Origin of the sequence: Sphingomonas sp. Leaf412 (assembly GCF_001425405.1) — a bacterium.
Taxonomy (GTDB): domain Bacteria; phylum Pseudomonadota; class Alphaproteobacteria; order Sphingomonadales; family Sphingomonadaceae; genus Sphingomonas.
In genome coordinates, this window is record NZ_LMQP01000002.1 from 364334 (window position 1) to 422004 (window position 57671).

The 57671-nt window shown below is 68.6% G+C and carries 43 protein-coding genes; 26 read left to right on the plus strand and 17 right to left on the minus strand.

The window, feature by feature from the left end; genetic code table 11:
* Together ASG29_RS17440 and ASG29_RS06195 are read left to right on the plus strand one after the other, a co-directional pair.
* Window positions 1-767, plus strand: a 767-nt coding sequence (locus ASG29_RS17440; protein ID WP_235532799.1) for an MBL fold metallo-hydrolase RNA specificity domain-containing protein, incomplete at its 5' end; no start/stop codon positions are given.
* Window positions 768-796: 29 nt separating this feature from the next.
* On the plus strand, window positions 797-1066 hold the full coding sequence (locus ASG29_RS06195; protein ID WP_055981736.1) for a DUF1467 family protein: 270 nt from the start codon (window positions 797-799) through the stop codon (window positions 1064-1066).
* Between the two features lie 10 nt (window positions 1067-1076).
* On the opposite strand, the gene ASG29_RS06200 is transcribed toward ASG29_RS06195, so the two are convergent.
* Window positions 1077-2693 carry a methyl-accepting chemotaxis protein gene (locus tag ASG29_RS06200; RefSeq protein WP_082515699.1) on the minus strand — a complete coding sequence of 539 codons (1617 nt, stop codon included), beginning with the start codon at window positions 2691-2693 and terminating at the stop codon, window positions 1077-1079.
* Between the two features lie 46 nt (window positions 2694-2739).
* Window positions 2740-5004, minus strand: coding sequence for a hypothetical protein (locus ASG29_RS06205; RefSeq protein ID WP_082515701.1), 2265 nt, complete (start codon window positions 5002-5004; stop codon window positions 2740-2742).
* A 157-nt stretch (window positions 5005-5161) separates the two neighbouring features.
* On the opposite strand from ASG29_RS06205, the gene ASG29_RS06210 reads away from it, so the two are divergent.
* The 3 genes from ASG29_RS06210 to ASG29_RS06220 are packed head-to-tail and all read left to right on the plus strand — an operon-like array spanning window position 5162 to window position 6883.
* A complete protein-coding gene (locus ASG29_RS06210; RefSeq protein ID WP_055982337.1) occupies window positions 5162-6190 on the plus strand; it encodes an aspartate-semialdehyde dehydrogenase in 1029 nt (342 codons plus the stop codon).
* Between the two features lie 43 nt (window positions 6191-6233).
* Window positions 6234-6467 (plus strand): FitA-like ribbon-helix-helix domain-containing protein, encoded by a 234-nt coding sequence (locus tag ASG29_RS06215; RefSeq protein ID WP_235532800.1) that lies wholly within the window; start codon window positions 6234-6236, stop codon window positions 6465-6467.
* Window positions 6467-6883 carry a type II toxin-antitoxin system VapC family toxin gene (locus ASG29_RS06220; RefSeq protein ID WP_055981744.1) on the plus strand — a complete coding sequence of 139 codons (417 nt, stop codon included), beginning with the start codon at window positions 6467-6469 and terminating at the stop codon, window positions 6881-6883. Before ASG29_RS06215 ends, ASG29_RS06220 begins: the two co-directional genes overlap by 1 nt.
* On the opposite strand, the gene ASG29_RS06225 is transcribed toward ASG29_RS06220, so the two are convergent.
* The 3 genes from ASG29_RS06225 to ASG29_RS06235 are packed head-to-tail and all read right to left on the minus strand — an operon-like array spanning window position 6884 to window position 9931.
* Window positions 6884-8407: a DHA2 family efflux MFS transporter permease subunit gene (locus ASG29_RS06225; RefSeq protein WP_055981748.1), complete on the minus strand. Its 1524-nt coding sequence runs from the start codon at window positions 8405-8407 to the stop codon at window positions 6884-6886.
* A complete protein-coding gene (locus tag ASG29_RS06230) occupies window positions 8407-9498 on the minus strand; it encodes an HlyD family secretion protein (protein WP_055981752.1) in 1092 nt (363 codons plus the stop codon). The genes ASG29_RS06225 and ASG29_RS06230 overlap by 1 nt, the downstream gene beginning before the upstream one ends.
* A complete protein-coding gene (locus ASG29_RS06235; protein ID WP_055981756.1) occupies window positions 9491-9931 on the minus strand; it encodes a MarR family winged helix-turn-helix transcriptional regulator in 441 nt (146 codons plus the stop codon). The genes ASG29_RS06230 and ASG29_RS06235 overlap by 8 nt, the downstream gene beginning before the upstream one ends.
* A 319-nt stretch (window positions 9932-10250) precedes the next feature.
* On the opposite strand from ASG29_RS06235, the gene ASG29_RS06240 reads away from it, so the two are divergent.
* Complete coding sequence (locus tag ASG29_RS06240; protein WP_055981759.1) at window positions 10251-11012, plus strand: alpha/beta fold hydrolase; 762 nt, start codon at window positions 10251-10253, stop codon at window positions 11010-11012.
* A 160-nt stretch (window positions 11013-11172) separates the two neighbouring features.
* On the opposite strand, the gene ASG29_RS06245 is transcribed toward ASG29_RS06240, so the two are convergent.
* The 4 genes from ASG29_RS06245 to ASG29_RS06260 form a co-directional block, all read right to left on the minus strand.
* Window positions 11173-11676: a hypothetical protein gene (locus ASG29_RS06245; RefSeq protein ID WP_055981762.1), complete on the minus strand. Its 504-nt coding sequence runs from the start codon at window positions 11674-11676 to the stop codon at window positions 11173-11175.
* Between the two features lie 63 nt (window positions 11677-11739).
* Window positions 11740-13173: an AMP nucleosidase gene (locus ASG29_RS06250; RefSeq protein WP_055981765.1), complete on the minus strand. Its 1434-nt coding sequence runs from the start codon at window positions 13171-13173 to the stop codon at window positions 11740-11742.
* 141 nt (window positions 13174-13314) lie between these two features.
* A complete protein-coding gene (locus ASG29_RS06255; protein WP_055981768.1) occupies window positions 13315-13581 on the minus strand; it encodes a hypothetical protein in 267 nt (88 codons plus the stop codon).
* Window positions 13582-13629: 48 nt separating this feature from the next.
* A complete protein-coding gene (locus ASG29_RS06260) occupies window positions 13630-14109 on the minus strand; it encodes a peroxiredoxin (protein ID WP_055982340.1) in 480 nt (159 codons plus the stop codon).
* A 93-nt stretch (window positions 14110-14202) separates the two neighbouring features.
* On the opposite strand from ASG29_RS06260, the gene ASG29_RS06265 reads away from it, so the two are divergent.
* Both ASG29_RS06265 and ahcY read left to right on the plus strand, forming a co-directional pair.
* Entirely contained in the window at window positions 14203-14751 is a 549-nt protein-coding gene (locus ASG29_RS06265) for a YqgE/AlgH family protein (protein WP_055981771.1), read from the plus strand.
* 141 nt (window positions 14752-14892) lie between these two features.
* Window positions 14893-16314, plus strand: coding sequence for an adenosylhomocysteinase (ahcY, locus tag ASG29_RS06270; RefSeq protein WP_055981774.1), 1422 nt, complete (start codon window positions 14893-14895; stop codon window positions 16312-16314).
* A gap of 194 nt (window positions 16315-16508) precedes the next feature.
* Here ahcY and ASG29_RS06275 read toward each other — a convergent pair whose 3' ends face one another.
* From ASG29_RS06275 to ASG29_RS06285, 3 genes are read right to left on the minus strand one after another with little or no spacing between them, the layout of a single operon-like run.
* Window positions 16509-18419 (minus strand): Svx/AvrXca family virulence/avirulence protein, encoded by a 1911-nt coding sequence (locus ASG29_RS06275; protein WP_156457904.1) that lies wholly within the window; start codon window positions 18417-18419, stop codon window positions 16509-16511.
* A 40-nt stretch (window positions 18420-18459) separates the two neighbouring features.
* Window positions 18460-21219, minus strand: a complete 2760-nt coding sequence (locus ASG29_RS06280; RefSeq protein WP_156457905.1) for a DUF5695 domain-containing protein — start codon at window positions 21217-21219, stop codon at window positions 18460-18462.
* Between the two features lie 13 nt (window positions 21220-21232).
* Complete coding sequence (locus ASG29_RS06285; protein WP_156457906.1) at window positions 21233-23611, minus strand: S9 family peptidase; 2379 nt, start codon at window positions 23609-23611, stop codon at window positions 21233-21235.
* Window positions 23612-23765: 154 nt separating this feature from the next.
* Between ASG29_RS06285 and ASG29_RS06290 the strand changes: the two genes are divergently transcribed.
* Entirely contained in the window at window positions 23766-24500 is a 735-nt protein-coding gene (locus tag ASG29_RS06290) for a FadR/GntR family transcriptional regulator (protein ID WP_235532801.1), read from the plus strand.
* Between the two features lie 45 nt (window positions 24501-24545).
* On the opposite strand, the gene ASG29_RS06295 is transcribed toward ASG29_RS06290, so the two are convergent.
* Complete coding sequence (locus tag ASG29_RS06295) at window positions 24546-26342, minus strand: IlvD/Edd family dehydratase (RefSeq protein WP_055981783.1); 1797 nt, start codon at window positions 26340-26342, stop codon at window positions 24546-24548.
* Between the two features lie 31 nt (window positions 26343-26373).
* Complete coding sequence (locus ASG29_RS06300; protein ID WP_055982346.1) at window positions 26374-27465, minus strand: aldose epimerase family protein; 1092 nt, start codon at window positions 27463-27465, stop codon at window positions 26374-26376.
* Window positions 27466-27838: 373 nt separating this feature from the next.
* Here ASG29_RS06300 and araD1 point away from each other — a divergent pair, with 373 nt between their 5' ends.
* The 11 genes from araD1 (at window position 27839) to ASG29_RS06355 (ending at window position 42849) form a co-directional block, all read left to right on the plus strand.
* Entirely contained in the window at window positions 27839-28819 is a 981-nt protein-coding gene (araD1, locus tag ASG29_RS06305; RefSeq protein ID WP_055981788.1) for an AraD1 family protein, read from the plus strand.
* Complete coding sequence (locus tag ASG29_RS06310; RefSeq protein WP_200932388.1) at window positions 28816-29742, plus strand: Gfo/Idh/MocA family protein; 927 nt, start codon at window positions 28816-28818, stop codon at window positions 29740-29742. The genes araD1 and ASG29_RS06310 overlap by 4 nt, the downstream gene beginning before the upstream one ends.
* Window positions 29743-29820: 78 nt before the next feature.
* Complete coding sequence (locus ASG29_RS06315) at window positions 29821-32181, plus strand: glycoside hydrolase family 127 protein (RefSeq protein WP_055981793.1); 2361 nt, start codon at window positions 29821-29823, stop codon at window positions 32179-32181.
* Window positions 32182-32282: 101 nt separating this feature from the next.
* A complete protein-coding gene (locus ASG29_RS06320) occupies window positions 32283-33995 on the plus strand; it encodes a DUF885 domain-containing protein (RefSeq protein WP_082515792.1) in 1713 nt (570 codons plus the stop codon).
* A gap of 1 nt (window position 33996) precedes the next feature.
* Window positions 33997-35562, plus strand: a complete 1566-nt coding sequence (locus ASG29_RS06325) for a family 43 glycosylhydrolase (RefSeq protein ID WP_055981798.1) — start codon at window positions 33997-33999, stop codon at window positions 35560-35562.
* 198 nt (window positions 35563-35760) lie between these two features.
* Window positions 35761-36759, plus strand: a complete 999-nt coding sequence (locus tag ASG29_RS06330; protein WP_055981802.1) for a 4-hydroxyproline epimerase — start codon at window positions 35761-35763, stop codon at window positions 36757-36759.
* Between the two features lie 61 nt (window positions 36760-36820).
* Window positions 36821-37474, plus strand: coding sequence for a GntR family transcriptional regulator (locus ASG29_RS06335; RefSeq protein ID WP_055981806.1), 654 nt, complete (start codon window positions 36821-36823; stop codon window positions 37472-37474).
* A gap of 79 nt (window positions 37475-37553) precedes the next feature.
* Complete coding sequence (locus tag ASG29_RS06340; RefSeq protein WP_235532802.1) at window positions 37554-39107, plus strand: glycoside hydrolase family 27 protein; 1554 nt, start codon at window positions 37554-37556, stop codon at window positions 39105-39107.
* A 79-nt stretch (window positions 39108-39186) separates the two neighbouring features.
* Window positions 39187-40116: a dihydrodipicolinate synthase family protein gene (locus tag ASG29_RS06345; protein WP_055981809.1), complete on the plus strand. Its 930-nt coding sequence runs from the start codon at window positions 39187-39189 to the stop codon at window positions 40114-40116.
* Window positions 40117-40175: 59 nt separating this feature from the next.
* Entirely contained in the window at window positions 40176-41591 is a 1416-nt protein-coding gene (locus ASG29_RS06350; RefSeq protein ID WP_055981811.1) for an amino acid permease, read from the plus strand.
* Window positions 41592-41598: 7 nt separating this feature from the next.
* Window positions 41599-42849, plus strand: coding sequence for an FAD-binding oxidoreductase (locus tag ASG29_RS06355; protein WP_321163186.1), 1251 nt, complete (start codon window positions 41599-41601; stop codon window positions 42847-42849).
* Window positions 42850-42879: 30 nt separating this feature from the next.
* On the opposite strand, the gene ASG29_RS06360 is transcribed toward ASG29_RS06355, so the two are convergent.
* Window positions 42880-44814: an Svx/AvrXca family virulence/avirulence protein gene (locus ASG29_RS06360; protein ID WP_156457908.1), complete on the minus strand. Its 1935-nt coding sequence runs from the start codon at window positions 44812-44814 to the stop codon at window positions 42880-42882.
* Window positions 44815-45103: 289 nt separating this feature from the next.
* Here ASG29_RS06360 and ASG29_RS06365 point away from each other — a divergent pair, with 289 nt between their 5' ends.
* Window positions 45104-47992 carry a glycoside hydrolase family 127 protein gene (locus ASG29_RS06365; RefSeq protein WP_200932377.1) on the plus strand — a complete coding sequence of 963 codons (2889 nt, stop codon included), beginning with the start codon at window positions 45104-45106 and terminating at the stop codon, window positions 47990-47992.
* A gap of 61 nt (window positions 47993-48053) precedes the next feature.
* Here ASG29_RS06365 and ASG29_RS06370 read toward each other — a convergent pair whose 3' ends face one another.
* Window positions 48054-49406, minus strand: coding sequence for a glycoside hydrolase family 27 protein (locus ASG29_RS06370; protein ID WP_055981814.1), 1353 nt, complete (start codon window positions 49404-49406; stop codon window positions 48054-48056).
* A gap of 36 nt (window positions 49407-49442) precedes the next feature.
* A complete protein-coding gene (locus ASG29_RS06375; protein WP_162242944.1) occupies window positions 49443-49835 on the minus strand; it encodes a hypothetical protein in 393 nt (130 codons plus the stop codon).
* A gap of 174 nt (window positions 49836-50009) precedes the next feature.
* Here ASG29_RS06375 and ASG29_RS06380 point away from each other — a divergent pair, with 174 nt between their 5' ends.
* The 5 genes from ASG29_RS06380 to ASG29_RS06400 all read left to right on the plus strand — a co-directional run bounded on the left by ASG29_RS06380 (window position 50010) and on the right by ASG29_RS06400 (window position 57654).
* Window positions 50010-52844 carry a TonB-dependent receptor gene (locus ASG29_RS06380; RefSeq protein WP_235532803.1) on the plus strand — a complete coding sequence of 945 codons (2835 nt, stop codon included), beginning with the start codon at window positions 50010-50012 and terminating at the stop codon, window positions 52842-52844.
* Between the two features lie 277 nt (window positions 52845-53121).
* Window positions 53122-55476, plus strand: a complete 2355-nt coding sequence (locus tag ASG29_RS06385) for a sensor histidine kinase (RefSeq protein WP_055981823.1) — start codon at window positions 53122-53124, stop codon at window positions 55474-55476.
* A gap of 8 nt (window positions 55477-55484) precedes the next feature.
* Entirely contained in the window at window positions 55485-55928 is a 444-nt protein-coding gene (gene tsaE / locus ASG29_RS06390; protein ID WP_055981826.1) for a tRNA (adenosine(37)-N6)-threonylcarbamoyltransferase complex ATPase subunit type 1 TsaE, read from the plus strand.
* Window positions 55913-56902 (plus strand): aminoglycoside phosphotransferase family protein, encoded by a 990-nt coding sequence (locus ASG29_RS06395; protein ID WP_055981828.1) that lies wholly within the window; start codon window positions 55913-55915, stop codon window positions 56900-56902. Before tsaE ends, ASG29_RS06395 begins: the two co-directional genes overlap by 16 nt.
* Before the next feature lie 53 nt (window positions 56903-56955).
* Window positions 56956-57654, plus strand: coding sequence for a nucleotidyltransferase family protein (locus ASG29_RS06400; protein WP_082515800.1), 699 nt, complete (start codon window positions 56956-56958; stop codon window positions 57652-57654).
* Window positions 57655-57671: the final 17 nt, after the last annotated feature.

Genomic DNA, 57671 nt, shown 5'->3' on the forward strand with positions numbered 1-57671 from the left:
TGCTCGTCGTGGCGACCGGCGGGCAGGGCGAGGCGCGCGCCGCGCTGGCGCGCATCGCGGACAAGTCGCACCCGATCCGGCTGACGGAGGGCGACACGGTCGTCTTCTCGTCGAAGCAGATTCCGGGGAACGAGGTGGCGATCGGCCGCATCCAGAACCAGCTCGCGGGCGCGGGCGTCGAGATGGTGACCGAGAAGCAGGCGCATGTGCACGTGTCCGGTCACCCGGGGCGTCCCGAACTGTTGAAGATGTACGGCTGGATGCGTCCCGACACGCTGATCCCCGTCCATGGCGAGATGCGCCATTTGAAGGAGCATGCCCGCTTCGGCCTCGCCAACGGCATCCGCAACGCGCTGGTCCAGACCGACGGCGACATCATTCGCCTCGCGCCCGACGGCCCGGCGAAGATCGGCGACGCGCCGGTCGGTCGCCTCGTCCTAGACGGCGACGTGATCCTGCCCGCGGACGGCAACACGATCAACGAGCGCCGCCGCATCGCGGTCAACGGCCAGATTTCGGTCGGCATCGCGGTCGACCGCAACGGCCGCGCGGGCGGCGTGCCCGAGGTGCGCGTGCAGGGCGTGCCGGTCGAGGACGAGCGCGACGCGTTCCTGGCCGACGCGGTCGAGGCGGCGAGCGACGCCGCCAAGGGCCGCGTGCGCGACCGCGAGCGGCTGCGCGAGGACGTGCGCCTCGCCGTCCGCAAGGTCGCGACGCGCTGGACCGGCAAGAAGCCGATCATCGACGTGGTGATCGTGCAGGTCTGACGGGGGAAGGCCAAGGAAAGGAACGAGCAGTGCGCTGGACCTCGCTGGTCGCGATCTACATCCTGTTCTGGGCGTTTTCCGTCTTCCTCGTGCTTCCCTTCGGCGTGAAGACGTCGCGGGAGGCGGGGGTGGAGATGGTGCCCGGACAGGCGGAGAGCGCACCGCACACCTTCTCGCTTCCGCGCGTCCTGTTGCGCACGACGATCGTCGCGACGATCCTGTTCGCGCTGTTCGTGGCCAATTACGAGGCGGGGTGGATCGTGCCGAGCGAGTTCGACTGGGTCGACCCCGTCGGGTGAGGGCGCGCGGTCAGGCCGCGCGCAACTCGCCCAGGAACGCGTGGGCGGCATTTGTGATGTCGCCGACCCGCGCGACCATCGCCGCGCTCGATCGCGCGACGTCCGTGGTCAGGTCGCGCGTGCGTTCCGACAACCGCGCCGCCGCCTCCACCCCGTCGCGCAGGTTTCCCGCGCCCTCGGCCGTAACCGTCGCGGCGTGATCGATCGCGACGGCGGCGTGCGACTGTTCGGCCATCGCGTCGTTGATCGCCCCGGCCAGGACCTCGATCGCGCCGGTGTCGCGGTCGATCGCGGCGATCACCGTCGCCACGGCGGCCACGCGCTGCTGGATGACCGCGATCTGCGAATCGATCTCCGCGGTCGCGCGCTGCGTCTGGTCGGCGAGCGACTTCACCTCCGTCGCCACGATCGAGAAGCCGCGCCCCGCCGCTCCCGCGCGCGCCGCCTCGATCGTGGCGTTGAGCGCCAGCATGTTGGTCTGGCGCGCGATCTCCCCGATCAGCGCGACGACCCGTCCGATATCCTGCGCGCCGGTCGTCAGTTCCGCGATGACGCGCGCACTGTCCCGCGACGTGGCACCCGCCGCGGTGGTCAGCGCCGCCTGATCCGTCGCGCGGCGCGCGACCTGCGCGATCGAGCGGGTGAGTTCGTGCGAGGTCGACCGCATCGCCTCGCTCGCCTCGCTCGCGCCCTTGGCGGTGTTCGAGATGCGCTCCGCATCGCAGGCCTGCTGTTCGCTCAGCGTCGCCAGCCCCTCGGCGGAGGCGCGGGTCGCACCCGCCGCGTCGCCGAGTGCGGCGACCATGTCCATGATCGACCGTTCGAACCGCTCCCCCAGCGCCACCATGATCGAGCGCCGCTCCTCGATCGCGCGTTCGCGTATCCCCTGCGCCGCGGACGCCTCCGCCAGCAGCGCGCGCGCGCGTTCGTTCAGCGCGGTGCGCTCCGCAATGGTGCGATACTCCCCCGCGCGCGCGAGATCGACGCCGCTTTCGAAATTCGCTGCGACCAGTTCGGCCTGCGTCAGCACGGACCGTCCCAGCAGGACGAAGAAGATCGCCAGCATCGCCGCGATCACGCCGGACAGGCCGACCAGATACACGTCGAGCGCGGCGAACACCGCCGAGCCGGACAGGAACGCGATGCTGGCGAGCGGCATCGATGCGACCGCCAGGCATCCGACCGCCATCACCCCCGCGATCACGCAGCAGAACAGGATCATCTGCACATGATCGGCCTGCATCACCGCGGCGGCCATCAGCACCCCCCAGGACAGGGAGGTGGCGAGCGACAGTGCGGACGTCGCCAGGATGGTGCGCTTGCCGTCGGTCACCCGCCACCCGTCGCGGCGTTCGCTTCGCCAGCGGCACAGGCTGAAGCACGAAATGGCGACCAGCGGGACCGCGCTCCACCACGTGAGCGGATTGTGCGGCAGCGACCAGATGATGGTCGCCATCGCGACGAGGGTACAGACGAAGGTGATCGGATAGCCGGTCCGGACCGCCCGGAACTGGATCGACACCAGGTCGATCGACGGCGCCGCGTCGCCTGATCCGATTCCGAGCAGGCGACGCAACCGCGCGATTGCTGCCGGGACACCGCCGGCCGACGAAGGACGTTCGATCATCCGCGCTTCATGGGTGAACGTCGTTTCATTAACGTTAAAGCAGGGCCTATCGCAGGCGTTCGATCGCCTGCGCCAGTGCGACGTACAATTTGCCCATGTCGCTGGACAGCAGGGTCACGCCCAGCGGCGAGCCGTCGCGTTGCGCCAGGATGATGCGCAGCATCGCCTCGAAATCGTGGATGTAGCGGTTCACCTGCTCGCGGAACGTGCTGTCGTCGTCGTACAGTCGCAGGACGTCGCGCTGCTCGCTGCCGTCGAGCAGGCGCACCGCGCGGCGGGTGAAGACGCCGCGGTCGCCCTTCAGATACGCGGCCCAGGCGCTGTCCGATATCTCGGGCGCGAAGGTGCGCGTCAGGTCGATCGAGGCGGAGTTCAGCGCCTCGATCAACAGCGACGCACGACGCGCGAAACTGTCGACGTCGTCGCGATCCTCGCGCGCTTCCTCCAGCCGCTGGTCGACCAGCGCGATCGTGGCCTCGATCCCCTGCAATTGCTGGTCGAGCCGTGCCGCCGCGCGCGCCGCCGCGGTCACCGCATCCTCCGCCGCCGCCGCGATCTGGCGGATGTGCGGTTCGACGCCGCGCTCGGTCGCGCGCAGGACGGCCGCGGCGCTGGCGTGCTCCAGTGCCTCCGCGGCCTCGGGGATGACGCGGGCCAGCGTCTCGCGCGCATGTTCCGCCGCCGACGCCGCGGTCTCGCGTACGCGCAGCAGCGCCTCGATCAGGCGCGGTGCCGCGGTCTCGGACAATTGGTCCGCCTCGCGCGCCGCATCGCCCACCGCCGCGCCGATCGCGTCCGCGCGGTCGCGCCCCTGAGCCAGCGATTCGAGCAGCGTCGCGCTGAGCGTGTCGACCTGCCGCCGCTGATCCGACACCACCTGCGCCACCGCCTCGATCGCGTCGTGGGTGCTTTCGGCGGCGGTGACGAGCGCGAGCAGCTCGGGCTTCGCCGCGACGACCACCTGGCGCGATTGCGTCACGCGCGCCTCCAGCCGCTCGATCGCGTCGGGCAGCGTCTCGTCCATCTCGCGCACCGCGGCGTCGAGCGAGGTCAGCAGCAATTCGGCGGTGACGATGGAACGCTCGCCCGCCGCGATCCCGGCGTCCAGCGACACCGCCATCGCATCCGCGGTGCTGCCCAGCGCGCTGACCGATGCGGCCAGCGCCTGCGCACGCTCGGTTCCCGATTCGCCCAGCGCGGCGAAGCGCCGGTCGATCCGCGCGGTCGCCTCGTCGAGTTCGTCGAACAGCCCGCGCCCGCTTTCGCGCTGCGCGTCCAGCCGCGCGGCGATCCGCTCGATCACGATCTCGATCAGGCTGATCCGTTCCGCCAGCGCCTCCGCGCTTTCGCGCGCGGCCTGGTCCAGCGCGGACTGGTTCGTGCCGATCATCGCCAGCATCGCGTCGCCCTGCGCGGCGATGCCCTGCCGCGACTGGTCGATCGCGTCGGCGGTGCGGTTCAGCAGCGCGTCGACCGCGGCGGCGGCGTCCTGCGTCACCGTCTCCAGCTTCGCGCCCGCGGCGGCGCCGGTGGCGTCCATGCGCGCGATATGCGCGGCCAGCTTCTCCGCCGCGCCGCTGGCGATATTCTCCGCCTCTCGCCCGCGCGCCGCCAGCGCGGCAACCTGCGCGTCCAGCGCCGCGGTGCGCTCGCCCGCGGCGAGGCCCGCGCGTTCCAGCGCGGCGGTCAATTCCTGCGTCTCGCCCTGCGCCTTCGGCATCGTGGCGACCAGCAGGTCCAGCCGTTCCTGCGCGCGTTCGGCCATGCCCGCCAGCGAGCGGGCATGCACGTCCGCCTGGTCGATCTCCTCCGACAGGCCGCGTCCGATCGACGCCAGCCGGTTGGTCGCGGCATCGCCCAGCGCGGTCAGCAGGCGGACCTGCTCCGCCAGTTGCCGGCGCCGCTCCTCGATCGTCTCGCCCAGGATGGCGACCGTGCTTTCCAGCGCCTCCGCCTCGTTGCGCATGGCATGGGCGCTGGTGGCGAAGCGTCGCGCCTCCGCGGTGCTGGTGCGCAGGGCGACCAGCCAAAGGATACCCGCCAGCGCGGGGACCGTCGCCGCCGCCGCGCCGAACTGCGCCAGCGCCAGCGGCGTCATCGTCGTCAGCGAATCGCGCGCCAGCCAGATCAGGACGCCGATCCACACCAGCGACGCGGCGACCGCGCCGATCCCCACGGCGCGCCGCCGCGCGCTGCCCATCGGCGGTTCATTCTCCCACACGCCCACGGCCTCCGCGGGCGGGGGTGCCGCCTGCGGTTCCTCGTAAAGCTCGGTCGCGCGCATCTCGACGATCGCCAGTCCCCCGTTCATCCCGCCGATGTACCAGCTTTCGTTGTTCGCGAAAGGGCCGTGCGGCGAACGGCCGGTCCGCCAAGCCGGTCTTTAGGCGCGGCAAGCGCTGCACGCTTCCCTTGGCCCGGTGCGCGGCCTAGGAGCGCGCGAACGACTTGGTCAGCGGGAAGTGACGATGGGGTACAAGGTGGTGGTCGCGGGCGCGACGGGGAACGTCGGGCGCGAGATGGTCAACATCCTGGCCGAGCGGCAGTTTCCCGCCGACGAGATCGCGGTGCTGGCGTCCTCGCGCTCGGTCGGGGATCAGATCGAGTACGGCGACACCGGCCGGATGCTGAAGGTGCAGAACATCGAGCATTTCGACCCCGCCGGGTGGGACATGGCGCTGTTCGCGATCGGGAGCGAGGCGACCGCGGTGTATGCGCCGAAATTCGCCGCCGCGGGCTGCACCGTGATCGACAACAGCTCGCTGTATCGCATGGACCCCGACGTGCCGCTGATCGTGCCGGAGGTGAACGCCGACGCGATCGACGGGTATCGCGCGAAGAACATCATTGCGAACCCCAATTGCTCGACCGCGCAGATGGTCGTGGCGCTCAAGCCGCTGCACGATGCCGCCACGATCCGCCGCGTCGTCGTCGCGACCTACCAGTCGGTCAGCGGCGCGGGGAAGATCGGGATGGACGAATTGTTCGAGCAATCGCGCAACATCTTCGTCGGCGATCCGGCGGAGGCGAAGAAGTTCACGAAGCAGATCGCGTTCAACGTCATCCCGCACATCGACAGCTTCCTCGACGACGGGTCGACGAAGGAAGAATGGAAGATGGTGGTCGAGACGAAGAAGATCCTGGGCGCGAAGATCAAGGTCGCCGCGACCTGCGTCCGCGTGCCCGTGTTCGTCGGGCATTCCGAGGCGATCAACGTCGAGTTCGAGCGTGAATTGTCGGCGGAGGACGCGCAGAAGATCCTGCGCGAATCGCCGGGCATCATGCTGATCGACAAGCGCGAGGACGGCGGATACATCACCCCGATCGAGGCGGCGGGCGACGACGCGACCTACGTCAGCCGCGTGCGCGACGATCCCACGGTCGACAACGGGCTGATGCTGTGGTGCGTGAGCGACAACCTGCGCAAGGGCGCGGCGCTGAACGCGGTTCAGATCGCGGAACTGCTGGGGCGACGGCATCTGCGCAAGGCGGATTGAGGCGATGCCATCGTTATGATAGCATTGCTTCATGGGACAGGTTTTGATCCGCAACCTCGATGACGGTCTGATCGAGGACTATAAGCGATCTGCGGCGGACCATGGTCGGTCGCTGGAGGCCGAATTGCGTGCCGCGCTTGCGTCGACCCGGCCGCGAGCGCGACTGTCGAAGGAAGAGTTGCTCGCCTTGTCCGATCGTCTGCTGGCATTGACGCCACCGTCGTCCGCCGCGGTCGATAGCACGCTGTTGATCCGTGAGGATCGCGACAGCCGCTGATGCTGGTGGTGGATGCCAGCGTCGTCGTGAAGGCGTTGACGCGGGAAGTGGGGACAGAGGCGGCGAGGGCGCTGATCTTTTCCGCGGACGATATTCTCGCGCCGTCGCTCGTCACCCTGGAAGTGGCGGGCGCCTTGTCCAAGAAGGTGCGATATTACGGCCTTCCCATCGATACCGCCTTGACCGCGATGGGAGCATTGCCGGAATTCATATCCGAATATGTGCCGACCGACACCCTGATCGAACGGTCGCTCCGGCTGTCGGTCCATCTTTCCCACGCGATCCAGGACTGCGTCTATTTGGCGCTCGCGATCGAACGCAATTGCATTCTGGCGACGAGCGATCTGAAGTTCGCGGGCAAGGTCAGGGCTGGTGGGCTTGGCTTGCACCTGGTGATACCGGGCGAACCGCTCTGACTACTCGCTGTGCACCACCTCGATCTTCCCCTTCGGTTTCTTGAGCAGCAGCACCAGCGGGACGACCGCGATCGATATCCACGCCATCAGGTAGAAATCGTCGACATAGGCGACCATCGCCGCCTGCCGGTTTATCATCGCGTCCGCCGCGCCCAGCACGGCGTCGGACAGCGACCCGAACCGGTCGATCTGGCCGAGGTTGATCGCGGGGATGGTATTGGCGGTGACGTGCGCGGCGAGGTCGGCGTGGCTGACCTGGATGTTGCGGGCCAAGAGGACGGTGACCATCGAAATCCCCGCGGACTGGCCGATCGAGCGCATGAGGTTCAGCAGGCTCGACCCGTCGGTGCGATACTTCCCGTCCAGCGTGGCGAACGCGAGGGCGTTGAGGGGCATGAAGACCAGGCCCATGCCCAGCCCCTGGATGAAGCCCGCGGTCACCACCGGCCAGAAGTCCATTTCCAGCGACCATTGCGCCATCATGCGCAGCGACAGCGCGAAGATGGCGAGGCCGACCATGATGACCGCGCGCGTGTCGACCTTCCCCATCAACTGCCCCGCCAGCCACATGGTGAACAGGACGCCGACGCCGCGCGGCGCCATCATCAGGCCGGTGTCGACGACGGGATAGCCGAACAATTGCTGCAACATCGGCGGCAGCAGCGCCATCGGCGCCATGGTGGAAATGCCGACGACGACCATGAACACCATGCCCATGACCAGGTTGCGGTTGGCGAACAATGCGCGGTCGAACAAGGGGCGGCGCGCGGTGGCGAAGTGGACGATCGTCATCCACGCCGCCGCCAGCGCGACGAGGCCTTCCGCCACGATCTCCCAACTGTCGAACCAGTCCTCGCTCTGCCCCCGGTCCAGCATCAGCTGGAAAGCCGCGACCGCGATGCCGAGATAGACGAACCCGGCATAGTCGAACGATCGCGTCGCCTTCGGCCGCGAAGGAAGCAGCGCCCACAGGATCGCGAAGGTCAGCGCGCCGACCGGCACGTTGACGTAGAAGACCCAGCGCCAGTCGTAGTTCTCGGTCAGGTATCCGCCGATCACCGGCCCCATGATCGGGCCGACCATGACGCCCATGCCCCACACGCTCATCGCCTTCGCCGCGCGTTCGGGCGGGTTGATGTCGAGCATCGCGGTCTGCGACAGCGGGTTGATGAAGGCGGCGCAGATCCCCTGGAAGACGCGGAACGCCACCATCTCGGGCAGGCTGGTCGCGATGCCGCACAGCATCGACGCGACGACGAAGCCGCCGACCGACAGCAGGAACAGGTTGCGGCTGCCGAGGCGATCGGACAGCCAGCCGGTCGCGGGCAGCGCGATCGCGGTCGCGACGATGTAACTGGTCAGCACCCAGGTGACCGTATCCATCGTGGCGGCCAGCGACGTCTGCATGTGCGGCAGGGCGACGTTGGCGATGGTGGTGTCGAGGATCTGCATCACCATCGCGCCCATGACGCCGACGGTCAGCAACCCGCGGTTGCGCGTCGGCAGGAGCGGCTGGCCCGCCATCACCGCTCGCCCGTGTCGACCGTCACGTCGGCGGAAAGGCCCGCGATCATCGCCCGCGGCGGATTGCCCGCGATCGCGATCCGCACCGGCACGCGCTGCGTCACCTTCACCCAGTTGCCGGTCGCATTCTGCGCCGGCAGGACCGAGAATTGCGAGCCCGTGCCCGCGCCGATCGACTGCACGCGTCCGCGCACGTCCAGTTCGGGATAGGCGTCGAATTCGACCCGGACCGATTGCCCGACGCGCATGTGGTCGAGGTCGGTTTCCTTGAAATTCGCCTCGATCCACGCCGCCCCGCCCGCGACGATGCTGAGCGCGGGGACGCCGCTGGGGGTGATGTTGCCGACCTGCAACCGGCTGGTCTGGCTGACGACGCCGTCGGTCGGCGCGCGGACGGTGGTACGCGCCAGGTTCAGCGCGGCCTGTTCGCGACGGGCCAGCGCGGCCTGGATCGCGGCGGGCTGCCCGGCGGCATTGCCCGACCCCAGCTGCGCCCGTGCGCGTGCGGCGGATGCCTGCGCGGAGGCGAGGCGCGCGCGGGCGGCGGCGACCTGCTGCGTCGCGGCGTCGAACGCCACGCGCGTGGTGAAGCCGCGGCGCATCAACGCCTGCTGCCGTCCGTAATTGACCTGTGCCAGCGTGACGTCCGCCTGCGCGCTCTGGATATCCGCGGCGGCGGTGCCGGTGTCGGTCGCCTTCGTCGACACGTCGACGCGCGCCTCCGCCAGCGCGGCGTCGGCCTGGAGCAAGGCGATGCGGAACGGTTCGGGGTCGATGCGGAACAGGATGTCGCCCGCCTTCACGCGCTGGTTCTCGCCGACGTTCACCGCCACGATGCGGCCCGACACGTCGGGGCTGACCGACACCATGTCCTGCCGGACGTACGCATTGTCGGTGGACACGTAGCGGCCCGAGGTGAGATAGAAATATCCCCCGACGAGCGCGATGAGCAGCGGTACGCCCAGCAGCAGCGCCAGTCGGCCCCAACGGCGGCGCGGGGGCGCGACGGCGTCCGCCGTCAGATTCTCGATATCCGTCGCCGAGACCTCGGTCGTCGCGGCGGGCATCCGGTGCGGATCGGCGTCAGCCATGCGCGGCCTCCACGGGTTCATGGGTGAGATTGTCGCGGATGCGTTCGAGCGCGCGGACGAGCGCGTCGCGCTCCCCCGGCGACAGGCCGTCGAGCGCGCGTTCGGTCACGTCGGCGCCGATGACGCGCAGGTCGTCCAGCAACGGTCGCGACCGGTCGGTGAGGAAGATGCGCCAGACGCGCCGGTCGCCCGGATCGCGTCGCCGCTCGACCAGGCCCGCCTCCTCCAGCCGGTCGACCATCCGGCACAAAGTGATCGGCTCGACCTCCAGCCGTTCGGCCAGCGCGCCCTGGTTGATGCCCTCCGCCCGGCTGAGCGCGGTCAGTGCGCGCCATTGCGGCCGCGTCACGCCGATCGCCCGCGCGCGCGCGTCGAACCGGCGACGCAGGAGGCGCGACGCGTCGCTCAACAGGAATCCGATGCTGTCCGTCATGAATGCGCATATAATAAGCATGCTTATGAAGCGGAAGGGCGTCCGGCAACATTTCGATACGCTAACCGATCCGCGCTGACGGAAGAGGAGCGGCGTGGACGTTCCGACGCGCGCGCGATATGCCCGTCCAATGACGCAGGACACGACCGGCGGGTGCCGGTTCGGGCGCAGATACCCGCGGGCGTGTTCGCCGCACGCCTGCGGTTGGTGCGCGCCGACTCGATCCGGTCGACGCAGGGGCCGTATCGCCCCCGATCGCGCAGCGCGACGACGCGCACCTCCAACCGTCCCGACATCATTGCGAAATGGATCGACGCCAGTGGCAAGCTCCCCGACCGATACCAAATATTTCGATAGCTTCGACGGCGTCCGCCTCGCGTGGCGAGAGACGGGGGAGGGGCGGCCCGTCGTCCTGATCCACGGCTATTTCTCCGACGCGGCCACGAACTGGATCCGCTTCGGGCACGCGGCGGCCATCGCGGCGGCGGGGCGGCGGGTCATCATGCCCGACCTGCGCGGACATGGCGAAAGCGACCGGCCGCACGATCCGGCCGCCTATCCGCCCGACGCGCTGGCGAAGGACGGCCATGCGCTGATCGCGCACCTCGGCCTCACCGACTACGACCTGGGCGGCTATTCGCTGGGCGCGCGGACGACGTCACGGATGCTCGCGACGGGCGCGACGCCGGGGCGCATCGTGTTTTCGGGCATGGGCCTGGAGGGGCTTACCGATGCGGACCGGCGCGCGAACCATTTCCGCCGGATCCTCGACAATCTCGGCACGCACGAGCGCGGATCGCCGGAATGGATGGCGGAGGCGTTCCTGAAGACGACCGGGGGCGACCCGGTCGCCCTGCGCGGGGTGATCGAGACATTCGTCGACACACCGATGGCAACCGTCCGCGCCTTCGCGCAGCCCGCGCTGGTCGTGAACGGCGTGGACGATGCGGACAACGGGTCCGCCGCGGACCTGGCGGCGGCGCTGCCGCAGGCGCGGCTGGTCGAGGTGCCGGGGAACCATATGAGTTCGGTGACGAAACCCGAGCTGGGCGAGGCGATCGCCGCGTTCCTGCGCGAATAGCGACGGCGCCCGGCGAGGGACGGGCCCTTTCGCGACGGGCCGTCGTATCCGCGGCGGCGACCCGATGACCGCCACCGGCAGAATACGGCGGGCCTGATTCCGCCGGCCGGTCGCGGCACCGCCCCTCTCCGGCGGTGGCGGGGAGGGGCGAGACGGCGGGTCAGTTCGGGATCGTGTTCTGGTCCGCGATTCCGGCCTTGAACGAGGCGGTCGAGTCCTTGCCGTCGGGCTGGTGCGCGCCGTCCTTCGGCGTCGAGCCGCGCAGCGACAGCAGCGCCGCGGTCGCCGCAGCGCCGATCGCGGCGATGCCGCCCGCGATGGCGGCGGGTCCCCAGCGCGTGCCGCCCTTCGCCTCGGTCGACGTGGTGCGGGTGCGGGTGGAGGGCTTCTTCGCGGCGGTCGTGCGCTTCGGCTTGGCCGCCGTCGCCGTCGCCGTCGCGGCGCGTTTCGTGGCGGGGGCCGTGCGCTTGGTCGTGCGCGGCTTCGCGGCGGCGGCCTTGCGCGGGGCCTTGGCGGGGGTCGCCGCGCCGTCATCGGCGGGCTTGGGGCCCGGCTTCGTCGCGGCGGTCTTCCCAGCGGCCGACTTCGTGCCCGTCGATGTGCTGCGCGGGGCGCGGCGACGCGGGGCGGGGGGAGTCGGGGTTTCCTGCGTATCGTCGGCCATGTGTCGCTCCCTGTCGATTTCGGTACGCTCGCGTAACGCGTCAGGGAGTAATGGTTTCCGATCCTAGCGGAACGGCGGTTCGTTGAAGGCGCGCAGCTTGCGGCTGTGCAGCTTCGCGCCCTCGCGCCGCAATTCCTCGCACGTCTCGATCCCGATCCGCATATGCTCGCTGATCGCGCGTTCGTAGAAGCGGTTGGCCTGTCCCGGCAGCTTCAGCTCGCCGTGCAGCGGCTTGTCCGACACGCACAGCAAGGTGCCGTACGGCACGCGGAAGCGGAACCCCTGCGCCGCGATCGTCGCGCTTTCCATGTCGATCGCGACGGCCCGGCTGAGCGAGAAGCGCAGCGCGGAGCGGGAATAGCGCAATTCCCAGTTGCGATCGTCGGTCGTCACGATCGTGCCGGTGCGCAGCCGCCGCTTCAGTTCGTCGCCCGACTGGCCGCTGACCGTTTCCGCCGCGCGCGCCAGTGCCTGCTGCACCTCCGCGATCGCGGGCACGGGGATTTCGGGCGGGAGCATGTCGTCGAGCACATGGTCGTCGCGCAGATAGGCGTGCGCGAGGACATAGTCGCCGATCCGCTGCGACGGCCGCAGCCCGCCGCAATGGCCGATCATCAGCCACGCCTCCGGCCGCATCACCGCCAGATGGTCGCAGATGGTCTTCGCATTCGACGGGCCGACGCCGATGTTGACCAGGGTGATGCCGGTGCGGTCGTCGGCCATCAGGTGATAGGCCGGCATCTGCAACCGCCGCCACGCGCTGTCGTCCAGCATCGCGGGGTCGTCGCCCGCGGTGAACAGGACGTTCCCCGGCCCCGACAATGCGGTGAAGCGGCTGCCCTCCGCCCCCACCTGCGCGCCCGCCCAGCGGACGAATTCGTCGACGTAGCGGTGGTAATTGGTGAACAGGACGTAGCGCTGGACATGCTCGGGCGGGGTGCCGGTATAGTGCCGCAACCGCGCGAGGCTGAAATCGGTGCGCAGCCCGTCGAACAGCGCCAGCGGGCGCGTGCCGTCGATCGATGCCCACAGGCCGTCCGCGATCTCGTCCCCGATATGCGCCAGTTCGGTCGTGGGGAACCACCGCGCCAGTTCGGCGGCGGACACCGCGTCGAGGCTGAGCGCGTGGCCCGCGTCGATGACGTAGGGGAAGGGGATTTCCTGCGATCCGGCGACCGCATCGACCGCGACGTCGTAATCCTCGATCAGCAGGGTCAGCTGCTCGACCAGATAGTCGGCGAAGAGCGACGGCCGCGTCACGCTGATGCGATATTCGCCCGGCGCGGTCAGCCGCCCGAACGAACGCAGCGGCGCGGACCGGCTTTCGCCGCCGCGGAATTTCAGCCGTATCTCGGGATAGGCGAAGGCGCCGCCCTTCCGTTCCTCGCGCGTGGGGACGGTGCCGTCGGAAATATAGGCGGTGATCGCGCCCTGAAGCCGCGCGACGGCGGCGGTGTAGAGGCGATCGAGGTCAGCGACGATGGCGGATGCGGTCATCGCGGAGGGTTAGTCCTGCCGTGTGACGCTGGCAAGACGGGTGACGGCGGTGCGTCTCCGCCGTTCGGCCCGAGCGAAGTCGAAGCACCGCGTCGGTGCGGGGCATTCGACGTCGCTCAGGCCGAACGGGGAAGTGGGCGTTTACTTCTTCGCGGCGGGCTTCTTCGCCGCGGGCTTCTTCGCGGGCGTGTCCTCGCGCAGCTTCGCGACGCCAAGCGCCGCACCCGCGACCGCCGCCGCCACGCCGACCGCGATCCCCGCGGCGGCATAGGGATGCTCCTTCGCCGCATCGACCGCGGCGGACGCGGCGTTGCTCACCTTCTCCTGCGCCTGCCCGGCGACGTCGCGCGCGCGGTCGGTCGTGCTCTTCAGGTCGTCGGGCAGGGATTTCAGGGTGGTGTCGGTCATGACGCGGTAACTCCATTATGCTTGCGTCACGACCAACGCCGGCCTGCGTCAGAGGTTTCCGATCATATGCTCGGCGGAGCTGACCTTGAACTCGCCCGGTCCCTCCACGTTCAGCGATTCGACCACGCCGTCGTTGACGACCATCGAGTAGCGCTGGCTGCGCTTGCCCATGCCGAACTTGCTGCCGTCCATGTCGAGGCCCAGCGCCTCGGCGAAGGTGCCGTTGCCGTCCGCCAGCATCGTGATCCCGTCCGCGTTCGCGGATTTGGACCAGGCGCCCAGGACGAATGGATCGTTGACCGAGGTGCACACGATCTCGTCGATGCCCTTCTCCTTCAGCTCCCCCGCCTTGTCGACATAGCCGGGCAGGTGACGTGCGGAGCAGGTGGGGGTGAAGGCGCCGGGGACCGCGAACACCGCGACGCGGCGACCCTTGAAGTAATCGGCGGTATCGACCGGCTCCGGGCCGTCGGTCCCCACCTTGGTAAGCGTCGCTTCGGGCAAACGGTCGCCGACAGTGATCGTCATCATTCGTCTCCGTGAGGTTTCGGCACCGTTTCGCAACGTGGCCGGATGAATTCAAGCTCGCAACGTCTGCACCAGTCGCTACGTTGCACCGCAATGTATCTGACCGGCCGATTCCTCCTCGCCATGCCCGGTATCGGCGATCCGCGCTTCGACCAGGCGGTGATCGCGATGTGCGCCCATGATGCGCAGGGCGCGCTGGGCGTCGGCATCGGCGCGACGATCGCGGGCCTGACCCTGCACGACGTCCTGCGCCAGCTGGAGATCGCGCCGGGGGATGCGCCCGATGCGCCGGTCCATTTCGGCGGCCCGGTGGAGATGCGACGCGGCTTCGTCGTGCACAGCCGCGACTGGAGCGGGCAGGACACGATCGACGTGGCCGGTCGATGGGCCTTGTCGGGCACGCTGGACATCCTGCGCGCGATCGCGGCGGGGAAGGGACCGGGGCGCTGGGTCGTCGCGCTGGGCTACGCCGGATGGGGCGCAGGGCAGCTGGACGAGGAAATGACGCGCCACGGGTGGCTGGACGTGGAGGGAACGCCGGACCTGCTGTTCGACGTGCCGGCGGGGGAGCGGTGGTCGGCGGGGTTCGCCGCGGCGGGCGTCGACGCGCGGCTGCTGTCGTCCGAGGCCGGCCACGCCTGAACGGCGGCACCGAACCGCCGTCATCGCCATATAAAGATATCTTTATATTTGCCCCGGACGGGCTTCGCCGCTAAGGCCGCGCGCATGTCGATCGGCGTTCGTGCGCCTTGGTCGGCCCTACACACGACCGGAGAATACACTGTGGCAACCGCCCCCGTGCTCGACACCAACGATTACGCCATCAAGGACATCGGCCTCGCCGCGTTCGGCCGCAAGGAGATCGACATCGCCGAGACGGAGATGCCCGGCCTCATGGCGCTGCGCGAGGAATTCGGCGCGTCGCAGCCGCTGAAGGGCGCGCGGATCACCGGCTCGCTGCACATGACGATCCAGACCGCGGTGCTGATCGAGACGCTGACCGCGCTGGGCGCGCAGGTGCGCTGGGCGACGTGCAACATCTTCTCCACGCAGGACCATGCCGCCGCCGCGATCGCCGCGACGGGCGTGCCCGTGTTCGCGATCAAGGGCGAGACGCTGGCGGAATATTGGGATTACGTCGGCGACATCTTCAACTGGGGCGCGGACGGTGACGGCACCACCGCCAACATCATCCTGGACGACGGCGGCGACGCCACGATGTTCGCGCTGTGGGGCGCGAAGCTGGAGGCGGGCGCCACGTTCGGCGAGCCGGACAATGCCGAGGAAGTCGAGTTCCAGCGGTCGGTGAAGGCGTTCATCGCCAAATATCCCGGCTACCTGACCCAGACGGTCAAGAATTTGAAGGGCGTGAGCGAAGAGACGACGACGGGCGTCCACCGCCTGTACGAGATCGCGAAGAAGGGCGAGCTGCCGTTCCCCGCGATCAACGTCAACGATTCGGTGACGAAGTCGAAGTTCGACAACCTGTACGGGTGCAAGGAGTCGCTGGTCGACGCGATCCGTCGCGCGACCGACGTCATGCTGGCGGGCAAGGTCGCGTGCGTCGCGGGCTTCGGCGACGTCGGCAAGGGCAGCGCCCAGTCGCTGCGCAACGGCGGCGCGCGCGTGATGGTGACCGAGGTCGATCCGATCTGCGCATTGCAGGCCGCGATGGAAGGCTTCGAGGTCGTGACGATGGAAGAGGCGGTCGAGCGGGCCGACATCTTCTGCACCGCGACCGGGAACGCCGACGTCATCACCGCCGATCACATGAAGGCGATGAAGCCGATGTCGATCGTGTGCAACATCGGCCACTTCGACAGCGAGATCCAGATCGCGCAGCTCGACAATTACGAGTGGGACGAGGTGAAGCCGGGCACCGACCTTGTGAAGTTCCCGGACGGCAAGCAGATCATCGTTTTGGCGAAGGGCCGCCTGGTGAACCTGGGCTGCGCCACCGGCCATCCGTCGTTCGTCATGTCGGCGTCGTTCACGAACCAGACGCTGGCGCAGATCGAGCTGTGGACGAAGGGCGAGAACTACCAGAACCAGGTGTATGTCCTGCCCAAGCACCTGGACGAGAAGGTCGCCGCGCTGCACCTCGAAAAGCTGGGCGTGAAGCTGTCCAAGCTGACGCCGAAGCAGGCCGGGTACATCGGCGTTCCGGTCGAGGGGCCGTTCAAGCCGGACCATTACCGCTACTGATCCTGCGTGGGACAAGCGGAACGCAAGCAGGGCGGCGCCGGAAGGCGTCGCCCGCTTTTGTTCGTGCCGGGCGTGTAGACGGGCGACGGATCACGGCGGGCGTGGACCGTCCTGCCGCCCCTTGCGCCGGATCGGGCGGACCAGGAGCGGTGCGCGACCGGCGGGGGATAGCATCCCGCGCCGGTCGTATCGCATCAGGGACGCCAGACGTATGTCGGCGCCGCCGTGACTTCCCGCACCGGCGCGGTCAGTGCGGAGCCGCGCAGGGGATCGGTCGCCGCGGCCTGATCGACGAAACCGTAGTAGAAGCCGCGGGAGAAGGACGCGCCGCGCTGTTCGACGTCGCCGATGTTGCCGGCGGTGCCCGACAGGACGATGTCGTTCTCATACTCGCCCAGACCCAGGAAGCTGAGATACGCCAGCGCGTCGTCACGCACGACGGTATTCTTGCGCAGCACGGTCAGGCCGCCGATCCGGGCGTTGCCGAGAACCTGGGCCTGATCCGCGACGACGGCATGGTCCTCGATCCTGGCGTTGCCGGACACCGTGCCGGACAGGACACGGGCATAGGGGCCGACATAGGCGGTGGCGGCGACGGTCGCGCCCGCGGCGACCCAGCCGCCGCCGTTGGCATGACGCCGACCGCCCGGCACGACGACCGCGCCGGGCTGGAAATTCTCGGGCATCGCGCCGGTGAACTGCGCCATCCAGGGATAGCGATAGACCGAATACCACGGCTGATCCCAGCGGATCTGCTGCATCGCGGTCGGGGCCGCCAGGACGACCATGTACAGGCCGGTGTCGCCGGGCCGGAGCGCGATGGTCGCGTGTCCGTCCGACCCGCGCTGCATGGCGCTGTAGCGCGCCTTTCCGTCGGCGCCGACCGCGATCAGGCCATAGCGCCATCCCGAATTCGGGGCGGGAACGACCGGCGGCTCGTCATTGAGCCCGGGCAGCGACGTCGTGGCGGGGGTGGATTGCACCACGCCGCGGAAATCGACGCGGACGCTGCTCGCCCCGGCGTCGGCATATAGTTTGACGATGTTGTAGCCCCAGCGCTGCGGCGCCCAGGCGAAGGGCACGGCGAAGCGCCGGTTTGCCAGGTCGATCGGATCGAGGATCGTCGCGGCAAGGATGCTCGATCCGGTCGACGGCGCGTAGCCGCCGTAGTTCGCGCGATAGATCGCGCCCTGATCGGTGCCGTCGGGGTTGATATAATCCCAATTGGCGTTGCGCATCGCCCAGTCGCCGAACGCATCGTTCAGTTGTTCCAGGGTCCAGCCCTGGTTGGCCATCAGGATGCCGAACGGATCGGCCGTCGCCTGTGCCGGATCGCCGTTCATGGGCGACTTGCGCCAGATATCGTTGATCGCGCCGTAGCCGTACCTGTTCTTGATATACTCCAGGAACTGCCAGTTGCAGTACCGGGTACGCGTCGATCCGTAGTACAGGTGCGGATATTGCTTCAGGAAAATGGAGCAATGGGTGTCGCTGCGGAATTCGGGGAGCTGCGTCGTCATCCAGTTGGCATGGCTTTCGAACAGCCAGCCGGTGAACGGCGACCCCCGCAGGCCGCCGGACAGCGCCTGGAGGCTGTGGGTGAGTTCGTGCGCCAGGCCGAACCGGTCGGCGACGGCCGCCGGGCCGATCCAGATGCCGGGGTTGCCGTTGCCGTCCGCCCCGCCGGTCAGGCCATATCCTTCGCGGATCGCGACATTGACCTTGTACTTGGTCGCCGACCCGCAGAACGGGATCGGGAACCCGATCGTGCCGGTGAAATAGTCCCAGACGAATTCGAGATGGGCCCCCGCCGCCTCCGCCGCGGTGCGCGACACGGCATCGCCGTCCCATCGCAAGACGAAGTGCGGGGTTTCGTAGCGGATGCCGGGTTGCGCGTCCGACGTTGCGACGCTGGTGAAGGTGCCCGGCACGCAGGCTGCGTTCGATGCGGGCGGGGTCGGGGTCGGGGTCGGGTTGGGGGCGGGCGTCGCGACCGGTGCCGGCGTGACGGTGCCGATCGTCTGGCCATCGGCGCCGCACGCCGCCAGCGCGAGCGCGGACAGCGATGCCGTCGCCCAGCGGGCGCGCGGCCTGGTCATCGTCATCGTCGTCCTCCTTCGTGTACGTGATCCGGTCGCGATGCGATCAGCGCCGGGTCAGCGTGATCGTGGTCGGGGCGGCGCCCAGCCGCACGGACTGTCCCCCGCGTTCCGCCGTCCCGCCATCGACGGCGTAGGGGCGGCCGTCCGGCCGCGTCTGTTCGACGAGGATGCGCGCCGTCGGCGTCGTCGGCGTGGCCGGATCCAGCGTCAGGGTGATCCGGCCGCTGGCCGGCGTGTAGCTCGCGGATGCGATCTTCCCGGCCTCCAGCGTCACCCATGCTCCCGCCGGCGCGACGAACAGCCGGGTACGCGCGCCGTCGCGCGGCGCGATCGACACGGTGCCGGCCCGTTGCGTCAGCGTGCCGCCGAAGCCCACCCAGCCGAACGTCGGATCGTCGACGACATAGGTCGCGGCGGTCAGCGCGTGGCCGTAGAATCCCATGCCGTAATCGCCGGTGTAGCTGTCCCATTTCAGCATGTCGGGCGCGGAGTGGAAGGCGGCGGAGGAAAAGCCGTTCCGGTCGATGTTCGTGATCCCGCCCATCATCCCGCCGTAAGCGACGCGCAACAGGTGGAGGTCGGTCGGATCCCGGCGGAAGGCGTCGAACAACGGCACGGCGTTCAGCGTCGATCCGTAGTGATGGATCTGGCGTTCGATCCGCGGCACCTTCCCGCCGTACAGGAAATCCCAATAGCGCCGGGCATTGCCGTTATAGCCCCAGTGCGGGATCGTCGGATCATAGGCCAGGATGACCTCGCGCGTCATGTCCGCCTGTGGCTGGTGCCCGAAATAGCGCATCCAGGCATAGACTTCCGCCTGGCCGGTCGAGTCCCACGGCATCTCGCTGCCGAACGGGTAGGGTTCGGATTTCCAATGGTCGGCGCGCTTCTTCATCAGCGCTTCCATGGCGGTCGCCTCGGCGGTCATCCCCTCGCGCTTCAGGTCCTTCAGGATGTCGACGAACACGTCGCCCTCCATCAGGCCGAACTGCGCATAATATGGCGCGTCGCGCATCATCGCGACGGTCGTCCGGTACGCCTTGTCGAGATACCAGCGCCAGTCGTGCGTCCTGACCAGGCCGGCGTGGTTGCGGGCCAGCCGGTACAATACCCAATGGCCGATCGCGACGTGCGGGTAATTGTAGGCGCGGCCCAGATCCTCGGCGTGCTTGCGATCCCACGACGTCCAGCTCTTCCAGTTGGTCGCCGGGTCGTAATAGCCGGGGAAGTCCTTGGGTTCGTAGTAGAACAGGCTTTTCCTGACCGCGCCCGCGCGGGGCCCGTCGGCGATCTGGAGCTTGCCGACGACGGTTTCGTCGACGACGCGCTCCAGCTTGGCGACCTCGCCCGGATCGGGATTGTCGAGCTGCTTCATCATCGCGGCGACCCATGCGCCGCCGCCGCCCTCGTCGCTCATCCCCGCGATCCACACGCGCGGTTCCTGCGTCACGATCTTTCCGGCATCGCGGTCGTAGGTCAGGATCGCCGGTGCGCGGTTGAACGGATCGGACCGGTCGTCGAAGAATTGTTCGGTGGTCGAGAAACGGCCGATGTCGGCCATCGTGCGATCGAGCGGTTTGGTGACATAATAGCTGACCGTCTGCACGCTGTCGTCTGCATAGGTGATCGACACACGCGCGCGCCCGAAGCCGCCGGCCCGCACCGCGTAGCGACGCCAGCCGTTGACGGTGCCGTCCGGTGTCACCGTCAGCGCATCCGCCGGCGATACCGCGATATGCTTCACCGCCTGCGGGCTGTTCAGGAACAGGCTGGCCTGCTGGTCCGTCGGGACGACATAGCCGGGCAGGCCGACGGCCACGGGGCGGCGGTTGGCGGTCAGCGTGCGCTCGATCGCGCGGATCGACGGCGACTGGACGAACCGGACGCCGACCGTGCGGCTGGCGCCCGGCGCCAGTGTGAAGCTGGTGGGCACGTTCCACTGTTCGTCGGCGTCCTTCCACTCCCGGTCGGCAAAGCCCTTGCTGGCGATGGTCCAGTCGTAGAAGCCTTCGGACGTCTGGCCGCGCGGCGACTTGTCGGTGAAGACGTCGCCCATGGGCGCGTGCTTGTCCTGGAGGATCGGGCGATAGGCCTCGAGCGGGGAATTGCGTTCGGGAAGCACCAGCAGCGCCGACCCCTTGCCGTTCAGTCGCGTGACCTGAAGATAGCCGGCATCGCGCCCGATGTACGGATCGACGAAGCTGGCCTGGGTGTGCGCGGATTCCAGGTTGCGATCGATCAGGATGTTGTCGAACACCATCGGCATCCCCAGGCCGCCGACCTCGACCGGGGCGGTGCCGCGGTTGACGAGGGTGAAGCGCAGCGCGAGGACCCCGCCGACATCGACCCAGCGTCGCTCGACCGACAAGGGAACCCCGCCCAGCGAGGCGGTGATGTCGGCCGCGGCGACGACGCCGCGACCCGCGGGCAGCGCGCGGACCGGACGGCGCGCGCGGGACGAGGCGAAGTCCTGCCACGCGCCACCGCCGCTGCGCACGCGCAGGTTGATGTCGCCCAGATGGACATAGCCGTCGCCCTGACGCTCGGCCTCCCGCCCGCCCGGCGTGAAGTCGAACCGCGGATCGCCGGCCGGCGACATCCGCGCCAGCGTGCCGGTGTCGTTGCGCAAGGCGATCCGCAACTGGCCGACGCTGTACGGCGTGGTCGCGATCGGGGGATAGACCGGCCTGGGCTTGGGTCGCTCCTGGCTCCAGCCAGCCGTCGCGACGAAGCCGGTGGCCGCCAGGCACCCCAGCGCCAGCGTCGTGGAAAGCAGGGGATGGCGAACGGAAAGGCGGGTCATGGTCATCTCGCGATCAGGGCTTGGACGTGCTGGCGTCGGCGGGAACCGCGGTGAGGGGGAGCAGCGCCGGCGGCGCCTCGTCCAGCAGGTTGCGGGTGAAATAGTCGCGCAGCTTGCGCCAGAAGAACGGCTGCGCGACGCGATGCGTGGTGTTGGGCAGGATCACCAGGTCGACGTCGCGCTTCGCCCGGATCAGCGCGTCGGCCAGCCGATAGCTTTCGGTGACGGGCACGTTGTCGTCGATGTCGCCGTGGATCAGCAGCAGCTTGCCCCGCAGGTTGGCGGCGACCGACATGTTCGAATTGCGCTCCCACGTCGCGGCGTCGGCGGCACCCATCGACACCTCGGGCCACCACGCCTTGTCCAGGCGCAGGTCGTGGTTGCCCGACGACGCCACCGCCACCTTGAAGAAGGCCGGGCGCCGCAGGATGAAGCGCGCGGCGTCGTACCCGCCCGCCGACCCGCCGAAGACGCCGACGCGCGTGATGTCCATGTAGGGATAGCGCGCCGCCATCTGGCGGATCAGCGCGATATGGTCGTCGATCCCGACCTCGCCCAGGTTCTGGAACGCAGGCAGGCGGAACGCCTGGCCCCGGCGCGACGTGCCGCGGCCGTCGATCATCACGACGATCGCGCCGAGCTGCGCCACGCTGTTGCCCACGGCCGACACCGCTTCTGCCCAGCTGGCCGGCACCTGGGTGGTCGTCGGCCCGGTGTAGACGTTGTCGATGACCGGATAGCGGCGGCGCGGATCGAAATTGGCCGGCCGCAGGATCATGCCGTAGATCGGCGTCCTGCCGTCCGCGGCCACGCCCCGGAACGGTTCGGGCGCGGTGAAGCCGCCCGCGAACAGCGGGCCGGGATCGGCGCGGCTGATGTCGCGCAGGATGCGGCCCGTCTCGGTATCGCGGATCACCACGCGCGTCGGCACGGTCGGACTGGACATCGCGTCGATCGCGTAGCGGCCGTCGTTCGACAGCGTGATCTCGTGCTCCAGCGGCTCCGGCGTCAGCAGGACGGGCTGGCTGCCGTCCAGCGTCACCCGGTACAGCGCGCGCCAATAGGGATTGCGGTCCTTTTCCCGGCCCACGCCGGTGATGAGGATCGACCGGCGCACCGGATCGATGTGATCGACCGAGACGACCTCCCACTCCCCCCGCGTCAGCGGGTGGCCGCCATCGGGGGCGTCGGGCGTGACCAGATAGAGCTGCGCCCAGCCCGACCGTTCGGAGATCGACAGTTCGCCGCCCAGGTCGGGCACCGGGATCAGCGCGCTGGACGTCACGGTCACGACCGGCTTGATCGCCTCGCGCGCGATCACCGTCGCCGCGCCGGTCGCGGCGGCGAAGCGATAGACGATCTGCTGTCCGTAACCGCGTTCGGTCCAGACCAGCCGTCCCTCATCCTCGCTGATCCAGCCCATGTCGGGTTCCGACGGATACAGCATCGCCTCGGGCGGGACCGCGACGGGCACGATCGTCGCCTTGCCCTTCTTCAGCGCCGCCGCGACGTCGATCGCCAGCCGCGACATCATCGGCAGCCGTGCGGCACCGGCGAGCGGATAGATATAGCGGAAGCTGCGCGGATAGAGGCTGCCGGGCGGGTTCTCCTGCGTCATCGACAGCGGGACGACGCCGCGCGTGTCGAGCCGCCACGTCAGGATGCGGTTGCCGAACGGCGACCAGCGGACCGATACCGGCATCACCGGATCCTCAATGCCCTGCTTCAGGATCTCGGGCAGTTGCGGTACGCCGCGGCCATAGGGCTGTTCGCGCGTGCCGTCGGTGGTCAGCGCGACCTCGCGCCCGGTCTTCACCTCCTGCGCGACCAGGTTGAAGTCGCGCGCGACGACGCGGAACCGGCCATCGGGCGACAGGCCGGTGGCGCCGAGGGGGTCGCCGGTCGTCGATTCCGCCAGCGTCCCGTCAGCGCGCAGCGTCCAGCGCCTGCCATCGGCACCGAATTCCAGCGTATCGGTATCGGGGATATAGTCGGGCTGGCCGACGAACAGGTCGGCGGCGGGGATCGTCCGGCCGGTCGCGGTCGACAACGACGCCGCCAGCGCGGCCTCGGTCACGATCGTGCGGGTCGCGCCGGTGGCGAGGTCGAGGTAGTCCAATGTGCGCGCCGTCCCCGTTCCGCCGCGAAACAACACGCCCTTGCCGTCCCGGTCGAAGCGCGCGCGCAGATCGCGATTGGCGACCAGCGTGTCCAGATTGCCGCCCAGGTACAGGTCCGCCCGGCGATAGCGTTCCTCGATCGGCGGCAGCGGGGCGGGCGCGGCGGGCGCGGCGGCGTGGGGGGCGACAGTTGCCGCGGGGCGTGGCCGTGACGACGCATGGGCCGGACCGCCCTCGGCCGCACAGGCCGCCGCCACCAGAAACATCGACATCGTCCGAACGGTCACGGGCCTACTCCTGCGCACCCAGTTAAACCAATCGGCCGGACGGGCGTCAACGATATTATACGGTATATAGTCAGATGTCGCTGCAAAACGATTGTTCTGGCTGCGGGAAACCTGCAAGTGTCGCGAGATGAACGATTATATGTCGGATCGGACATTCGCGCTGCGATCGCCGGGGCGGAACCGGCTGCGCGTGCAGGGTTCGTTGGCACAGCAACTGGCGGTACGGATCCTGCGCGGCGACCTGGCACAGGGTCACCTGTTTCCCGGCGAGATCGAATATAGCGCGCAACTGGGCATTTCGCGATCGGCGCTGCGCGAGGCGTTCCGCATCCTGGCGGCCAAGGGCCTGGTCGACAGTCGGCCGAAGGCGGGGACGCGGGTCAATCCCCGCCGGGAGTGGAGCCTGCTCGATCCCGACCTGCTGGCCTGGCAGTTCGAGGCGGAACCCACGCTGCAATTCCTGCGCGACCTGTTCGAACTGCGCATGGTCGTGGAACCGTCGGCGGCGGCGTTCGCCGCGTTGCGCCGCAGCGACGCGCAGGTGGCGGAGATGGGCGAGGCGCTGGACGTGATGGCGCAGCACAGCCTGGCCGGCGAGGTCGGTCGCGCCGCCGACCAGCGGTTTCATACCGTCATGCTGGAGGCCACGGGCAACGAAGCGATCATCGCACTGTCCAGCACCATCATGGCCGCCATCGCCTGGACCACGATCTTCAAGCAGCGCAAGCGCGCGCTGCCCCGCGACCCGATCCCCGACCATCGCGCGCTGCACGAGGCGATCGCGCGGGGGGACGCCGCCGGGGCGGGGGACGCGATGCGCGAACTGCTCAGGCTCGCGCTGATCGACACCGAGATTTCGATGAGCGAAGACTGACGTCGGCCGATCGCCGATCCCGCTCGCCCCAGTCGGCGAGCGACATCAGTGGTTGTCGCGCGGCAGCCCCCGGGTCTGCGCGATCCGCTGATACTTTTCCGCGCCTTCCAGGATCGCGCCGGTCTGCATCTGGCCGACCACCGACCGCTGCATCTCCTGCCACGGCGTCTGCGAGGCGGGATAGGCATAGCCGCCGTCCTGAATCAGCGTCTGCCGACGCGCGGCGAGTTCCTCCGCGTCGATCAGCACGTCGGCGGTCCCCCGCGCCAGGTCGATCCGCACGCTGTCGCCGGTGCGGATCAGCGCCAGGCCGCCCATCGCCGCCGCCTCTGGGCTGGCGTTCAGGATCGACGGACTGCCGCTGGTCCCGGATTGCCGCCCGTCGCCGATGCAGGGCAGGGCGTGGACACCTTCGCGGATCAGATAGGCTGGCGGGCGCATGTTGACGACCTCGGCGGCACCCGGATAGCCGATCGGGCCGGCGCCGCGCATGAACAGCAGGTGGCGATCGGTGATGCCCAGCGCGGGGTCGTCGATCCGGGCGTGATAGTCCTCCGGTCCGTCGAACACGACCGCCGGCCCCTCGAACGCGTCCGGATCGTCCGGATCGGACAGATAGCGGTCGCGGAATTCGCGGCTGATGACGCTGGTCTTCATGATCGCGCTGTCGAACAGGTTGCCGCGCAGCACGATGAAGCCGGCATCCTCCTTCAGCGGCGTGGCGAACGGGCGGATGACGCGGTCGTCCTCGATCGTCGCATCGCGGCAATTGTCGCCGATCGACCGGCCGTTCGCGGTGATCGCATCCTCGTGGATCAGGCCCTGCTTCATCAGTTCGGCGACGACCGCGGGAACGCCGCCGGCGTGGTAATAATCCTCGCCCAGATACTCGCCGGCGGGTTGCAGGTTGACCATCAACGGCACCTTGTGGCCGTGCGTCTGCCAGTCGTCGATGGCCAGGTCGACCCCGACATGGCGCGCGATCGCGGCAAGGTGGATCGGCGCGTTGGTCGATCCGCCGATCGCCGAATTGACGACGATCGCGTTCAGGAACGCGTCGCGCGTCAGGATGTCGCTGGGCTTCAGATCCTCACGAACCATGTCGACGATGCGCTTGCCCGTCAGATAGGCGACCTCCTGGCGGTCGCGATAGGGCGCCGGGATCGCGGCGGATCCGGGCAGCTGCATCCCCAGCGCTTCCGCCAGGCTATTCATCGTCGTCGCCGTCCCCATGGTGTTGCAATAGCCGGTCGACGGCGCGGACGAGGCGACGAGCTTGATGAAGCCCTCGTCGTCGATCGCGCCCGTCGCCAGCAGCTCGCGCGCCTTCCACACGATCGTGCCCGATCCGGTCCGCTCGCCCTTGTGCCAGCCGTTCAGCATCGGGCCGACCGACAAGGCGATGGCCGGGATGTTCACGGTCGCCGCCGCCATCAGGCACGCCGGCGTCGTCTTGTCGCATCCGATCGTCAGCACCACGCCGTCGAGCGGATAGCCGTACAGGACCTCGACCAGCGCCATGTACGCCAGGTTGCGGTCGAGCCCCGCGGTCGGTCGCTTGCCGGTCTCCTGGATCGGATGGACCGGGAATTCCAACGGGATTCCGCCCATCTCGCGGATGCCGTCGCGCAACCGGTCGGCGAGGACCAAATGATGGCGATTGCAGGGGGACAGGTCGCTGCCGGTCTGCGCGATGCCGATGATCGGCTTGCCCGATCGCAGTTCGTCCAGGCTCAACCCGAAGTTCAGATACCGTTCGAGGTACAGCGCGGTCATGTCGATATTGTCGGGATTGTCGAACCAGGCGCGCGAGCGGAGCTTCGGGGCGGGGGTGTCGGACATCGGATCGCAGGCTTTCGGTCAGGGAAGGGGATCAGCGCGCCGTGGTCAGGCGATAGATCATGCGGTGGTGATAGGGCTTGCCCGGGTCGACGCGGGCCGAGGGGAATGCCGGCTGGTTCGGCGTATCGGGAAACTTCTGCGGCTCCAGCGCGATGCCGTCGCCCATGCGGTACAGATGCCCCGACTTGCCGACCAGCGTACCGTCGAGGAAATTGCCGGTGTAGACCTGCAATCCGGGCTCGGTGCTCCACACCTCCAAGACCCGGCCCGACACCGGATCGGACAGCCGCCCGGCCAGCTTGGGCTGCGCGGTCAGTCCGGCGTCGATCACGAAATTATGGTCGTAGCCGCGGCCCGCGACGATCTGCGGATCCCGCCCGTCGCGAATGCCGTTCGAAATCGTGCGGCCGCGGGTGAAGTCGAACACGGTGCCGGCCACCGGCTTCCTCTCGCCCGTCGGGATCAGCCTGACGTCCACGGGGGTGTAGCGTGACGCGGGCATCATCAGGCGATGGCCCAGGATGCCGTTCGCCGAGCCTTCGCCGCCCAGGTCGAAGATCGCATGGTTGGTCAGGTTGACGACGGTCGGCTTGTCGGTCTTCGCATCGAAATCGATCGTCAGCGCGCCATTGTCGTCCAGCGCGTAGGTAACGGTGACGTCGAGCTTGCCGGGGTAGCCCTGGTCGCCGTCCGGGCTGGTCAGGGCCAGCGTCACGCTGGCGCTCGGCCCCGATCTGACTGACACGATGCGCCACAACTGCCGGTCGAAACCGCGGGTGCCGCCGTGCAGCGAATTGGTCTTGTCGTTCCGGGTCAGCTGATAGGTGTGACCGTCCAGCCGGAAGGTGCCGCCGGCGATGCGGTTGGCGTAGCGGCCGACGGTGACGCCGAAATAATTGGGCGTGTCGACATAGCCCGCCAGATCGTCGTGGCCGAGCACCACGTCGGCGACCTTGCCCGCCCTGTCGCGCGACTTCAGCGATTGCAGCGTGGCACCATAAGCGATGATCCGCGCGCTGGTGCCGCGCGCGTTCGACAGGGTGACGGCGTCGACGACGGTGCCGTCCTTCAGCCGCCCGAACCCGGCGCGCTGTGCGGTAGCGGCGGATGCCGGGGTCGCCATCGTCACCAGCGCCGTGCCGACCACCGCGCCTCCCACGACGCGCCATAGCGCCGACGCGCCTCGTGCCTTCGCTCGCATCGAACTCTCCCCCAACTTGGCCATCCTACGTTCGTATACACTCATACATTGGAAAATGGGAAGACTGTCCGATCGGCTATGTCGCGCGCCTAACATCACGACCTATCTTGCCTCACCCTCGCGCATGATATAGCGTCCGATAGTATACTGTCAGACGATCAGGCGAAGAAAATGCGATCGGCGGGCGTGGCGCGTCGGATCGACGCTTCGGCCGACTTCGCCTGACTGCCCGGGGCCCGCACTGCGAACGGCACAGCCGTCGCCGGGCGGGTCCGCGACCTGCGAGAGGACCGACATGACGATTTCCCTGGTACAGTTTCGCGACGGCGCGACGCGCGGCGTCGCCGCGATCGGTGCCGACGGCATCGCGCGCCGCGTGGACGATGCGACGACCACGCTCGACCTGGCGCAGCGCGCGCTGGCGGCGGGTACGACCCTGGCGGACATGGTGGCACGGGCCGGGGCCGGGACGCAGATCGACCTGTCGGCCGTCACGCTGCTCGGCCCGATCGACCATCCCGACACCGCGCACCTGCTGATGACCGGGACGGGCCTGACCCATCTCGGCTCGGCCGAAGGGCGCGACAAGATGCACCGCGCGATGGACGAGGCCGCGCACCAGACCGATTCGATGAAGATGTTCCTGATGGGTGTCGAGGGCGGCAAGCCCGAGGCGGGCACGGTCGGCGCCCAGCCGGAATGGTTCTACAAGGGCGACGGCGCGGCGCTGATCGCGCCGGGCGCGGCGATCCCCTCGCCGGACTTCGCGCTGGACGCGGGCGAGGAGCCGGAACTGGCGGGTATCTACCTGATCGATGCCGACGGGACGCCCGTGCGCCTGGGCCATGCGCTGGCCAACGAATTCTCCGACCACGTCACCGAACGCGGCAATTACCTGTGGCTGGCGCATTCGAAGCTGCGACCGGCGGCGCTCGGGCCGGAACTGCTGCTCGGCGACCTGCCCGCCCATGTCGCGGGGACGAGCCGGATCCTGCGCGACGGTGCGACGATCTGGGAAAAGCCGTTCGTGTCGGGCGAGGCGAACATGTCGCACAGCCTGGCCAACCTGGAACACCATCATTTCAAATATCCCGGATTCCGTCGCCCCGGCGACGTGCACGTCCACTTCTTCGGCACCGCCACGCTGTCGTTCAGCGACGGGGTGACCACGCAGGAGGGCGACGTGTTCGAAATCACCGCCGCACCATTCCGCCTGCCGGTGCGCAACCCGATCGGCCGCGCCGCGCCGGTGGCCGTCGTCGTCAAGGCGATCTGATGACGCTTCGCATCGCCGTCGTCGGCCTGGGCAAGATCGCGCACGACCAGCACCTGCCCGCCATCGCCGCGTCGCCGGACTTCGACCTCGTCGCCGCCGCCAGTCTCGAGGGCGGCGTCGACGGCGTTCCGGTGTTCCGCACGATCGACGACCTGCTGGCGTCCGACATCGCGGTCGACGCCGTCGCGATGTGCCAGCCGCCGCAGGCGCGCTACGACGCCGCGCTGACCGCGATCCGCGCGAACAAGCACGTGCTGCTGGAAAAGCCGCCGGGTGCGACGATGGCGGAGTGCGAGGGGCTGGTCCGCATGGCGACCGCGACGGGCACGACGTTGTTCGCGGCGTGGCACTCGCGCTATGCGCCGGGCGTGGCGCCGGCCAGGGCGTGGCTGTCCTCGCGCAGGATCCTGTCCGCGGCGATCGTGTGGAAAGAGGATGTCCGGCGCTGGCATCCCGGACAACGATGGATCTGGGAGCCGGGCGGCCTGGGCGTGTTCGATCCGGGCATCAACGCCTTGTCGATCGCGACGCACATCCTGCCCGGGCATATCGTGCTGCGCGGCGGTACATTGGACGTTCCGAGCAACCGGGCGGCGCCGATCGCGGCCGACCTGACGCTGGTCGACATGGACGGCGCGCCGATCTCGGTCGTCTTCGACTGGCGCCAGACCGGCCCGCAGACCTGGGACATTTCGGTCGAAACGGCGGACGGCCGGCTCGAACTGGAACGCGGCGGCGCGGCGCTACGCATCGCGGGCGAGGACCAGTCGCTGCCGGCGGAGGCCGAATATCCCCGCCTGTATGCGCATTTCGCCGACCTGATCCGCGCCAAGGCCAGCGACACCGATCGCAGCCCGCTGCGGCTGGTGGCCGACGCGTTCCTTCGTGCGCGCCATGTACCGGTCGCGCCGTTCGACGATTGACAGCGGCGGCAGTTTCGACATTATCGTATACAGTATTCCGGAGAAGTGCCTGTGGTCCATAGCAGCCGTCGTGAATTGATGCTCGGAGCCGTGGCGGTGGCGCTGGCATCGGGATCCGCCGCGGCGACCGGCCGCGCACTGGGGGCGGCGGCGTCGCGCCTGCCGGCGAAGGCGCGGCCGCTGCCGCTGTCGGCCGTGCGGTTGCGTCCGTCCGACTATGCCACCGCGGTCGAGGCCAATCGCCTGTACCTGCACCGGTTGCAGCCCGACCGCCTGCTGCACAATTTCCGCAAATATGCCGGGCTGGACCCGAAGGCGCCGATCTACGGCGGGTGGGAAAGCGATACGATCTCCGGCCATACGCTGGGCCATTATCTGACCGCGCTGGTGCTGACCCATCAGCAGACGGGCGATGCGGAGATGCGTCGCCGCGCCGACTATATCGTCGACGAACTGGCCGAGGCGCAGGCCAGGCGCGGGACCGGCTATGTCGGTGGCCTCGGGCGCAAGCGGAAGGACGGCACGATCGTCGACGGCGAGGAGATCTTCCCGGAGATCATGAAGGGCGACATCCGCTCGGGCGGGTTCGATCTCAACGGGTCGTGGGCGCCGCTCTATACGGTGCACAAGCTGTTCGCCGGTCTGCTCGACGTCCACGCCGCCTGGGGCAATCCCACGGCGCTGGCGGTGTCGAAGGGGCTGGGCGGCTATTTCGAGAGGACGTTCGCCGCGCTGAACGACGACCAGATGCAGACGATGCTCGGCTGCGAATACGGCGGACTGACGGAAAGCTTCGCCGAACTCTATGCGCGCACCAACGACCGGCGCTGGCTGGTGGTCGCCGAGCGGTTGTACGATCGGCGCGTGCTGGACCCGCTGGTGGCGGGCGAAGACAAGCTGGCGAACTTCCACGCCAACACCCAGGTGCCCAAACTGATCGGCCTGGCGCGCCTGCACGAGCTGACCGGCAAGGAGGCGCCGGGCAAGGCCGCGCGGTTCTTCTTCGACACGGTGACGAAGCATCACAGCTATGTGATCGGCGGCAATTCGGATCGCGAATATTTCTCGCCGCCCGACACGATCGCCGACCACATCACCGAAGCGACGTGCGAGCATTGCAACACCTACAACATGCTGAAGCTGGCGCGTCATCTGTACGGTTGGCAGCCGGACGGCGCGCTGTTCGATTATTACGAACGCGCGCACCTGAACCATGTGATGGCGGCGCAGGATCCCAAGACGGCGGGCTTCACCTACATGACGCCGTTGATGAGCGGCGCGACGCGCGGCTATTCGACCGTGGCCGACGACGGTTTCTGGTGCTGCGTCGGATCCGGCATGGAAAGCCATGCCAAGCACGGCGATTCAGTGCTGTGGGAGGGGGACGGGACGCTGATCGTCAACCTGTATACCCCGGTCGACGCGACCTGGGCCGCACGCGGCGCGCAGGTGACACTCGACACGAAATATCCGTTCGAACCCGAATCCCGCCTGACGCTGGCCAGACTGGACAAGCCGGGCCGCTTCTCGATCGCGTTGCGCGTGCCCGGCTGGGCCGCGGGGAAGGCGGCGGTGACGGTCAACGGCGCGGCGGTCGAACCGGCCGTCGAGCGCGGTTATGCGATCGTGACGCGCAAATGGAAGGCCGGGGATGTCGTGGCGATCGTGCTGCCGCTCGACCTGCGGATCGAATCGACGCCCGGCAATGCGGACGTGATCGCGTTCCTGCGCGGACCGCTGGTGCTGGCGGGCGATCTGGGGCCGGGCGAGGGCGACTGGACCGGGGTCGAACCGGCGATGGTCGGCGCCGATCTGCTGGCGGGGTTCACGCCGGTCGATCCGGCGCGCGCGACCTTCGCGACGAAGGGCGTGGTGCGTCCGGGCGACCTGACGTTCGTCCCCTTCTATCGCCAGTATGATCGCCGCAGCGCGCTGTATTTCAAGCGCTTCACCGATGCCGGCTGGAAGACCGAGGAGGCGGCGTTCCTGGCCGATCAGGCCCGGATGAAGGATATCGCGGCGCGATCGGTCGACACCATGTTCCTGGGCGAGATGCAGCCGGAGCGCGACCACGATCTGACGTCCGAGCAATCCTGGCCGGTCAGCTATCGCGGGCGCAACGGCCGCGACGCGCGGTCGGGCGGCTTCTTCGAATTCACGCTGAAGACGCGAGCCGGGCCGCTGATCCTGCAAGCGACCTATTGGGGCGATGAACGCGGTCGGGATTTCGACATCCTGGTCGACGACGTCAGGGTCGCGACGCAACGGCTGGCGAACGACAGGCCGGGCAAGTTCATGGACGTCGAATATCCGCTCGCGCAGGCGCTGACCAAGGGCAAGGACCGCATTCGCGTCCGGTTCGTACCGCATGATCGCAGCACCGCCGGGCCGGTGTTCGGCGTGCGCCTGTTCACCGCCAAGCCCGTCCCGACGGCGTGACCGCGCCTGCGTGTCCGGGCGGGCGGTCGACGCGCGATGCAATTCGCACGCTGGTGGCGGCGTGCAGCGTCGCGGGGCTGGCGACGGCGGCCATCGTCGCGATGCCGGCGGCGGCACAGGACTCCGTATCGCGGGATGGCGATGCCCAGTTCAAGGCGCTGTACACCTCCGAATACGCCTGGCGGCAGGGGCAGCAGGCGCCCGGCGAGGATCGCCCCGCCACCGCGGGCGCGCGGCTGCCCGACGTGGGGCCCGCGACGCAGGCGGCGAAGCTGGCGCGGTGGACGCAGGTCGCGGCCCGGCTCGCCGCCATCCGGCCCGAGGCGCTGAGCCCGGCCGCGCGCGTCGACTATGCGGTGTACAAGGGGCAGATCGATGCGCTGCTGTCCGAACAGCGCTATCGCGATTACGAGAAGCCGCTGAATTCGGACACCAGCTTCTGGGGCGAGGTCCTGGAATGGTCGCGCGGCACGTTCCGCACCGCGGACGACTATCGCAACTACATCGCGATGATGCGCGAGATCCCGCGCTATTTCGCCCAGCAGAGCGACAATATGCGCGCCGGTCTGCGGCGCGGCTTCACACCCGCGGCCGTGACGCTGACGGGTCGCGACATCGGCGTGGCCCAGGTCGCGGAAGCGGCCACGGTCGAGGCATCGCCCTATTACGCCCCGTTCACCGCGATGCCGGCGTCGATCCCGACAGCGACGCAGGCCGCGCTGCGGGCCGAGGGCGCGGCGGCGATCCGCGACGCCGTCGTACCCGCGCACGCCCGCCTGCTCGCGTTCCTGCGTACCGAGTATATCCCCGGCGCGCGCACGACGATCGCGGCCCACGCGCTGCCCGACGGAAAGGCGTACTACCGGTCGAAGGTCGCCGAGTTCACCACGCGCGACCTGACCCCCGAGCAGGTCCATGCGATCGGCCTGGCCGAAGTCGCGAAGATCCGCGCGCGGATGCTGACCGTGATGCGGCAGGTGGGGTTCAGGGGCGACCTGCCCGCGTTCCTGACGTTCCTGCGCACCGATCCGCAATTCTACGCGACAACGCCGCAGGAGTTGCTGAACCGTGCGGCATGGCTGGCCAAGACGTTCGACGGCAAGGCGTCGACGTGGTTCGGGCGGCTGCCGCGGAGCCGCTTCGCGATAAAGCCGGTGCCCGACGATCTGGCGCCGTTCTACACCGGGGGGCGGGGCGGGCCGGGCATCTACCTGGTCAACACGTACAACCTGCCCGCGCGCCCGCTGTATTCGCTGCCCGCGCTGACGCTGCACGAAAGCGCGCCCGGCCATGCGATGCAGATGCCCCTGGCGGCCGAGAACACCGCCCTGCCGCCGTTCCGGCGGGACGCCTATCTGTCGGCCTATGGCGAGGGATGGGCGCTGTATTGCGAGGCGCTGGGCGAAGAGATGGGGATGTACGCGACACCGTACGAGGTGTTCGGGATGCTGAGCTACCAGATGTGGCGCGCGGCGCGACTGGTGGTCGATACCGGCATCCACAGCCAGGGCTGGACGCGGGAGCGCGCGCAGGCGTTCCTGCGCGACAACACCGCGCTCGCCGATCACGAAGTGACGACCGAGGTCGATCGCTACATCGCGTGGCCGGGACAGGCGCTGAGCTATTACATGGGCCAGCTGGCGATCCAGAACGCGCGCGCCCGGGCCGAGAAGGCGCTGGGGCCGAAGTTCAACATCCGCGCCTTTCACGACGCCGTGCTCGAACTCGGTTCGGTGCCGTTGCCGGAAATCGACCGTCGCATCGACCGCCTGATCGCCGACGGTGGTCGCGGCCCCTATCCCGACGAGGAGTGACATGAAGCCTGGCCTGATCCCCGCGGCGTGCCTGCTCGCCCTGTCCGCCGCCGCCCCCGCCCAGCGGGGCACGCCGGTCGTGAGCAAGGGGAACCCGATCCTGTCCGACGGACGCTATTACTCGACCGACCCGGCACCGCTGGTCGACGGTGACACGCTGTGGATCCTGGCCGGTCGCGACGAGGCGCCTGCCGACGTCAACGACTTCATCATGAAGGAGTGGCAGCTGCTGTCGACGACGGATCCGGCGTCGGGGAAATGGACGCATCATCCCGCCATCGCCCGGCCCGAGGCCGTGTTCGAATGGGCCGAGCCGGGCCGCGCCTACGCCGGGCAGATCGTCAAGGGAGCGAACGGCAAATTCTATCTCTACGCCCCCGTCCTGGAGCGCGGGGGCGCGGCCAAGGACCGGTTCGCGATCGGCGTGGCGGTCGCCGACACGCCGGTCGGCCCCTGGACCGACGCGCACCCGGCCGGCCCGATCGTGTCGCAACGGACGCCGCAGCCCAACGACATCCAGAACATCGATCCCAGCGTCCTGGTCGACGACGATGGGCGGGTGTATCTGTACTGGGGCACGTTCGGCCAGATGCGTGCGATCGAACTCGAACGCGACATGGTCACGACCAGGGGCACGCAGAAGCGCATCGATGGCGTGGACGGGTTCTTCGAGGCGCCGTGGCTGATGAAGCGCAACGGCACCTATTACCTGCTCTACGCGGCGAACAATGCCGGTCCGGATTCGGCCTGCACCCCCGCGGTCTATCACGCCTGTATCGCCTACAGCACCGCGACGTCGCCGATGGGGCCGTGGACCTATCGCGGCGTCATGCTTAAGCCCGTGTCCTCGACGACGTCGCACCCCGGCGCGGTCGCGTTCAAGGGCAAGTGGTATCTCGCCTATCACACCGCCGACGCCGCGGGCGGCGGGCATTTCCGCCGTTCGGTGGCGCTCGACCGGATCGAGTGGGACGACAGCGTGACGCCGGCGCGAATCCGTATGGTCGTGCCGACGCGGCTGCCCCAGCCGGCGGCGGCGGCGACGCGCAACGTGGCCGGCGCGGCGGTCGCCGCCGCCTCCAACGAACCGATTCCGGTGCAATATTGGATCAGGGCGCTGAACGACGGGATCGTCAAGAACGCGCCGCTGCCGCCCGATATGTGGGGCAACTGGAACGGCGCGATGCCGGCGCGAAGCTGGATCGAATATCGCTGGGCGAAGCCGGTGACGATCAACGGGTCGCGGATATGGTTCCATGCCGACCAGCCCGCCGGATCCGGCGTCGGCGTGGCACCGCCCAGGGGCTGGCGGATCGAATATTGGGATTCGGGAACGAAGGCGTGGAAGCCGATGACCGGGGCGTCCGGCTACGGCACCACGCCGGGGGCGTATCAGGACACCAGTTTCGCGCCGGTCACGACGCGGTGCGTCCGCGCGACGTTCGACGCCTCCGCCGCGAACGGCACCAACGCCGCCGTCGCGGTGCAGGAGTGGCAGGTCCTGGCACCGACGGCCGCGCGTCCGGTGACGCCCGGTCGCGGGAGCGCCATCGCACCGTGTGGGTGAAGGGGAAGGGAGATCCCGGCACGACGGCGGATGATCGACCCGCGCCGATCTCCCCTGTTGCAGTGCAAGAAAGAATCGTATACCGTATGCGTCATGAAGGGATCGCACGGCATGACGGGTGAGCAGGCGGCAGGTTTATGGCAGCGGTTCGGTTGCGACGCCGCGTCCCGCCTGCGAGCCGCCTGACGGGTCCGGTACATGCGGCACACCTTCTTCTGCATCGACGGCCACACGGCGGGCAACCCCGTACGGCTGGTCGCCGGCGGCGCACCCTTGCTGAAGGGGGCGTCGATGTCCGAACGGCGGCAGGATTTCCTGGCGCGGTTCGACTGGATTCGCACCGGCCTGTGTTTCGAACCGCGCGGGCATGACATGATGTCGGGCGGCTTCCTCTACCCGCCGACGCTGCCCGATACCGATATCGGCATCCTGTTCATCGAGACGTCCGGCTGTCTGCCGATGTGCGGACACGGTACGATCGGCATCGTCACCTTCGGCCTGGAACACGGACTGATCGTACCGTCCGAACCGGGCAGGCTCAGGGTCGAGGTTCCCGCCGGCGTGATCGACATCGTCTACACGACGGACGGCGACAAGGTGACGTCGGTGCGGATCACCAACGTCCCGGCCTTCGTCGCGCGGACCGGCATCGCGATCGACGTGGACGGCATCGGGCCGCTCGACGTCGATGTCGCCTATGGCGGCAATTACTACGCCATCGTCGAGCCGCAGGGCGGCTACATGGGGCTGGACGACCTGGGCGCGGCCCGGATCATCGAATTGAGCGCACGCGTGCGCGAGGCGGTTCGTGCCGTCTACGAACCCGTGCATCCGCTCGACCCCACGATCCGGGGGGTCAGCCACGTGTTGTGGACCGATCGGCCGAGCGGCGACGATGCGGACGGGCGCATCGCGGTCTTCTATGGCGAGAAGGCGATCGACCGGTCGCCGTGCGGCACCGGCACGTCCGCGCGGCTGGCGCATCTGGTGGCCCAGGGCAAGCTGGGCGTTGGCGCGCGCTTCGTCCAGGAAAGCTACATCCGCAGCCGCTTCACCGGGCGCGTCGAATCGGCGACGTCGGTCGGGGACAAGGTCGCGATCATTCCGTCGATCGAGGGTGAGGCGACCGCGACCGGGTTCAACACGATCTGGATCGATCGCGCCGATCCTTTCTGGAAGGGATTCCAGGTGACATGACCCACGCCGGTCATGCAATGACGCCCGGCATCGCCGGCGTGCGACAGGGAGTGCGCCTATCATGAGCATCGTCATTCGTACGCTGTCCGAGCGGGTCTTCGACATCGTCCGCGACCAGATCGTCACCGGCAAGCTGCCCGAGGACCTGCCGATCAGGCAGGATGCGCTCGCCAACGACCTGGGCGTGAGCAAGATTCCGCTGCGCGAGGCGCTGGCCCGGCTGGAGCAGGAGGGCCTGCTGACCAGTTTGGCCAACCGCGGCTATTTCGTGCGCGGCATGTCGGCGGCCGAGGTGGACGAGATCTACGCACTACGTTTGAACATCGAGCCGGAAGCGGCCGCCTACGCCGCCACCGTGGCGACCGACGAGGACCGCCGGATCGCGCTGGACGCGTTCGAAGCGCTCGACCGCGCGGCCAACGACAACCTCGGCGACGTCGCGATCCGCAACCGCGACTTCCATACCGCGCTCGTCCGGCCTGGGGGGCGATTGCTGACGACGCAGATGGTGGAGCGATTGTCGATCCTGGCCGAACGCTACGTGATCGCGCATCTCAAGCCCGCGGGCCGCAACGCGCGCGCGCATGTCGAGCACAAGAAGTTGATCGACGCGTGGATGGCCCGCGATGCGGAGCGGCTGAGCACGTTGCTGGGCGAGCATATCCGCGGGACGTTGTACGATCTTCGCGCGCAGTTCGGCGCGACGCCGGTCTGACCGTCCGGGCGGTGGCGACGTGGCGCCGCCGTCGATGCGATCCGCCATCGCCGAATAATTCTTCCGGGGAGATTCCGACGTGCGCCTGACCCATGCCCTCGCCCTGCTGACGTCCGCGACGCTTGCCGGCGTGCCGGCCGCGGCGCAGGTGGCGGCAACGGCGCCCGCGCCGACCGCGGCTCCGTTCGCCGACATGAGGATCGTGTTCGACACGCCGTCGCCCAACCCGGGGGTCCGCCTGTTCGAGGTGCGGCGCGACGCCGCGGGCGGCTTCAGCGGGCAGCTCACGTCCGACTGGTATGGCGCGATGCCGATGAGTAACGTGACGCTGGCCGGTGACGTGCTGAGCTTCGACATCCGCAACATCAACCAGCGCGGCGTGCCGGTCCGGCGATGGACGGCCACGCTGGTGGACGGCGGCATCCGGCTGGTCGGCGGCATCTGGGAATCGCGCGTCGATCAGGTCGGTCGCCCGGCAAGCGCGCAGGAATATGCCGCGCTCACCTATCGCGAGGTGCCGTTGCCGCCGATGCGCGTGATCGCGCCCGACGGCCTGGCGCCGACGCCGCCGATGGGCTGGAGCAGCTGGAACAAGTTCGCCGAGCATATCGACGACGCGACGATCCGCGCGATGGCCGACGCGATGGTGTCGTCCGGCCTGCGCGATGCCGGCTACGTCTACGTCAACATCGACGACGGCTGGCAGGGGACTCGCGACGCGAACGGCGTGCTGCAACCCAACGCCAAGTTCCCGGACATGAAGGCGCTGGCCGACTATGTCCATTCCAGGGGGCTGAAGCTGGGCATCTACAGTTCGCCGGGCCTGAAGACCTGTGCGGGCTATGCGGGCAGCTATGGCCATGTGCAGCAGGATGCGAAGACCTTCGCCGACTGGGGCGTCGATTACCTGAAATACGATCTGTGCTCGGGTGAGTGGCAATATGCCGATGCCGACACGGTCAAGCGTACCTATTACGAGATGGGGGCGGCGCTGAAGGCGACCGGCCGGCCGATCATCTATTCGCTGTGCCAATACGGGCGTTTCGACGTCGCGTCCTGGGGCCGCGACGTCGGCGGGCACCTGTGGCGCACGACCGGGGACATCACCGACGATTATGCGAAGATGAGCGAGATCGGGTTCGACCGGAATCCCAAGTTCGGCCACGCCGGACCCGGCGGCTGGAACGATCCCGACATGCTGGAAGTCGGCAACGGCGGCATGAGCCACGACGAATATACCACGCACATGACGCTGTGGGCGATGTCGGCGGCGCCGTTGCTGATGGGACACGACCTCCGCACCACGACCCCGGCGGCGCTGGCGCTGCTCCGCAATCGCGAGGTCATCGCGGTCGACCAGGATCGGCTGGGCCGGCAGGGACGCCTGGTCCGGCGCGACGGCGACATGGAGGTCTGGACGAAGCCGCTGGCGGACAGATCGCTGGCGGTGGCGCTGTTCAACCGTGGTACGCAGGGCGGCACGGTGACGCTGACGCCGCAGGACGCGGGCCTGTCGCGCTTCGCGTCGTTGCGCGACCTGTGGCGCGGAACGACGGTCGCGACGCGCGCCACCGGCTTCAGCGTCCCGGCGCACGGCGCGGTGATGCTGCGGGTGCGCGGTCCGGGACGATGATGCGCGCATCGCGGGACAAAAACCGTTTGTCGCGCTTAATTTTATATCGTATACGAATTTGCTCAGTGTGGAGGGTAAGGTGAATTCGCAGAAGACATTGTGGACGGGCGTCTATCCCGCGGCAACGACGCAATTCGCGGCCGATGGGTCGGTCGATATCGACGCGACGCAGCGGGGCTTCACCGCGCTGGTCGACGACGGCGTCGACGGTCTCATCCTGCTCGGCACCTGCGGCGAGAACAACTCGCTGGACGCCGACGAGAAGCGCGCGGTGCTGCGCGCCGGTGTCGAGGCGGTGGGCGGCCGCGTGCCGCTGGTCGTCGGCGTGTCGGAACTCACCACGCACCGCGCAGCGCAGGTCGCGCGCGAGGCGGAGGATTGCGGCGTCGACGCGCTGATGCTGCTGCCGGCGATGGTCTACGTCCCGACGCCGAACGAGTTGACGACGCATTTCCGGACCGTGGCCGAGAATACGTCGCTGCCCATCATGCTGTACAACAATCCGCCGGCGTACCGCGTGTCCATCGACTTCGCGACGCTGGACCTGCTGGAACCGGTCCGCAACATCGTCGCGGTCAAGGAAAGCGCACCCGATCCGCGCCGGTTCACCGACGTCATCAACCGGTTCGGCGACCGCTACACGGTGATGGCGGGGCTCGACGATATCGCGCTCGAAGGCATGTTGCTGGGCGCGTCGGGCTGGGTGTCCGGGCTGACCAGCGCCTTCCCGCAGGAATCGGTGGCGCTGATCGCCGCCGTGTATCGCGGCGACTGGGAAGAAGCGCGCCGCATCTATCGCTGGTTCATGCCGCTGCTGCATCTCGATGCCGAGCACGACCTGGTCCAGTCGATCAAGCTGGCCGAGCAGATCATGGGCCGCGGCTCCGAACGCGTCCGCCTGCCGCGCCTGCCGCTGGAGGGCGCGCGCCGGGCAGAGGTCGTCGCGATGGTCGAAAGATGCGCCGCGACGCGGCCGACGCTGAACATGCCGGCCGCGGTCGCCGCTTGAACGGTGCGCGGCGGCGGCGGCGCGGTGCCGGAGCCGGAACGACGATCGGGGGGGAGCCTATGGCACGAGGAATATTGGGGCCGCTCAAACCCCTCGACAGCGCCGGACAGCACGATTCCGATCGTGCGCTGCGCAAGACGCTCAGCTGGCCGCACCTGATCGCGCTGGGGATCGGCGCGATCGTCGGCACCGGGATCTACACGCTGACCGGTGTCGGTGCCGATCGTGCCGGTCCGGCGGTGATCCTGTCGTTCGCGATCGCCGGCGCGGTCTGTGCCTGTGCGGCGCTCGCCTATGCCGAGATGGCGACGCTGATCCCGACCGCGGGCAGCGCCTATACCTACAGCTACAGCGTGATCGGCGAAACCGTCGCCTGGATCGTCGGGTGGAGCCTGATCCTGGAATATTCGCTGGCCTGTTCGACCGTGGCGGTCGGATGGTCGGCCTATCTGGTCGGCTGGATGCAGGCGGCGGGCATCCACCTGCCCGCGATGCTGCTGTCCGGGCCGCACGGCGGGGGCATCATCAACCTGCCCGCGGTGCTGGTCGCGCTGGGCATCGCGGGCATGCTGGTGGCCGGCACGCGCGAGAGCGCGACCTTCAACATCATCCTGGTCGTGGTGAAGATGACGGCCCTGGCACTGTTCGTGGCACTGGCGCTGCCCGCCTTTTCCGGGGGCAATTTCGAACCGTTCATGCCCTACGGCTTCGGCAGCGAGGTCCAGGGCGGCGCGACGCGCGGCGTGATGGCGGCGGCGGCGATCGTGTTCTTCGCCTTCTACGGCTTCGATGCGGTCGCGACCTCTGCCGAGGAGGCGAAGAACCCGGGGCGCGACCTGACCATCGGCATCATCGGATCGATGGCGGCCTGCACGATCATCTACATGGGGGTCGCCGTCGCGGCGATCGGGGCGGTCAGCTATATCGACCTGGGCAAGTCGGCCGAACCGCTGGCATTCGTGCTGCGATCGTTGAACCATCCCGCCGCCGCCTGGGCGATCGGACTTGCGGCGCTGATCGCGCTGCCGTCGGTGATCCTGGTGATGATGTACGGGCAGAGCCGGATCTTCTTCGTCATGTCGCGGGACGGGTTGCTGCCCCGCGCGCTGAGCCGCGTGTCGGCGAAGACCGGCAGCCCGACGACCGTCACGATGGTGACCGGCGTGTTCATCGCCGCGGTCGCCGGCTTCTTCCGGCTGGACGAGATCGCCGAGCTGGCGAATGCCGGTACGCTGCTGGCCTTCATCGCGGTCGCGGCCTGCATGATGATCCTGCGCCGCCGCGCGCCGGAGATGAAGCGCATGTTCCGTTGCCCGGCGCCGTATGTCGTCGGCACGCTGGCGATCCTGGGCTGCATCTATCTGCTGGTCAGCCTGCCGACCCACACGCTCGTGCGGTTCGTCGCATGGAACGTCCTGGGCGTGATCCTGTACCTTGCCTATGGCCGTTCGCGCAGTCTGGCCGGACGCCGGTGACGGGGACATGACCATGGCGGTCGGCGGGCATCCCGCCACCGCGATCGTGGTGGGCGACGGCGTGATCGGGCTGACGGCGGCGATCGCCCTGCAAGTGCGGGGGGTGGCGACATCGATCGTCGCGCCCGACGATCCGTGGCGCGGGGCCTCGTGGGGCAATGCCGGGCATATCGCGATCGAACAGGTCGAGCCGCTGGCGTCGCGCGCGACGATCCGCAGCGCGCCCGCGCGCCTGTTTGGGCGGGGCGGGGCGTTGAGCCTTCCGGCCCGCGAGATCGCCACATGGCTGCCGTTCGGCCTGCGCCTGGCGCGGGCAAGTCGCCCGGATCGGTTCGCGCGGGGCACGGCGGCGTTGTCGGCGTTGCTGGCCACCGCGCTTCCGGCATGGCGGCGACTGACGGACGCGGCGGATGCCGGTCACCTGTTGCGGGAGGACGGGCATTTCGTGGTGTGGGAGACGCCCGAGACGGCGGCGAAGGGGCGCGCGCACTGGCTGGGCGCCGACACCGGCACCGCGATGTTCCGGGACGCGACGGCCGACGAGCGCGCGATGCTCGCCGCGCTGGTCACCGCGCCGATCGCGGGCGCGATCCGCTGTCTCGGCAGCGGGCAGATCGCCGACACCGCGGCGTTGGGCGAGGCGCTGCACCGGCATTTCGTGGCGCTGGGCGGCCGGTTCGTGCGCGGAACGGTCCGCACCGTGGACGAGGCGGACGGACGCGCCGCCCTGACGCTGGCCGACGGCGGGGGGCTGGATGCCGACGTCGCGGTCGTCGCGGCGGGGGCGGCATCGGCGGCGCTGATCGCGGCGCCGCTGATCGCCGAGCGCGGCTATCATGTCGAGGCTGCCGCACCGGACTGGCCCGGCGACATGGCGCCTGTCGTCTTCGAGGATCGGTCGATGATCGTGACGCGCTTCGCCCATTCCCTGCGCGCGGCCAGTTTCGTCGAGTTCGCCCGTCGGACGACCCGGCCGGACCAGCGGAAGTGGGATCGTCTGAGCGGACATCTGGACGCCTTGGGGATCCGTTTTTCGGAGCCGCTGCGGCCCTGGATGGGGGCGCGCCCGACGCTGCCGGACTATCTGCCCGCGATCGGACGCGACGCGGCGCGGCCCGCCATCGCCTACGCCTTCGGTCACCAGCATCTCGGCCTGACGCTGGCGGCGACGACCGGCGAGGCGCTGGCCGCGACCCTGTGCGGCGCGCCACCGGCGGTCGACCTGGCCCCGTTCGACCTGGCGCGGTTCGCGCGGTGACGTGCGGCGCCGGGCCGCCGCACGGTTCCGTCAATACCAGGTGTAGTTCGGTGCGGCCGTGACCTCCGGCACCGGCGTCGTGCGGTTGGATCCGCGTTGCGGGTTCGTCGCTGCGGCCTGATCGACGAAGCCGTAATAGGCGCCGGTCGAGAAGGACGCGCCGCGCTGTTCCACGTCGCCGATGTTCTGGGCATTGCCCGACAGGACGATGTTCTGTTCCAGGAACCCCAGGCCGAAGAAGCTGGTGAAGGCCCTGGCCGCATCCTTCAGGATGGTGTTGCCGCGGATGACCGTCAGACCGCCGATCACCGCATTGTCCTGCACCGTGCCGCTCAGCACGACCGCATGGTCCTCCACCCGTGCGTTGCCCGCGATCGTGCCGCCGTAGACGCGGGCATAGGGGCCGACATAGGCCGTGGCGGGCACGGTCACGCCGTTGGCGATCCAGCCGCCGCCGTTGGAATGCTGGTGCCCGCCGGGGATCGGCGCGGGTGCGCCCTGCTGATACCCGGCCGGCATGGCGTTGGTGAACTGCACCATCCATGGATAGCGGTAGAGCGAGTACCACGGCTGGTCCCAGCGGATCTGGGTCATCACGCTGGGTGCGCCCATCACGACCATGTACACCGCCTGGTCGGTCGAGGAGACGGGCATCGTCACCGAACCGCTGCTCGCACTCTGCAACGCGCTGTAGCGGCTGACCCCCGCGCCGTTGATCGCCACCAGGCCCCAGCGCCAGCCGGAATTCGGCGCAGGTACGGTCGACGGTTCGTTCTCCATCCCGGGAAAGGAATTCGTGGCCGGTGCCGCCTGCGTCACGCCGCGGAAGTCGACCGTGATGCTGGTCGCGCCGGCGTCCGGGTGGACGCGGACGAGGTTGTAGCCCCAGCGCTGGGGCGCCTGATACGGCTGGACCGAGAACCGTCGTTGCGCGAGATTCATCGGGTCAAGCGTCGTGGTGCGCAGGATCCGTTCGTTCGTGTCGGGATCGTTGTTGCCGAACTGCGCGCGGTAGAAGGCGCCCTGATCGGTCCCGTCGGGATTGGTATAGTCCCAGTTGACGTTGCGCAGGGCGAAGCGCCCGAATTCGTCATTCAGCTGGCCGATGGTCCAGCCCCTGTTCGCCAGCAGGGTGGTGAACGGGTCGCCGGTCGCCTGCGCCGGATCGCCGGCCTTCGGCGCGTTGCGCCAGATGTCGTTGATGATGCCGTAGCCGTACTGGTTCTTCAGATTCTCCATCCACTGCCAGTTGCAATAACGCATCCGCGTCGAACCGAGGTAGAGATGGGGGTTGTTGACCGACATCGCGGCGCAATGGACGATCGACCGATGGAATTCGGGCAGTTGCAGCGCCATCCAGTTGGCGTGGCTTTCCCACAGCCAGCCTGCGAACGGCGAATTCTGAAGACTGCCGGTCGATCCTTGCAATGCGTGGCCGAATTCATGCGCCAGTCCGAACCGGTCCTGCAATCCTCCCGGCCCGAGCCACATGCCCATGTTGCCCTGGCCATCGATGCCGCCGCTCAGGCCGTACCCGACGCCGACGTACACATTGGCCTTCTTCTTGGCGGACGACGCGCAATACGGCTCGGGAAAGCCGATGTTGCCCATGTAATGCTCCCACACCGCCTCGAGGTGGGTGGCCGCGGCCTGAACGGTGCTGAGCGTCGTGGTTCCGGAATTGTACCGGAACGCGAAGTGGGTCGATTGATATTGCAGCGGCAGCGCGGCGTTGGTCTGATCGTTGGGATCGGGTGCGACGACCGTCCACGTGCCCGCGGCGCAAACCTGTGCCACGGTCGAGATGGACGCGGGAGTAGGCGTCGGGTTGGCCCGTGGCATCAGGAGGTCGAGGATGCCCGAGGTGCCCGCGGAACTGTCCGTGGTGGAGTCCGTCGGCGCGGCGGCGGCGATCGCAAGAATGAGGACGGAGGATCCCGTTGCCAGCCAGATCGCATGTTTCATCGGTGCTCTCCCTTGCGATGACGAACGCCACGCCGCCTCGTCGGCGACCTTGTCCTGCTGCGGCGCAGGAGTGGTGCCTTGTCTTCCGATCGTCCGAGTAGAACCAACCACTACGCCTATGTCAACGATATTATACAATATAAGATAGGACAGAATTCGCGGTTAGCGACGTTGCCCGGCTTTTCCATGTGATCGTAGAATGCTAACGTATACTATCAGACCAAAAATTGTCGGCGGTAGCACGAGTGGCTGGATCGCCGGCGTGCGTCGATATCGGGAGATCGCGATCATGGCAGGGCACGACATCGTAGCGAACGGCGGGATCGGGACGAACGATGCGGCCGACGATGCGCATGGCGACTCGTGCATCTGTCATGGCGTCATGACCGGTCCGGTCGCGACCGGACGCCGCGGCTTCATGGCGGGCATGGCCGGCGTCGCGGGCATGACGGTGGTGCCGGCCGCCGCGGCCGCGCGCTCCGCGACGGCGGGGGCGCCCGTCAATCTGGCGCCGGTCGCGCGTCCGACCAGCGGCCATGTATCGGGCGACACCCGGCTGACCGCACTCAACAGTGGCAAGGATCCGGCGAATTCCGGCGACACCACCAACGGCATGTTCGGGACCTGGCCCGCGACCGATACGCAGACGATCGAATATACGTGGGACGTACCGATCACGACCGACCATGTCGACGTCTACTGGTGGGTCGACGGGCAGGGGATCGGGTTGCCCAAGGCCTGGCACGTCGAATATTGGGACGGCAAGCGGTTCCAACGCACCCGGTCGCCTGCCGCGCCGGACGTGCTGCGCGACCGCTACAACGCCGTGCGGTTCGAACCGGTCACGACCGAGCGTCTGCGGCTGGTCGTCCAGGGTGATGGCAAGCTGTCGATCGGTGCCTTGCAATGGCGCGTGTGGAGCAAGGGCGCGCCGCCGGTGTTCGCGCCCGCGGTCGTCGCCGGGGTCGATCGCTCCGTGGTACTGGGCGGCGCGACCTATCTTCAGGGAAAGGCGACGTGGCTCCAGCGCGGTGCCACCGACCCGCTGGGGTGGCAGACGGTGTCCGGGCCGGGCGCGGTGACGTTCGCCGATCCGCGGGCCGCGGCGACCACCGCGCGATTTTCGGCGGCGGGCGACTATGTCCTGCGGCTCGCCGCCAGCGCGTCCGGCAAGGCCGCGGCATCGACGTTGACGGTGCGCGTGCAGGCGCCGCCGCCCGAACGGCGGCTCGATGTGGTCTACACCACCCCCTATTCGATCGACAGCCCGCTGTGGAGCGCGCGGGCCAAGCAGCTGATCGTCAACTGGATCCCGCACTGCGTCGCCTATTGCGAGCGCACCGACCTGCCGATCGGCCAGGGCGGCCTGGACAATTTCATCGAGGCGGGAAAGGCGCTGCGCGGCGAGCCGCACGACAAGCACAAGGGCTATGTCTTCGCCAACGCATGGGTGCACCAGACGATCGAGTCGATCTGCATCGCGCTGATGGTCGATGCGCAGGGCGACGCGGAGATATTGGCGGCGCAGAAGGCGATGCGTGCCACGCTGGAGAAGTGGATCCCGATCGTCCTGGCCGCGCAGGAACCCGACGGCTATCTGCAAACGGCCTATACGCTGGCCGACCGGCAGCAGTGGCCGACCCGCTGGAACCCGGGCAACCGCGCCGATCACGAAGGCTATGTCGCAGGCTATTTCATCGAATCCGCGATCAACCACCACACGCTGACCGGCGGCAAGGACCTGCGCCTGTACGATGCGGCGAAGAAACTGGCCGATTGCTGGGTCGCCAATATCGGCCCGGGCAAGATGGCGTGGTTCGACGGCCACCAGGAGATGGAACAGGCGCTGGTCCGCTTCGGTCGGTTCGTGAACGATGTGGAGGGGCAGGGGCGCGGCGACGCCTATATCGCGCTGGCGCGCTTCCTGCTGGATTCGCGGCGCGGCGGGTCGGAGTACGACCAGTCGCACCTGCCGCCGACGCAGCAATATGAGGCGGTGGGCCACGCCGTCCGGGCGGTCTATTTCTATTCGGGTATGGCCGATATCGCCGCGGAATCGCGCGACACCGATTACCAGAGCGCCGTGCTGTCGCTGTGGGACAATATGGTGAACAGGAAGTATTACGTCACCGGCGGCGTCGGCAGCGGCGATACGTCGGAGGGTTTCGGCGGGGATTACGCGCTGCGCAACGATGCCTATTGCGAAAGCTGTTCGAGCTGCGGACTGATCTTCTTCCAGTACAAGCTCAACATCGCCTATCACGATGCCAAGTACGCCGACCTGTACGAGGAGACGATGTACAACGCGTTGCTGGGGTCGGTCGACCTGCCGGCCAGGAACTTCTGCTACACAAACCCGCTGGTCGATACCGAACGGACCGCGTGGCACGTGTGCCCGTGCTGCGTCGGCAACATCCCGCGCACGTTGCTGATGCTGCCGACATGGTCCTATGCCAAGGCACCGAACGCGGTGTTCGTGAACATGTTCGTCGGCAGCACGGTCAACGTCGGCGAGGTCGCCGGCACGACGGTCGAGATGGTGCAGAAGACCGATTATCCGTGGGACGGCGCGGTCGGCATCACGGTCAACCCGGCGCAGCCCAGGCGGTTCGCGGTTCATGTGCGCGTGCCGGACCGCAAGACGAGCGAGTTGTACACCTCGGTCCCGGCGGTTCGCGGGATCGGCGGCCTGACCGTCAACGGGACGCCGGTCGCCGTGCGGATCGAGCGCGGCTATGCGGTGATCGAGCGCGACTGGACGGCGGGGGACCGCATCGACTTCGTCGTCCCGCTGGCGGTGCAGCGCGTCGTGGCCAGCGACAGGATCGACGCGACCCGCGGCAAGGTGGCGCTGCGCTACGGCCCGATGATCTACAACGTCGAGCGTGCGGACCAGGCGCGGATCGACCGCAAGCTGTCCGGCGCGCCGGTGAAGCCGGTGTGGCGGTCCGACCTCCTCGGCGGGGTCATGGCGATCGAGGGCAAGTGGGACGATGGATCGCCGATGGTGGCGATCCCCAACTATGCGCGGATGAATCGGGTCGGTGTGACGGCGACGTTCGGCGGCACCGACGGCGGCGTCAACTACAACCCGAGCGGTGCGGGGGAAGCGGTCGGCGACGCCCCGGCCCGGCGCGACGTCCAGGGGCGGCATTCGCAGGTCTGGCTGAACGTCTGACCGGCGAGGCCCCGCCGCCCCGCCGCATGCGCGGGGAGGGCGGGGCAGGTCGGAAGCGGGGTCAGGCGGTCGCCAGCCGGTACAGCCGTGCGCCATGGGGATCGATCCTGCGGGTCAGCCGCCCGCCGGCGGTCCCGTCCGCCGCGCGCTTCCACAGGTCGCGGACCGCCACGGTTCCGGTGAGCCCGAGCGCCGACAGGTCGATGCCGATATCGCGCGGTTCGTCGGCGAGGTTGAACATCGCCAGATAGCGATCCCCGTTCGGCGCGCGTGCGCCCCACAGGCGCAGATGATCCTCGACATATAGCGGGCCGTTCCCGCTGGACGCCTGGTTGACCGCGATCACTTCCGGATTGGTCAGAAGCGCCTTCGTCGCGGGGTTCAGGTGGCGCAGGTCGCCGCCCATGATGAGCGGCGACCGCGCGATCGACCACAGGGTCATCAGCGTCTGCTGTTCGGCGGGCGTGAAGCGCGTGTCGCGCTCGCCCAGTGCCAGACGGCCCAGCGGCAACATGTCGGCATCGGGCCAGCCGCCGTCGCCCATGAACATGTTCCAGTTTTCCAGCCGCGTGAACTGCGCCCCCAACATGCCCCAGTCGTCCCAGAAATCGTCGGAGATGCGCCACATCTGCGCATGGGCGCGTGCATGGGCCCCGCGGATCACGGGGGTCTCCCCCGGCGACATGCTCAGGATCATCGGACGGCCGGATCGCTTGATGGCCCGGGCGATGCCCTCGATCTCGGGCGCGTGGGCGTCGTAGGGGCGGCTGAGGTCGTCGACCTTGACGAAATCGACGCCCCACGCGGCGAACAGCGCGAAGACGCTGTCGTAATAGGCCTGCCCCCCCGGCACCGCCATGTTCACACCGAACATGTCCGGGTTCCACGAACAGGTGCTGGACGTGTCGGCGACGTCGCGCGCGCGGACCGTCGTGCCCAGCACGGGCAGGTTCCGTTCGACGGCCAGCCGCGGGATGCCGCGCATCAGGTGGACGCCGAAGCGCAGGCCCATCGCATGGACCCGTTCGGCCAGGGGAGCGAAGCCGCGCCCGCCCGCGCTGGACGGAAAGCGGTTGACGGCGGGTTGAAGCCGGCCGTTGGCGTCCATCGCGGGCTTGGGATTGCCGCTGTAATTGTAGCTGGAGGCGTCGGGCTCGTACCACTGGATATCGACGGTGAAGACGTCGTAGCCGGCCGGGCGCAGCTCTCGCGCCATGATCGTCGCCTGTTCGATCGCCTGCGCTTCGGTGATGGTCGTGGCGAAGCTGTTCCAGCTGTTCCATCCCATCGGGGGCGTCGGGGCCAGCCGCCGCGCGTCCTGCGCCTTCGCCGCATCCGCGGTGGTCGCGAAGGGGAAGGCCAGCCCGGTCGCGGCACCGGCTGCGCCCAGGGCGAGTATGTCACGTCGTTTCATGTGGTGGCTGCTCCTTCGGGAAATCGGGCTTAGGTGTCAGCGGCGGTCGTACGGAACGAACCGGCCGAAGCGGCAGACCGCGCCCGGGATGCGCGAATCGCGGTCCAGCGGCTGGAACCGGTCGTCGCGGCAGAGGCGCGAATCGCGCGGGCGGATCAGCAGGATCATGTCCTCGCGCAGGGACGGGCACGAATCGCCCAGGTCGGCGCGCCAGATGCGCCGGCCGCCCTCGCGGAAAAGGATCGTCTGCCGATCGACGATCATCGGCCCCTCGGTCCGCGACGTGAAGATGCAGTCGGCCGCGGGACCGGCGACCCGGCCGGCCAACTCGCGATCCCGCCACGATTTCTTCTGCGCGATGCCGCCTGCCGCCGCCGAACAACCGACGACGAGAACGACGGCAATTGCCCTGATGGTATACATTCTCACCGTCTCGACCTCCCTCCTGACGTACCATCCGGGTCCCCGGGCGCCGCCGCGTGCGGACGGATCGCCGCCGCGCGTGGCCGTTGCCGGGACGTATAAAGACCACTTGCAGCAAATCTGCAATATTGGTATACGGTATATTGTAGGATGATCCATACAGGGGATCCTGCGACATGGATGACGAGGGCGCATTTCAGGGGGGGCTGGTTCGACATGACGACCAAGGCGTTTCTTCGACTGACGAGCGGTGCGGGGGCATTGATGTTCTCGCTCACCGCACAATCCGCGCTGGCCGGGCAGGCCACGCCGCCGTCCGCCGGTCAGGCCACCGTCGAGGATGACGCCGCGAAACAGGATACCGACATCCTGGTCGTGGGCCTGCGCGAGAGCTTGAAGGAGGCGACGGAGAAAAAGAAGAACGCCAAGCAGATCGTCGATTCGGTCGTCGCCGAGGACGCGGGCAAGCTGCCCGACAACAATGTCGTCGACGCGCTGGCGCGCGTGACCGGCGTGCAGATCGACCGGTCGCGCGGCGAGGGCAGCGGCCTGACGATCCGCGGCCTGAGCGATGTGCAGACCACGCTGAACGGCAACAACACGAACCTGGGTTCCGGTCGTTCGCTCAACCTGTCCGACATTCCGGCCGAACTCATCAAGTCGGTCGACGTCTACAAGACCCGGACGCCCGACCAGGTCGAAGGCGGCATCGGCGGCAGCGTCAACGTAGAACTGCGCCGTCCGTTCGACCTGAAGAAGGGCCTGACCGTCGCGGGCAGCATCCGCGGCGTGTACAGCGACAATCCCAAGAAAGTCAGCCCGTTCGCCAGCCTGCTGTTCGCCAAGCGGTTCGACACCGGGATCGGCGAGATCGGCTTCCTGGCCAATGGTTCGTACCAGAAGAATTTCTATCGCGAGACGTTCGTCACCAACGAGGGCGTGGAGCAGTTCTGCTGTCAGTTCCGTCCGCCGCAGGCGAACCCCGGAACGATCATCCCGGGTACTCCCCGCGAGAACCTGTTGCCGCCGCAGTTCCGCGACATCGCCATTCCGTACCGCGTCAATTATGGCCTGGAAGAAGGATACAATAACCGAAAGTCGCTGAACCTGTCGGCGCAGTGGCGGCCGGAGGATGGCCTGGAGTTCATCCTGGAAGGCAGCTATTTCGGCACGGACAACCAGAATCAATATGATGGTCTGTACCTTCAGACCCGCGACGTCCGTCTGTCGAACATCGTGTTGCAGCCCGACGGCACCACCGTCAGGTCGGCGACCGTCAACGCCTTCACGCCCGGTGGTACCAACCTGCCGGCCGGTTTCAATTCGCAGGCGACGCGCAGCAAGTCGTACGTGTACACCACCAACGCCGAGATGAACTGGCGCACCGGTATCGCGCAGATACACCTGGGCGCGCAATATAACTGGAGCAAGTACAGCGAGTATAACGTCCAGGTCCTGCCGCAACTTCGCGGCGCGACCAGCGCCGACGTCGATTTTGTCTCGGACCGCTTCAACGGGATCGGGCCGTTCATCACCTTTCCCGGCATCGACCTGACCAATGTCGACAATTATGTTGTCGAGCGTTTCCAGGATCGCCGCGACAGCAACGCGAACAAGGAATTCGCGGTTCAGTTCGACGTCGATCTGGCGATCAGCGACACGGGCCTGATCCGTCGGTTCAAGACCGGTTATCGGTACAACCGCCGCCTGCCCAACCGGTCGTACGGCTATCGTGACGGCCTGCCCCGCGTCGATGACCTGCCGACGCCGTTGTCGCAATTCCCCGGAGCCAATGCGATCGAGCCGGTCAGCGCGCTCGTCCCGGGCGCGGAGGCGCTGACCTGGCTGCACATCCCCGGTCGCGTGCTACAGAATAATATCGAGGCGATCCGCGCATACATCCAGGCGAACGACCCGGGTAACGCCGATACGTTTCTGGGCGAACTCCCGCCAGCCGATCGTGGCCAGAACTTCGAATCGCAGGAGATGACGTCGGCCTTCTATGGCCAGATCGAGTATGGCTTCAACATCGGTTTCCCGGTGGACGGGGTGATCGGCGCGCGCCTCACCAACACCTATGGGTCGGCGACCAGCACCAATTTCCGGTTCGGGCCGAACATCCCGAACGGGCCCATTGTCGAAACCGGTTTCGGCAAGGGCAATTATATGGATTTCCTGCCCACGGTCACGGCGGTCCTGCATTTCACGCCCAAGATCCAGCTGCGCCTGTCGCATACGAAGAATATTCAGCGCCCGGGTTTCTACAGTACCCGACCGGCGGCGACGATCGACGAATTCCGCGTGCCGACGACGGTCTACACCGGGAATCCGGACCTCCAGCCGAACGTGACCAAGAATTACGACGCCAGCCTGGAATATTATTTCAAGGACGGTTCGGCGGCCCTCGCGGGCTTCGTCAAGAAGCAGAGCGGCCTGTTGTTCTACTTCGAACGGCCGGGCGACCTTTCGGCCTATGGCTTCCCGGGCCGACAGGGGCTGATCGCGTCGGAATACAACACCGGCGACGGCACGGTCGTCGGACTGGAAGCGCGCGTGGAAAGCTTCTTCCGCTTCCTGCCCGGCCTGTTGCGGAATTTCGGTGCCAGCCTGAACGGGACGTACATTCCCAAGGCGACGCAGGAATTCCCCTATCCCGACGGCGTGCCGGACGTGCCGGGACGCGAGGACGTGGACGGCCTGTCACGCTACACCGCCAACGCGGCGCTGTATTACGAAACGCCGCAATTCAGCACCCGCATCAGCTACAATTACCGGTCGCGGTACCGGAACGGCATCAGCCTGTTCTACCCGCAATATTCGCCCTACACGTTGCCGACGTCACGGCTCGATGCGGCGGTGAACTACACCCCGGTGAAGTTCATGACGCTGTCGATCGAGGGCACCAACCTGCTGCGCAACGACACCGTGACCTATTTCGGCCAGGACAAGTTGCTCCCGACCGGCGCGCGCCTTCAGCCGCGCACGATCCAGGCCAGCGCGCGGTTCCGGTTCTAGGGGGCGCACGTTCGATGTCGCTGTCCGTCGGTCCGGGATGCATCATGTCGCGGTTCCGGATCGACGGGCTCGGCCGTCGTGGGTGAAGGTGCGCCGCCGTTCCCCGGCGTCTGCCTCGCGCCGGAAACCATCCTGATGTGACGGGATGGGGTGGCGGGCTGCGCATCCGCGCGCGGCCTGCCGGTCCGGCGCCCGATCGTTCACAATCCCGCTTCCGCCCGCCCGCGTGCTTCCCTAAGGCCGTGTTCATGAACGAGGTTGCGGCGTTGCACGGGCTATGATCGCGATCGACGGCCTGACCGCGATCGGCGCCGGCGTATTGGTGGCGCTGATCGTCGCGGGGGCGGTGGCGATGCTGGCGATCGGGCTGCGCGCGCGGCGTGCGGCGGCAGGGGATGCGCGGCAGCGCGCGCGGCTGGAGGCATTGCTCGACACCGCGCCGATGCAGCCCGTCGTCGTGCGGCCCGACGGCCGCGTGGAGATGCCGCGCCGCGTCGCCGACTGGCTGGGGCTCGACGCGCCCGCCGACTATCTGGACCGACTGGCGGGCGACGATGGCTGGGGCCTGGATGCCATCGACGCGACGGCGCTGAACGCCGACGTGCAGGCGTGCCTGCGCGCCGCGCGCGGGTTCCTGCGCACCGTGCATTGCGACGGCGGACAGCGTGCGCTGACGGTGCAGGGGGAGCGGCGCGGCGATGCGGTCGTGCTGTGGGTGTTCGATTCCACCGCGACCGAGGGGGAGGTGCGCCTGCTGACCGCGGAGATCGCGGACCTGTCGCAGGCGTTCGATGCGCTGACCGGGCTGGTGGAGGCGGCGCCGCTGCCGATCTGGTACCGCGATTCCGACCTGAACCTGGCGATGGTCAATTCGGCCTATGTCGCCGCGGTCGAGGGCACCGACGCCGCCGACGTCGTCGCGCGCGGCGTGGAGCTGGTCGAGGGGATGACGCAGGCGCAGGCGGGCGCGGTCGCGGCGCGGGAGAGCGGGCGCGCGCAGCAGCGCATCCTGCCCGCCACGATCGACGGTGCGCGCCGCGCGCTGCGCCTGCACGACGTGCCGCTGCCCGTCGGCGGGTTCGCGGGATTCGCGGTCGACGTCGAGGAACTGGAACAGGCGAACGCGCGCGAGCGGCGGTTCGCGGAGGCGCAGCGCGCGACGCTGGACCGACTGTCCGCGGGCGTGGCGCAGTTCGGGCCGGACCGCGCGCTGGCGTTCTTCAACCAGCCGTTCCGGCGGATGTTCGCGATGCGCCGCGAATGGCTGTCCGACCGGCCCGAGTTCGACCGCGTGCTGGAACGGATGCGCGAGGCCAAGCGCGTGCCCGAGGTCCGCGACTTCCCCGGGTGGAAGGCGGAACGGCGCGGCTGGTTCCTCCAGACCGACGGCGCGCTGGAGGAGGCGTGGCACCTGCCCGGCGGCACGCACCTGCGCGTCGTGGCGCAGCCGCTGCCCGACGGCGGCCTGCTGCTGGTGTTCGAGGACCGGACCGAGCAGGTGCAGCTGGCCAGCGCGCGAGACACGTTGCTGCGCGTCCGCACCGCGACGTTCGACAATCTTTTCGAGGCGCTCGGCGTGTTCGCCGCCGACGGCCGCCTGCAATTGTGGAACAATCGTTTCCGCGCGCTGTGGGATTTCGAGGAGGAGTTCCTGAGCAGCCATCCGCGCGTCGATGCGATCGCCGAACGCGTCGCGACGCGGCTGGCGAACCCGCAACATGCGCGCTTCATTTCCGAACTGGTCCGCTACGCCACGCAGGAGCGCAAGCAGCGGGCGGGCCAGGTCGCGCTGTCGGACGGGCGGCATTTCGAATTCGCGGCGGTGCCGCTGCCCGACGGCAACGCGCTGTTCACGATGCTGGACATCTCCGACAGCCGCCGGATGGAACAGGCGCTGCGCGATCGCAACGAGGCGCTGGAGGCGGCGGACCGGGTGAAGACCGCGTTCGTCGCGAACATGAGCTACGAACTGCGCACGCCGCTGACCTCGATCAGCGGATTTGCGGAAATGCTCCACGCCGGGTTCGCGGGCACGCTGTCGCCGGAGGCGACGGGGTATGTCGGGGCGATCCTGGACTCGGCGGAACGGCTGGGCCTGCTGATCGACGACGTGCTGGACCTGACGACGACCGCGGACAGCGAGACGCTGGAGCGTGCCGACGTCGACGTCGCGGTCGTCGCGCGGACCGCGGCCGATGCCCTGCGCCCGTCGGCGAAGCGCCACGCGGTCGACTATGTCATCGACGTGCAGCATTCGGTCGGGCGGCTGAACGCCGACGCCCGCCGCATCCGCGAGATCGTGGAACACCTGCTGCGCCATGCCATCGCCAGCGCGTCGGCCGGGGATCGGCAGGGCGGCAGCGTGCTGCTGCGTGCCGACGGGAATGCGCGGATGGCGCGCATCCTGGTGTCCGACGACGGCGAGGGGATGGATGCGGAGATGCAGGCCAACGCCTTCGACCGCTTCGCCGAGACGCAGATGGCGCCGGGCACCGACCGGGCGCTTGGGCTGGGCCTGCCGCTCGCCAAGCAGTTCGTGGAGGCGCACGGCGGCACGATCAAGTTGCAGAGCGAACGGGGCAAGGGGACGCTGGTGACGGTCGAACTGCCGCGGCGGGCGGACGGCCGCTGATCGTGGCGATGATCCTGCCCGACGCGGCGGCGACCGAGCGGGTGGGGCGCTATCTGGCCGGATTGTTGCGCCCGGGCGACGTCGTGACGCTGTCCGGCGGGCTGGGCGCGGGGAAGACCAGCCTGGCGCGCGGGACGCTGGCGGCGCTAGGGCTGGCGGGCGAGGCGCCCAGCCCGACGTTCGCGATCGTCCAGCCCTATGCCCCGCCGGAGGTGACGCTGCCGGTCGTCCATGTCGACCTGTACCGGATCGAGGATGCGCGCGACCTGGACGAACTGGGGCTGGACGAGGCGCGGCTCGATTCGGCGTTGCTGATCGAATGGCCCGAGCGCGCGGGCGCGGATCGCTGGCGCGATGCGCTCGCCCTGTCGCTATCGCCGACCGACGCCGGCGCGCGGCGCTTGACTTGGGTCGCCCCGGCGGCATGGGAAAACCGATGGCGACCGACATGATTCCGCCGGCGCATGCGCCCGACTTCCTCGCCGCCAACGGCTGGGGCGGGGCGCAGATCCTGCCGCTGGCGGGCGATGCGTCGTTCCGCCGCTATTTCCGCGTGCGCGACGGCGCGCGGTGCGCGGTGCTGATGGACGCGCCCCCGCCGCACGAGGATCCGCGCCCGTTCGTGGCGGTCGCGCGCTGGCTGGCGGCCCGCGATTTCGCCGCGCCCGCGATCCTGGCGGCGGACGAGGCGCGGGGGCTGATCCTGCTGGAGGATTTCGGCGATCGCCGCATGCGCGAGGCGGTGGACGCGGACGCCGCCGCCTTGGTGCCGCTGTACGAGGCGGCGGTCGACGTGCTGATCGCGCTGCGCCGTTATCCGGCGGAGGAGCTGCGCCCCTACGACCGTGCCGAGCTGCATCGCGAGGCGGAGGTTTTGACCGAATGGTTCTGCCCCGCGGTGGGCCTGTCCGTCGACGCCGCGGGATATCGCGCGGCGTGGGATACGGTGTTCGACCGCGTCGCGACCGATGCGCCGGTGACGGTGCTGCGTGATTATCATGCCGAGAATTTGATGCTGGTGGGCGACGGCGACCGCTTGGGCCTGCTGGATTTCCAGGACGCGCTGGCGGGGCATCCGGCCTACGACCTCGTCTCGCTGTTGCAGGACGCGCGGCGCGACGTGGAGCCCGCGATCGAGGACGCCATGCTGCGCCGCTATCGCGCGGCGACGGGGGAGGGGGACGCCTTCCTCGACGCCTATCACGTGCTGGGCGCGCAGCGGAACGCGAAGATCGTCGGGGTCTTCACGCGATTGTGGAAGCGTGACGGCAAGCCGCGCTACGCCGGTTTGTGCCCGCGGGTCTGGGCCTATCTGGAGCGCGACCTGACCCATCCGGTGCTGGCGCCGGTGGCGCGGTGGTTCGACGCCAACATCCCGCCGGAACTGCGCGGCGATCCCCTGCTGCTGTCGGGCGACCGCGCGTGACGCGCCCGCGCTACATCCGCCCCGATCCCGGCGCGCGGGTTCCGCGCACCGCGATGGTCATGGCGGCGGGGATCGGGAAGCGGATGCGGCCGCTGACCGCCACGCGGCCCAAGCCGCTGGTGGAGGTGGCGGGCAGGGCGCTGCTCGACCATGCGCTCGACCGGCTGCGCGCCGCGGGCGTGGAGCGCGCGGTGGTCAACGTCCATTACCTCGCCGACGCGCTGGAGGCGCATCTGAAGCACCGGGTCGACGGGATCGAGGTGCTGGTATCGGACGAGCGCGCGCAGTTGATGGAGACCGGCGGCGGGCTGGTGCAGGCGCGCGCGCTGCTGGGCGACGAGCCGTTCCTGGTGGTGAACAGCGACAATCTGTGGATCGACGGGCCGACCGACGCGATCCGCCTGCTGGCGTCGCGCTGGGACGATGCGGCGATGGACGCATTGCTGCTGCTGATCCCCTATGCGCGTGCGAACAACCACGGCGGGCAGGGCGATTTCCACCTCGCCGCCGATGGCCGCATCACGAAGCGCCGCGGCGCGGGGCGGGTGGCGCCGTTCGTCTACACCGGCGTGCAGATCGTCAGCCCGCGGCTGATCCGCGACTGGCCGGAAGGGCCGTTCTCGACCAACCTGTTCTGGAACCGCGCGATCGCGGACGGGCGCTGCTACGGCATGGTGCACCAGGGGTTGTGGTCCGAACTGAACACGCCCGCCGCGATCCCGAAGACCGAGGCGCTGCTGGTCGATGGGTGAGGGGGCGCCCTATCCTC

What these genes read in the sequence shown, in the direction of transcription:
- ASG29_RS06200 (WP_082515699.1), bottom strand. Translation starts at nt 2,693, where the DNA reads ATGATCGAACGTCCTTCGTCGGCCGGCGGTGTCCCGGCAGCAATCGCG.
- ASG29_RS06205 (WP_082515701.1), bottom strand. Translation starts at nt 5,004, where the DNA reads ATGAACGGGGGACTGGCGATCGTCGAGATGCGCGCGACCGAGCTTTAC.
- ASG29_RS06210 (WP_055982337.1), top strand. Translation starts at nt 5,162, where the DNA reads ATGGGGTACAAGGTGGTGGTCGCGGGCGCGACGGGGAACGTCGGGCGC.
- ASG29_RS06220 (WP_055981744.1), top strand. Translation starts at nt 6,467, where the DNA reads ATGCTGGTGGTGGATGCCAGCGTCGTCGTGAAGGCGTTGACGCGGGAA.
- ASG29_RS06225 (WP_055981748.1), bottom strand. Translation starts at nt 8,407, where the DNA reads ATGGCGGGCCAGCCGCTCCTGCCGACGCGCAACCGCGGGTTGCTGACC.
- ASG29_RS06230 (WP_055981752.1), bottom strand. Translation starts at nt 9,498, where the DNA reads ATGGCTGACGCCGATCCGCACCGGATGCCCGCCGCGACGACCGAGGTC.
- ASG29_RS06235 (WP_055981756.1), bottom strand. Translation starts at nt 9,931, where the DNA reads ATGACGGACAGCATCGGATTCCTGTTGAGCGACGCGTCGCGCCTCCTG.
- ASG29_RS06245 (WP_055981762.1), bottom strand. Translation starts at nt 11,676, where the DNA reads ATGGCCGACGATACGCAGGAAACCCCGACTCCCCCCGCCCCGCGTCGC.
- ASG29_RS06250 (WP_055981765.1), bottom strand. Translation starts at nt 13,173, where the DNA reads ATGACCGCATCCGCCATCGTCGCTGACCTCGATCGCCTCTACACCGCC.
- ASG29_RS06255 (WP_055981768.1), bottom strand. Translation starts at nt 13,581, where the DNA reads ATGACCGACACCACCCTGAAATCCCTGCCCGACGACCTGAAGAGCACG.
- ASG29_RS06260 (WP_055982340.1), bottom strand. Translation starts at nt 14,109, where the DNA reads ATGACGATCACTGTCGGCGACCGTTTGCCCGAAGCGACGCTTACCAAG.
- ASG29_RS06265 (WP_055981771.1), top strand. Translation starts at nt 14,203, where the DNA reads ATGTATCTGACCGGCCGATTCCTCCTCGCCATGCCCGGTATCGGCGAT.
- ASG29_RS06275 (WP_156457904.1), bottom strand. Translation starts at nt 18,419, where the DNA reads ATGACGATGACCAGGCCGCGCGCCCGCTGGGCGACGGCATCGCTGTCC.
- ASG29_RS06280 (WP_156457905.1), bottom strand. Translation starts at nt 21,219, where the DNA reads ATGACCCGCCTTTCCGTTCGCCATCCCCTGCTTTCCACGACGCTGGCG.
- ASG29_RS06285 (WP_156457906.1), bottom strand. Translation starts at nt 23,611, where the DNA reads ATGTCGATGTTTCTGGTGGCGGCGGCCTGTGCGGCCGAGGGCGGTCCG.
- ASG29_RS06290 (WP_235532801.1), top strand. Translation starts at nt 23,766, where the DNA reads ATGTCGGATCGGACATTCGCGCTGCGATCGCCGGGGCGGAACCGGCTG.
- ASG29_RS06295 (WP_055981783.1), bottom strand. Translation starts at nt 26,342, where the DNA reads ATGTCCGACACCCCCGCCCCGAAGCTCCGCTCGCGCGCCTGGTTCGAC.
- ASG29_RS06300 (WP_055982346.1), bottom strand. Translation starts at nt 27,465, where the DNA reads ATGGCGACCCCGGCATCCGCCGCTACCGCACAGCGCGCCGGGTTCGGG.
- araD1 (WP_055981788.1), top strand. Translation starts at nt 27,839, where the DNA reads ATGACGATTTCCCTGGTACAGTTTCGCGACGGCGCGACGCGCGGCGTC.
- ASG29_RS06315 (WP_055981793.1), top strand. Translation starts at nt 29,821, where the DNA reads ATGCTCGGAGCCGTGGCGGTGGCGCTGGCATCGGGATCCGCCGCGGCG.
- ASG29_RS06320 (WP_082515792.1), top strand. Translation starts at nt 32,283, where the DNA reads ATGCCGGCGGCGGCACAGGACTCCGTATCGCGGGATGGCGATGCCCAG.
- ASG29_RS06325 (WP_055981798.1), top strand. Translation starts at nt 33,997, where the DNA reads ATGAAGCCTGGCCTGATCCCCGCGGCGTGCCTGCTCGCCCTGTCCGCC.
- ASG29_RS06330 (WP_055981802.1), top strand. Translation starts at nt 35,761, where the DNA reads ATGCGGCACACCTTCTTCTGCATCGACGGCCACACGGCGGGCAACCCC.
- ASG29_RS06335 (WP_055981806.1), top strand. Translation starts at nt 36,821, where the DNA reads ATGAGCATCGTCATTCGTACGCTGTCCGAGCGGGTCTTCGACATCGTC.
- ASG29_RS06350 (WP_055981811.1), top strand. Translation starts at nt 40,176, where the DNA reads ATGGCACGAGGAATATTGGGGCCGCTCAAACCCCTCGACAGCGCCGGA.
- ASG29_RS06355 (WP_321163186.1), top strand. Translation starts at nt 41,599, where the DNA reads ATGACCATGGCGGTCGGCGGGCATCCCGCCACCGCGATCGTGGTGGGC.
- ASG29_RS06360 (WP_156457908.1), bottom strand. Translation starts at nt 44,814, where the DNA reads ATGAAACATGCGATCTGGCTGGCAACGGGATCCTCCGTCCTCATTCTT.
- ASG29_RS06365 (WP_200932377.1), top strand. Translation starts at nt 45,104, where the DNA reads ATGGCAGGGCACGACATCGTAGCGAACGGCGGGATCGGGACGAACGAT.
- ASG29_RS06370 (WP_055981814.1), bottom strand. Translation starts at nt 49,406, where the DNA reads ATGAAACGACGTGACATACTCGCCCTGGGCGCAGCCGGTGCCGCGACC.
- ASG29_RS06380 (WP_235532803.1), top strand. Translation starts at nt 50,010, where the DNA reads ATGACGAGGGCGCATTTCAGGGGGGGCTGGTTCGACATGACGACCAAG.
- ASG29_RS06385 (WP_055981823.1), top strand. Translation starts at nt 53,122, where the DNA reads ATGATCGCGATCGACGGCCTGACCGCGATCGGCGCCGGCGTATTGGTG.
- tsaE (WP_055981826.1), top strand. Translation starts at nt 55,485, where the DNA reads ATGATCCTGCCCGACGCGGCGGCGACCGAGCGGGTGGGGCGCTATCTG.
- ASG29_RS06395 (WP_055981828.1), top strand. Translation starts at nt 55,913, where the DNA reads ATGGCGACCGACATGATTCCGCCGGCGCATGCGCCCGACTTCCTCGCC.
- ASG29_RS06400 (WP_082515800.1), top strand. Translation starts at nt 56,956, where the DNA reads ATGGTCATGGCGGCGGGGATCGGGAAGCGGATGCGGCCGCTGACCGCC.